Source organism: Bradyrhizobium sp. UFLA05-112, from assembly GCF_053572325.1.
Genome location: NZ_JBANBK010000060.1, coordinates 1 through 53,223, shown reverse-complemented (window position 1 = coordinate 53,223; position 53,223 = coordinate 1). Strand labels below are relative to the sequence as shown.

The window sequence follows — 53,223 nt, the reverse complement described above, 5'->3', positions numbered from 1 at the left end:
GCGCGCACGCCTGCACCCATCCCGGCGCGCAATTCCATGAGCCGGTCACGGTTGCCGACGTGATGGCATCCAAGCCCGTGGCGCTGCCGTTAAAACTCCTCGATTGCTGCCCGGTGTCCGACGGCGGCGCCGCGTTCGTGATCAGCCGCGAGCGGACAGGCGAAGCCGGCGTGCGGATCCGCGGCTGCGCCCAGGCGCATACCCATCAGCATGTCACTGCAGCTCCGGCGCTCAGTGAGCTCGGCGCCGAGATTTCGATTGCGCGCGCGAAACAGGCCTCAGGCTTTGCGATATCGGATGTGCGGTATGCCGCAGTCTATGACAGCTTCACCATCACACTTGCGATGCTGCTCGAAGACCTCGGACTTGCCGGACGCGGCGAAGCCGCCGCGCGCGTGCGGTCCGGATATTTCAGCCGCGACGGACGCATGCCGCTCAACACCCATGGCGGACTCCTCAGCTACGGCCATTGCGGCGTCGGCGGCGCGATGGCGCATCTGGTCGAAACGCATCTCCAGATGACCGGGCGAGCAGGCAATCGTCAGGTCCGCGACGCCTCGATCGCGCTGCTGCATGGAGATGGCGGCGTGTTGTCCTCGCATGTCAGCATGTTCCTGGAGCGGGTGCGATGAGCGCGCGAATTGCGGACTGGACCAAGGGCGAGGCGGCGATCGTCTATCAATGCTGCGGATCGTGCGGCGGCGTGCAGTATTTCCATCGCGCCTTCTGTGCGGCGTGTGGTGCGCCTGATCCGCGGGAGCATCGCGCGAGCGGCTTGGGCAGGGTCTATGCAACGACGCTCGTCTGCCGCGCGGCCACGCCGGAGTCGCGCGTGCATGTGCCCTACAACATCCTGCTCGTCGACTGTGTCGAGGGCTTTCGCATGATGGCTCACGGTGGGAAGGATCTTGCGATCGGCGACGAGGTCACCGCGCAGTTCGCTTCGTTTGCCGGGAAGCTCGTGCCGTTTTTCACCAAAGTTTAGCTACTGGTTTTCGTCATTCGGGGGCGGTCGAACGGACCGAACCTGGAACGGAATTCTGGGTCTGGTTACCGGGCCGCGCGCTTCGCGCAGTCCCGTACGCACCACCCCGGAACGACGAAATTTCTTTCAGCGCCCGTAGAACAATATGCTGGCGATGACGAGCATCGCCGTCACCGCCAGCATATGCGCGAACGCTTCCGAGGCCGCCCTCCTGGTGGCTACCTTCATGCGGTTTACTCCCTAGACTTGGGCGTGACTCATCGTTGCGCGCGCTGCGCAAACGACGGTCATATTTTTTACTCGGAACACCCCACCTCGAGTATTCGCTGCGATTTGTCCCCACGCGGCGAATATCGACGGTTGCAAGGTCGTTCAGCAATACGGCGGCAATTTGACTCGATGATGTTGCTCTTGCGTCGGTGCAAGAATAGTCTCGAGAAACTGCCGGCAAAAACCGCAACAAGACCAATACGCAAGGTGGCTGATGGCCCGTATCGACTACGCCGATCCTTCCAAGGCGTCCGAGCGCACGCGCGATATCCTGGCCAAGAATCGCAACGCCAATATCTTTCGCATGATGTCGCATTCGCCCGATTATTTCGTGCAGTACTGCCGGCTGGGCGGCGCGATCCGGAGCCGGGGCGAGCTTGACCCGATCGTGCGGGAGCTTGCGATCACACGGACCGGAATTCTCTGCGACGCGCCGTACGAAGTCATCGCGCACAGGCGCATCGGCAAGAATGTCGGCGTCACCGACGAGCAGAATGAGGCGCTCTCCGACTGGCAGGCGGCGACATGCTTTACCGAGACGCAGCGCGCGGCGCTCGCCTTTACGGACGAGATCGTCAAGCTGAACAAGCCGACGAACGCGACCTTCAGGGCAATCGCCGCAAAGCTCACACCGGGTGCGCTGGTCGAGTTGCAGCTTGCGGTCGGCTTCTACATCATGACGTCGAAATTTCTTGAGACGTTCGAGATCGACCTCCAGCCGGTGACGGAGGTCGTAGGCTGATCCGAAAGAACCGTTGAGGATTGCCGATGACAATCGATGAATATGCGGCCTGGGCCGCAACGGTTGCGAAAGTCGATGAACATCCGTCGAACGAGCGGTTGTCCTATCTCGGTCTTGGTCTCGCCGGCGAATCCGGCGAAGTCGCCGAGCACATCAAGAAGCTGCTGCGCGATAGTTGGCTCGATCAGGCGGGTCTCGTCGATGAGCTCGGCGACGTCATCTATTACTGGGCATGCCTGTGCGCGGCGACTGGCCAGAAGCCATCCGAATTGCTTGAAGCAAGCGCAGCCAAGGTCAACCGGCGCCTGCGTGAGGCGGCGAGCCGCTAGACGATTGCTTCCGTGCGACCAATCAGACGGACCTCTTCCTGAGGGGCCCCTCTGGAAGCGGGTGAGGCCGATGGATGGCGGCCGAGAAACACGTGCCCGACAATCCTGAGCAGCCTTACGTCGACGTCAGGATATCCACCTTGGTGTTGGCGACGATCAGCCGGTCGGCGAGGAGCTGTGCGAGGTTACGCATGATGCGCTCGCTGGCGTGCGGATGCTGCTGACGAAAACGCTCGAAATCCTTCAGCGGCACCTCGAAGGCGGTCGCCGCCATGTCGGCCAGTACATCGGCGGAGCGGGTCGATTCCAGCAGCGCCATCTCGCCGAAGGCCATCCCGGCCGTCAGCGTTGCCAGGCGAACGCCGTCGGGCAGCGTGACGTGCACGGCGCCGCTGCGCAGGAAGAACAGGGAATCGGCGGGATCGCCGGCCGCGACGATCTTCGCGCCGGTCTGATAGGTGCGGATCGTGCAGAGCGAGCCGAGGTCGGCTAACTCTTCCTCATCGAGGCCCGCAAGCAGCGGCTGCTCGACCAGTTCCGTGGTCTCGTGAAAATCGATCGCTCCGCCATAGCGATAGACGATCTGGTCTTCAGCCCATTCGATCGCGGTGTCGAGCAGGTAGAAGTCGCGAACGTTCTTCAGCGTTGCCGTCCATTCGCGAAGTGCGGTCCATTCCCGCGAGCTGCGCTGGACGCCGGAGAGGACCACGGTGACGTTCAGCGCCGCGAGATCTTCGAAGGCCTCCGCCACGAGCCGCGCGCCAGCGCGCGTCGTCGAGGTGACGCGGTGCAGGTCGAAGATCACGAGCTGCGGCCGCGGCTGCGCGGCGAGCCGCCGCGAGACGTAATCGACGGCCGAGAGCGACAAGGTGCCGACGAGCTCGATGACCCGGACCTCGTCCTCGTGCGCTGCGAGGATCTCGCGTTCCCCGAGGCGACGGACGCGGCGGGATGGGCTCTGACCGATGTGATAGTCCGCGATGATCGCGTTGCGTGCGTCGTCGCTACGGTTGAGCATGTGCAGGTCATAGTGAGAAGACAGTGCCTCGCAGACCTTGATGCCGCGCACGCTGTTGCCGTGCTTGTCGAGCTTCGGCGAATAGCTACCGAGGCCGAGCCGAGCGGGGAGGGCCGCGAGGATGCCTCCACCGACGCCACTCTTGGCGGGGATGCCGATCCGGTAGATCCATTCGCCGGCATAATCGTACATCCCCGACGACGTCATCACGGACAGCGTCCGCGAGATCGCGTAAGGTGTCATCACCTGCTCGCCGGTGACCGGATTGACGCCGCGATTGGCGAGCGTCGCCGCCATCACTGCGATGTCGCGCGCCGTGACGAGCACGGCGCATTGCCTGAAATAGACGTCGAGCACTTCAGCGACATTATCCGTGATGACCGCATTGGTCTTGAGAAGATAGGCAATGGCACGGTTACGGTCGCCGGTCTGGCTTTCGGACGTGTAGACGGACTCGTCGACATCAAGCTCGCGGCCGGCAAAGCGGCCGAGCGCCCTTCGGATCTCCTCGAACGCTGCCTCGCTCTTGCCCTCGTGGATCAGCCCGGTGCAGGCGATCGCGCCGGCATTGACCATCGGGTTGAACGGGTGGTTCTCGGCATTGAGCCGGATCGAGTTGAAGGGATCGCCGGAGGGCTCGACGCCGATCGCGCTCTCGACCCGCGCCGCGCCCAGCATGTCGAGCGCCAGTGCGAACACGAACGGCTTTGACATCGACTGGATGGTGAAGGGCACCCGGCTGTCGCCGACTTCGTAGACATGGCCATCCAGCGTCGCGAGACTGATGCCGAAATGGGCAGGATCGGCCTTGCTGAGTTCGGGGATGTAGTCGGCGACCGCGCCGGAGGGCTCCGCGGCGAATTCGGCGTGGCAAGTGTCGAGGAACCGCAGCAGAGGCGGCTTCGATTGTGTCCAGGCGCTGGCTGGCGATGATAGCGGTGTCATACCCTCCTTGTGCAACGCCATCAGGGCGCATGCAACCCGTCCGGAAGTGCGCTGAGCCGCCGGAAATTCGGTCACTAGCGACTCGACGAAAGATTTCGTCCTTCAGTTCGAGCAGATTGCCGCGATCGCGATGCTGATCGTGGCCTCAGCTCGCGATGATCGCGATCGCCTGGCCTTCGGCGACGACGTCGTCAAGCTTGACGAGGAGCGATGTGATCGTGCCTGCCGAAGGTGAGGGCACCGGGATCTCCATCTTCATGGCTTCGACGAATGCAACGTCGTCGCCATCCGCGACGCTTTTCCCAACTTCGACGGGAATCGCGCAGATGCGTCCTGCGACTTCCGTGACGATCTTAATTTCTGGCATGCCAATCGCCTTTTTGTTGTCGTCGCAAGATGCCTGAGGTAGCGTGTCCTTCAAGCGGAATTTAATTCCGCAGAGCGAAACACAGTGGTAGGGAACATGGGACGACGTTCTGAGCGGTTGAGTAGGCAAGGCGTGCTCGCTGGCGAAGCTGGCGAAAGTGATGTCATCCAGGTGGTATCGCGCGCATTCGATGTGTTGCGATGCTTCGAGGGCCACGAGGCGCGGCTCGGCAATCTCGAAATCTCCAACCGCTGCGGCCTGCCGCGCTCGACGGTGTCGCGGCTCACGCACACGCTGACGCGCATGGGGCAGCTCGTGTACCTGCCGCGCGATCAGAAATACCGGATTGGGCCGAGCGCGGTCGCGATGGGCGCCTCGATGATGAAGGGCGCGCAGCTGCGCAACCTCATTCGCCTGCGGCTAGAGGATGTCGCCGAGCAATTGCCGGGAACGGTGGGCTTCGTCATCCCCGATCGGTTCCATCTGGTCTATCTCGAGTTTGCCCGCTCGGCGAGCGCGCTCGGTTTGCACGAAGGAACCGGCAGCCGGATCGCGATGGCCTCGACCGCCGCGGGCGCCGCTTATACGGCGGCGCTGCAGCCGGAGATCGGCGATGCCCTGGTTGCGGAAATGGAGCGGGAGGCGCCGGAGGCGGCCCGGCTGCTGAAACCGCGCATCGAGGCCAATCGCCAGTTCCTGCGCGAGCACGGTTATGTCGTGACCTGCGGCCTGTGGAGCCCGCACATCAATGGCGTCGCGGTACCGATGTGGTCGCCGCAATATCAGACCGTCGTGGTGGTCACGATCGGCCTCCTGGCGGCGATGTATGACGAGGAGCGGCTGCACAGCGAGGTCGCGCCGCTGATGGTCAAGCTCGGCAAGGCGGTCGGCGACCTGCTCGAAGGCGCCGAGGGCGACTTCCTCAACAACCGTCTCGAGCGCAAGCCGATCGCGATGGCCGTGCGAAACAATAACAAGCCGATCGCGCCGGAGGGACTGAATGAACTGGAAGCCGGAACTCGACGAGCTCGCCCGGCGCGAAGCCTTCGCGCGGGAGATGGGCGGCGTTGACAAGGTCAAGCGACAGCATGACCAGGGCCGGCTGACTGTTCGGGAGCGTATCGACGGGCTGATCGACAAAGGCAGCTTTCACGAAATCGGTGCCGTCTCCGGCATCGGTGAATACGATGCGCATGGCGAGCTCAAGCATGTGACGCCGGCCAACTGCGTGTTCGGCCGCGCCAGGGTCGACGGCCGCACCGTTGTGGTGGTCGGCGACGATTTCACCGTGCGCGGCGGCTCGGCGGATGCGTCGATCTCCGCCAAGCCACTGATGGCGGAGGAGATGGCGCACGACTTCCGTCTGCCCATCATCCGCATCATCGAAGGCTCCGGCGGCGGCGGCTCGGTCAAGACGATCGAGACCAAGGGCGCGGCAAACCTGCCGGGCGGTATCGGCGGCACGCGCTGGTACCGCTTCACGACGGAGAACCTTGCGCGCGTGCCGGTCGTGGCGCTGGGGCTCGGTTCGGTCGCAGGCCTCGGCGCCGCGCGGCTTGCCGCCAGCCACTACTCCATCATGACCAAAGCGTCCGCGATGTTCGTCGCGGGCCCGCCGGTGGTGAAGCGGCTCGGGCAGGATTTGTCCAAGCAGGATCTCGGCGGCGCCGAAATCCAGACCCGCGCTGGCGCGGTCGATCATGCCGTCGAGACTGCGGCTGAGGCGTTCGCCTGCGCGCGGCGCTTCCTGTCCTATCTGCCGGCGTCGGTCTACGAATTGCCGCCGACGCTGCCTTGCCATGATGACCCGGAACGTACTGACGAAGGCTTGACGAAGGCCGTGCCGCGGAGTCGGCGGCAGGTCTACAAGATGCGTCCCATCATCGAGTCCGTCGTCGACAAGGGCTCGTTCTTCGAGGTCGCCAGCAATTTCGGCAAGCCGGTCATCGTTGGCCTCGCGCGGCTCGAGGGCAGGGCGGTGATGCTGCTCGCCAGCGATCCCTTCCACTATGGCGGCTCGTGGACCGCGGATGCCTGCCAGAAGGTGGTGCGCTGGGTCGATTTTGCGGAAACCTTCCATCTGCCGATCGTCTATCTCATGGATTGCCCGGGCTTCATGATCGGGCTGGACGCCGAGAAAGCGGCCACGATCCGCCACGGCGTGCGCGCCATGGCCGCGGTCAATCAGACCACGGTTCCCTGGTGCACGGTGATCCTGCGCAACGCCTTTGGCGTAGCCGGCGTCGTGCATCAGCCGGCCGATCGCTTCTCGATCCGCTATGCATGGCCGTCGGCCTATTGGGGCTCGCTGCCGCTCGAAGGCGGCATCGAGGCGGCCTATCGCGCCGACATCGACGCGGCCGAGGACAAAGTGGCGAAGCTGAAGGAGATCGAGGACCGCCTCAACAAGCTGCGCTCGCCGTTCCGCTCCGCCGAAAAGTTCTGGGTCGAGGAGATCATCGACCCCCGCAAGACGCGGTCCCTGCTGTGCGAGTTCGCGCGGCTGGCGGAGCCGCTGAGGACGCCGGGCCCGCCGGCGAACATGACGATCAGGCCGTGACGCAAAAGGCTGTTGCGCCACGGAAAACTTCGTTCTGACGGCGATTGAACTTTACTCGCCCCGCGCTTTCGCGAAAGCGCGACGGCCCCGCCAGAACATGAAGGCAGCCATCGCTCCAATGCCGATCAGGCTTGGAAAACTGCCCCCGAGGCCGGAGCCAATCGCGGCAAAGCCCCACATGATTGCAAAGAAGAAACAGATCAGGCCAATGACGGCCTGTCCGCTGCGACGCGCGACGCCGACGCCCGTGGTCGCGACGGCGGAAGCTGTGCGGATCGTTCTGACGGCTGCGCCTTCGTCGATCCGATCCCATGATGCTGGCGGTTTGCGGATCATCAGGCGGCCTGACCGGCTTTCAGCGCGGCCAGCCGCTCGGCCACCGTCGCGCTCTTCTGCATGCCATCAATCTCGGCGACGCGGTTGATCGTGCTGGCGTCGGTGCGAGTGAAACCTACGCCGCCGGCCCCGACCATGGCGCGATCAAAGGCCTGTTCGGCCGCATCGAGCTTCTTCTCTGCGGAGCGGTTGGGCTGAGCCGGGCCATCGCCGCCAAGCGCAGCCTGCTGCCGCGAAATCAGGAAGGCCTGCAGGGTGTCCTCCATCTGACGCTTGCGGGCGTGCAGCGCGGCGAGACTGTCTTCCAGACGCTTCTCCAGCTCACGCGCCTGTTCCTGCACGGCGTCCAGCTTCTTGGCCTGTGCTTCGAAATCGATCTGGCGGGACAACGCGGCTTCGGCCAGATCATCCCTCTGCTGGTTCACGGCGAACTGGGCCTTGGCGGTGAGCTCCTCGACACGCTCGCCGAGCATCTTCTGCTGACGGGCGGCCTGCAGCCGGCGCGCCATCGTGGATTCGAGCTCCGCTTTCACCTGATCGATCGCACGATCCGCCTCGCGGATCGCCTCGCGCATCACGGCATCGCTGCCGGCCTGCTCCATACGGTCGACAGTGTCCTCGACGGTCGCCGAGAGCAGACGGGACACACGCGCGAAAATCGATTCAGCCATGGACAAAACCCCTGTGTGAAAATCCGCGTCGAGTAGACACCCGATCCATTTAAGGTGGCCTTATGCTTTTCAGCAAATTTTAGCTGTTCTTTGCAACGTTTCCGCAACCGCCTGACGCTACCTTGGGATGCACCCCAAGGGAGAGCGGGTCATGCTATTGACGGTCATTTTTATTTGCCTGGCGACATTATTGATGACGATTGCGATACCTGCCTACGTCGCCTATGCGACGCATAATCGTCTGGTCGCGCTCGATCAGCGCTGCGAAACTGCGTTCGGCGACATCGACGTTCATCTCAAGCATCGCCACAATCTGATCCCGCCATTGGTCGAGACGGTGCGCGGTTTCGTCAAACATGAAAGCGACATTCTGCTCGGCGTTACGAAGGCCCGCGCCGAAGCGCTCTCTGCAGCCGGCCCGGACGTGCGGCTCAGCGCCGAGAACAATCTGACGCAAAACATCAACGCCCTGATCGGCATGGCCGAGCACTTTCCAGAGCTCAAGGCGTCCACCCACTTCGCCGAGCTGCGGCGCGAGTTCGTCGACGCCGAAAACCGCATCACCGCCTCGCGCCGCTTCTACAACCTCGCCGTCGAAGAATACGCCACCACGCTGCGCCAGTTTCCCGGCAGCTATATCGGCCGTCTGTTCAAGATGGACGCGCGCACGCCCTACGATCTCGGTATCGAACGCGTTCTGATCGACGAACCTCTCGCGGTCAAATTCTGATCGAAATACGGGGATTCGCCATGCCGGTGAACGGGCTCTACGGCCACGTCAGTCGCAATGACGCGCGCTCGCTGTTGCTCTTCGCGGGCTTTGTGCTGGCGTTTCACCTGCTTGCCATGCTGGCGCTGCTGTTGCCGTTGGCCATGCACGATCCGGAGCATGCGCCGCTCTATGGATGGACCGGCTATTTCATCCGCTGGGTGCCGGTCGTCACGATCGTCGGCGCCTTGCTGTTTGCGGTGCAGATGGCATGGCACGTCCGCACCATCAGGCGAAGAACGGAATTTCGCTTCGTGGACGATCAGGACGAGCCGCGGCTCTGCCGTATCGTCGAACCGCTGACGATCGCGGCCGGCCTGCCGACCCCCTATGTCGCCGTCATCGACAGTCCGGCGCTGAACGCGTTTGCCTGCGGCATCCGGCAGAAGGATGCCGTGCTGGTCTTCACCAAGGGCCTGATCGACGCACTTGACGACGATGAGCTCGCGGCGGTCGCTGCGCATGAAATCATGCACGTGGTCAACGGAGACATCCGGCTGATCGCGGCTACGAACGTCTGCCTCGATACGCTGAGCCTGTTGCAGCCTCGCAGCAATTGGATGCAGGCCAACCGGATCTCGCAGGCTCTCGCACTGCCGGTTTTGGCTCTGGTATTTCCGATAATGGTTGTGCTCATTCTCATCTTCTGGTTCCTGCACCGTCTGGCGCATGACGGAAGTCACCTCGTGCGGCTGCTGATAGCGTCGGCACGCGAATTCATCGCCGATGCAGAAGCCGTCCGGCTGACCCAGAATCCTGCCGCGCTCGTCTCGGCGCTGCAACGCATCGAGGGGCGCAGTGCAATACCGGGCCTCGCGGCCGGCCAGGACGCCATGATGATCGATGGCGCGCACAAGGGAGCTTTCGCCACGCATCCCACGATCGCCGAGCGGATCGCGGCGATCGTCTCCGTCACAGGTTCGATGGCCCTGATCGCGCCTGCGCGGCGCGACACAAGGCCGCAGGAAATTCGTGCCGCGGCCAGCTTCGGTCGCAGGTCGGCATCCGCTTTCGACGTCACGGGTCTGCGCGGTTCACTGCGCGAGGCCAGTCTCGCGACCTCGCCGGCATCATTCGATGCCAATTTCAATCGGCTCGGGCTGACGCGCGAGATGACGGTTGGCGCAGTCGCCGCGATCTGCCTGTTTCTGTGGGCCCACAGCGCCGACCTCACCAGGCCCTCCGCGCTCGTGCGGGCCCTCGACCCCGGGTCGCTGCGAACCTTTTTCGCGGCGGTAGGCGAGGGGGCGCGTTGCCAGAGACAGGGAATCGGCGGGGCCTTGGGGCTCAGGAGTGCGCCGCCGGCTGGATGCGACCAGGAAGCGATCGAGAACATGCTCGCGGCCCGCAGTTCCGATGCCGGCATTCTCGTAACGCTGATGAAGAAATTGCAGCCGGATATCCCCTTTGGCCCCCAGGAGAGCGGGGTCAAGAGACGGCCGAACGGCACGTTCAGCAATGTTCCGACCGCGGATGAGCAGATCGCCGAAGTCCGGCGGGCACGGTGCTTTCAGACCGACAGCTATACGGTTGGCGATCGTGGCCTCCATTACGTCACGGAGGTGCCAAAGGCCGGCGAAACGATCTCGCTGCCGCGCTATCTGGATGTGAGCGTCTCGACCGCCCGACTCGTGAACGGAGCGTCGTCTCCTGCCGGCCGGGATGCCATGATCCTGCAATATTTCAAGAATCGAAAAAGTATGGGCGAGGTCATTCATCGCTTCTTCGGCGAACCTGGTCTGATGGTTGCAACAACGGCGTATGCCAACTCGGACCACCAGGCCGCCATCGCCGTCTTGCGCCAGCGCCTGGCCGATCCCGGCTTCGGATCCGCGCTGACGCCTTTGGAGCGGGCGGAAATCGAGGTGCTCGCCAGCGACCCGCTGGACTTCGTGTCGTGCACCGCCCGTCGCGGACGCCCAGGCAAGGACGCTTGATGTGGAAGTGGGGCCCTAGGGCAAGAGCGTCATGCGCAATGCCCTATGATGCCATAATACCCCTGATTTGCCCGACGTGTCACTTGATTTCGTAAAATACGAAAGTCGTCCCCGCCGGCCGTCGGCTACTGTGCATGGGGTTGTTTTCACACTTTTGGTCGGAGCGTCCCCGAAGGGGGCGCGCTCCTGCACGCGCGAAGGCAGTTTCAGGCCTTACGCGCTCTCCGTCTCCCGGTGCACGTCGTGGACGACGAGACCCATGCCTTCCTCGGGCATCTTGATCCAGTCGCGGCGCTTCAGCGTGCGCTTGGTGTCCTCGTAGCCGCTCGTCCAGTGCTCGCGCATCGAGGTACCTGAGAATTCGTGGTCCTTGGCGTCGCCCTCATAGGCCTTCTGCTGATAGATCAAATGCAGGATCGCGATCTCGGGCATGTTACGCAGGTTCGCCTTGAGCTTGCGCTCATCCTCGGACAATTGCTCGTCGGGAAGCTTCGCCAGCGCCTTGTAGAGCATGGCCTTCAGATTGTGCGTCCGGCGATAGACGTCGGTGTTGTGGCGCGTGCGCGAGGAATACATGATGTCCTTGTGGCGGGCCATCACGTCCTGGATCGAGCGCGGCAGCACGCCGCGCGCGCTGAACAGGTCGACCTGGAACACCAGCGAGTTGAGATCGTCTTCCTGGTCGAGCAGGTGCTGGAGCGGCGTGTTGGAGACGATGCCGCCGTCCCAGAAATGATCGGTGCCGATCCTGACCATGGGCAGCGCCGGCGGCAGCGCGCCGGAGGATGTGTATAAGAGACAGAAGGCGTCGTGTCGTAATAGCTGGTCGCCGTCCTGGCGCCGACCGGGCTGAACCAGGGATTGACCTGGTGCGGAGTGAAGAAGCCGGGCTGCCCCATCGCCGAGGTCATCCACGCGCTGGTGAGGTTGCGCCACTGGCGGAAGACGTCGCCATCCGGTGTGTAGTGCCAGATCTTGCGGTTGGTGATGCGCTCCCAGAAAATGCGGAGCTGATCGAGCCGCTTCTCCGGCTTGTTGCCCGCGATGATGGCGGAGTTGATCGCGCCGATCGAGACGCCACAGACCCAGTCCGGCTCGATGCCGGCCTCGTGCAGCGCCTGATAGACGCCAGCCTGATAGGCGCCGAGCGCGCCGCCGCCTTGCAGCACCAGCGCGACGCGATCGCAGCGCTCGGGCCGCCAGCCCCGCGAGGCAGGCTGATGTGTCTGATAAGTCGGTTGCGACGTGCGGGCGTCCATGGCGCTGTCTCCTGGCAAGCATGATCCGGAAAAGTGCGCAGCGGTCTTCCGACAAGATCATGCTTGAACAACAAGCAATTGCGCCCGGCAGTGACGGCGTGATGACAGTTGCGGTGCCGATGCGTCGTGGGCATGCAGGTCAGTCGCGCCTGACATGACAGGAGGGTCACGCGCCTGACGGAAATCCATCACACCGCAGTCAATGACGACGGCTAGCAATTCGCGTTAGGCTTGTAGCTGCCAGGCGGACATCACATTAGCGTCACACAGGAGATCAGCGATGCGCAGGGAAGACGTTCTGAGACTCCCGTCCATGCCGGCCGCCGGACCCAGCTATCCCGCCGGTCCGTATAGCTTCATCAACCGCGAATTTCTCGTCATCACCTACGAGACCGATCCGGATCTGATCCGCGGTGGCCTGCCTGAGCCGCTGGAGCCGATCGACCAGCCGATCGTGCATTATGAGTGGATCAGGATGCCGGATTCCTCCGGCTTCGGCAGCTACACCGAGTCCGGCCTGGTGATCCCGGCGCGCCTGCATGGCGAAGAGGTCAACTTCGTCTCGCAGATGTATCTCGACGACGATCCGCCGATCGCCGCGGGCCGCGAAATCTGGGGCTTTCCCAAGAAGTACGCCCATCCCAAGCTCGAGATCGTCAAGGACACGCTGACCGGCACGCTGGAATATGCCGGTCAGCTCGTCGCCATGGGCACGATGGGTTACAAGCACGAGAGCATGGCCGGCAACGGCGATCTCACCCGTGCGACACTGTCGAAGACGCAAATCAATCTGAAGATGATCCCGGGCGTCGATGGCCATCTTGAGGTCTGCCAGCTCGTCGCGATCAACCTCACCGACATCGTTCCGAAGGGCTCCTGGATGGGGCCCGGTCGGCTGCACCTCGTGCCCCACGTCAATGCGCCGGTTGCGGACTTCCCGGTCCGACGCGTGGTCGGCGCGCATCACTACATCGCCGACCTGACCCTGCCGTTCGGCCGCGTCGTGCATGATTATGTCAAGGAAGCCGCGGCCGCGACGGGTCTCGCGGCGGAGTAGGGCGGCCCATCATCAAGCTGTAACACACACGTATTTGAGTACCCGCGGGTCCCGGCGGGCGGCATTGGCCAGCCGGGAGAAATCACATCGTTTGACCGTGGGGTTGGCCATGGCTGAGCCGGCAAAGATCGTCAGCGCGTTCTCGGATGCCGCATCCGCTATTCCGGGATTGGTATGGGCCTTTCGCCTCCACGGCGACGGCAGCGCGGAGGCTCTGCCGATCGACAAACCGATCGAGTTCACGCATGACGGCCGCCTCTGGCTGCATTTCAATCTGACTGATGCGCGGTCGCGGCCCTGGGTCGCCGAGTCCAGCCTGCCGCAGCTTGCGCGCGATCTGCTCCTGTCCAAGGACACGTTTCAGCAGCTCCATGTCATCGATGACTGCGTCTACGGCGTGTTTTCCGACCTCGTGCGCGACATCGAGAGCCCGACCGAGGAAACTGCGTTCCTGCGCTTTGCGATGACGGAGCGGCTTCTTGTCAGCGGCCGCCATCAGGCGCTGTGTTCGGCGGACGCGGCGCGGCGGGTGCTGGAGGGCGGCTACCGCGTCGAGAATGTCGCGGCGCTTCTGGAGAAGATCGTCGACGAGGTCGCCGACACCATGGACCGCATGGCCGACAAGATCGGCCAGGACATCGACGGCATCGAGGAGCGTATCGCCGCCGATGAGGCCAAGCCGGAGATGCGCCGCAGCCTGAGCCGGCTTCGTCGCACCTGCGTCCGGCTGCATCGGCAGCTCACGGGCCTGCGCATCCTGTTTCACCGCCTCGACCTGAAGAGCCCGGAGAATATCCCGCCGGGTCTACGGCTTCACGCCGCCAAGCTCGCTCAGCGCCTCGATGGCCTTGACCACGACATCGTCGAGCTGCGTGAGCGCAGCCGTCTCCTCGAGGAAGAGCTGCACTTCAAGACCGAGGAGGAGAGCAACCGCCATCTCCACACCCTGTCCATCGTGACGACGCTGCTGCTGCCGCCGACGCTGATCACCGGCGTGTTCGGCATGAACACGAAGGGGTTGCCGCTCACCGACGTCGAGACGGGGTTTCTTTACGCCATGGGCCTGATGGCTGCGTCGGTCGGTCTTGCCTACGTCTTCATGCGGCGCATGGGCATTTTCAAATAGGGCGCCCAGCCGGTATCAGCCATATGTGCAGAGTCATGCCTCCGCTGCGAAGTCGGGTCGCAATCGTGGTGGCGTGTCTTGCCAGCGCGCTGGCAAGCACGGGCGCGCTCGCCGGTGCCAAGGATGAGACCGTGGCCGAATGGTTGACGCCAAAATGGTTCAACGACTGGCACGATGGGCTCGCCAACAAGGGCCTGAATTTCGGCCTCACTTATATCGGCGACAACATCGGCAATGTGTCCGGAGGCGTCGCGCGGGGCGCCATCCATTTCGGTCGCTTCGATTTCTCTGTTGACGCCGACCTCGACAAGCTCGTCGGCTGGACGGGTGGCCGCTTCTACGCCAACGCCTTCGAGATCTACGGGCGCGGGCTGACGCGCAACTACATCTACAATCTCGCCACCATCAGCGAGATCGAGGCGCTGCCCGACACCAGGCTTTACAACGCCTATTTCGAGCAGAGCCTTTTCGATGGCAGGTTGAACATCAGGGCCGGCCAGCAGGCCGCGGACGTCGAATTCTTTGACAGCGAGACCGACGACCTCTTCATCAACGGCACCTTCGGCTGGCCGGCTATCAAGGCCACCAACCTGCCGGCCGGCGGGCCGGCGCCGCCGATCGCGGTGCCCGGGATTCGCGTCAAGGCCGCGGTTTCGGACAACGTCACCGTCTTCGGTGCCGTGTTCAATGGCAATCCGGCGCGGCCCGGCGACGGCGATCCGCAGTTGCGTGACAATCACGGCCTGGCGTTTCGCGTCAATGATCCGTCATGGGTCATCGGGCAGGTTCACTTCGACTATCGTCTCGATGTCGGTGGAAACTCGCTCGCCGGCAATTTCACGCCCGGAGGCTGGTATCATTTCGGCGATTTCGACAGTCAGCGCTTAACAGCCGAGGGCCTTTCTATCGCCGATCCTACCGGAAGCGGCATTCCGGCAAAGCTGCGCGGCAATTATGGAATCTACGCGGTCGTAGAGCAGGCGCTCTGGCGGCCGCCAGGCGTGACCGAGAAGACGGTTTCGGCGTCGCTGCCGGGTGTCACCGCGTTCGGCCGGATCGCCTACAGCCCGCCGGACCGCAACCTGATCGACCTCTATCTCGACGGCGGCGTCGGCTTCGTCGGCTTTACCCCCGGCCGTCCCCTCGACCGGTTCGGAATCGGGATGGCCTATATGCGGATTTCGGGCTCTGCCCGTAGCCTCGATGTCGACACCCAGTTTTTCAACGGCATCCAGAGCCCCGTTCGCAGCAATGAGACCCTGCTCGAGGTGATCTACGAGGCGCACATCAAGCCGGGCTGGCTGCTCGCGCCCTATTTCCAATACGTGTGGCGGCCGTCCGGTGGCATCCCGAATCCGAACGATCCGAGCGGTCTCTCGCGTATCGGCGATGCCGCGGTGTTCGGGCTGACCACGACGATCAAGTACTAGGCCTGGCAGCGCCGACGTTCCTGCATGCTCTCACGCGGGTGGCCGGCTATGGCTTCGGCTGCCGCGGGAAGCCGGCTTGGGGGCTGCCGGCCCATGCCGCTTCTGATAGGATGAGTCTACAGCATGATGTGAAGCGGTTTTCCGAAAAGATCATGCTCAAACAATAACCTAAAGCGCGATGACGATTCATGCCTACCTCATCGCGCTTTAGAGCAGGACCAGGAGGATCCGGTGATGTCGGCTGTCGATTCGAAGACTGTCCGCACCATGTGTCCGATGAATTGTCATCCGACTTTCTGCGGAATGCTGGTCGAGGTCGAGAGCGGCCGGCTCAAGACGCTGAGCGGAGACAAGGATAATCCCGACAGTTCCGGGTTTCTCTGCGTGCGCGGCCGCGCCACGAGTGAGATATTCGGCAATTCGAAACGTCTTCTTTATCCGCAGATTCGCGATGACCGCGGTACAGACACTTGGCGCCGCGTCAGTTGGGACGAGGCGCTGGATTTCATGGCGAAGCGGATGCGGTCAGTCGGACCCGAGGCGGTCGGCCTGTGGGCAGGCCATGGCGGCTTCACTGCGGGCGGCGCCATAACAGTCCAGTTGATGCAGCGGTTCGCGAATATGTACGGATGTCAGAATTGGCATCCCGCAATGATCTGCTGGGGCCTTGGCGGGTTTGGCGTTGGCCTGTCCGGCGCACTCAAGGTCAATACCAAGGAGGACATGGCCGAGAACTCGAACATGATCGTCCTTTGGGGCTCAAACATTTCGAGCCAGCCCAATACGGCCCGCCATATCGTCGCGGCGCGGCGTCGCGGTGCCAAAGTTGTCACCATCGATGTGAGAAGAACGGAAGCCGCGGCGCAATCGGATGAGGTTCTCCTGATCCGACCCGGGTCGGACGCCGCCCTCGCACTGGCCGTCATGCACGTCATCGTGACGGAAAAGCTCCATGACCCCGCGTTTGTCGGAGCCCACACCGTTGGATTTGAGGAGCTCTCGTCACACGTGCTGCCCTTCACCCCCGCATGGGCAGCAGGAGAAACGGGTCTTGAGGAAGGCCAAATAGTTGCGTTCGCCAGAGCATACGCTTCCACGCGTCCCGCCATGATCCTGCTCGGCGGCAGTTCCATGCACAAGAGTACCAACGGTTGGCACGCAGCGCGTGCGATCAGCTGCCTGCCGGCTTTGACCGGCCAATTTGGGGTCCCGGGCGGCGGTCTTGGGCCACGTCACGGCGCCCAGAGCGCGAGCCTGCGCCATCTGAGCGCGGGTCTGACGCGCCCGCCGGGCAACTACATTCCCAACCAGATGCCCGACATTGCAAAGGCCTTGTCCAATGGGCAGCTCAAGGTTCTGCTGCTCCTGGGCACGAACATGCTGTCATCTTTCGCCGATGCCGGAGAAATCTCACGCGGCCTCGACAACACAGAGATGATCGTCTGCGTCGATCTGTTCATGAACGAGACCGCGCGGCGCTACGCGGATGTCGTGTTGCCGGGAACCGCCTGGCTTGAGGAATTGGGATTCAAGGTGACGAACACGCATCTCTATTTGATGGAGCGTGCGCTTGATCGCGAGGGAGAGGCCCGTCCGATCCACGAAATCCTGAGATCTCTGGCGACGTCTCTGGGGGTCGTCGACTTCTTTCCGTGGGCGTCGATAGAAGAGGTGATCGATCTGCTCCTGAATGATCCGACGACCGGCCACGCGACGGTCGCTTCCCTGCGCGCTGCGGGTGGCATTGTGCCTCTGCAAGTACCCGCAATCGCCTATGCTGAGCGAAAGTTTGATTCGCCGTCCGGCAAGATCGAACTCTACTCATCACAAGCAGCAATGCTCGGACTGCCGGCACTTCCGGTGCACGAGGTTAGCCAAAGTTCACGCTATCCGCTGGCGTTGAGCTTCGGAAGAACGCTTACACATTTCCATTCGTTCTACGACGAGGGCAAAGCGCTTTCGTCCCTGGCAAAGCACAACGTCGCTCCGCAGCTGTGGATATCTCCGGCGGATGCAGAGGCGCGCCAGCTCGCCAACGGCGATGCGATCAGGATCTTCAACGACCGGGGTGAGTTTGCGGCAAAGGCCTGCATCACCAGCGACGTACAGCCGGGTGTGGTCTGGATGCGCGATGGATGGGTGGGCCTGAATCATCTGACATCCGGAGAAGCGGTTCTCGCCGGAGACGCCCTCAGTCTTTTTCCATTTTCCGTTGGGCAGGCGGATTACAGCGCCAGAGTGGAGGTAGCGCCAAATCGGGCTGTTGGATCCTAGGTCTCGCGTCTCTCTCCCGCGACCATGAGCGATGCCCTCTTTCGCGCTGTCATCCCTGCATGGGCCACTTTCGACAGCGCGGCATGGCGGCCCTTTACGCCACCACGGGCTTTGGATGCCGCGCGAGCGCCAGCACGATCAGCGCGGCGAACACGCAGAGTGCGCCGGCGATGAAGAAGGCGGGCAGGTAGCTCGCCAGCAGCGTCCGCGACAGGCCGGCGCCGAAGGCGGCGGTGCCGGCACCGAGCTGGTGGCCGGCAAAAATCCAGCCGAACACCAGATTGGCGCGCTCGGGGCCGAATTTTTGCGCGGTCAAACGCACCGTCGGCGGCACGGTGGCGATCCAGTCGAGGCCGTAGAACATCGCAAACAGCGACAGGCCGTAGAAGGAGAAGTCGCTGAACGGCAGGAACACCAGTGAGAGCCCGCGCAGGCCGTAATACCAGAACAGCAGCCAGCGATTGTCGTAGCGGTCGGACAGCCAGCCGGACATGATGGTGCCGAAGAAGTCGAAGATGCCCATCGCAGCTAACAGGCCCGCCGCCTGCACCTGCGGGATGCCGAAATCCAGGCACATCGGGATCAGGTGGACCTGGACGAGGCCGTTGGTCGAGGCGCCGCAGACGAAGAAGGTCGCAAACAGGATCCAGAATGCGCTGGACGTCGAGACATCGCGCAGCGTGCCGAGTGCAACAGCCGTGATCGGCGCGTGGCTGACCGGCGGCGTGGGCAGTGGTTCGCTGCCCTCGTCGCCGAACGGGCGCAGGCCCACATCGCTCGGGCGGTCGCGCATCACGAGCGCCACGGCGGTGGCGGAGACGCCGAGCATTACGCAGACGAAGCTGAGCGCAAGGCGCCAGCCGAAGCGTTCGGTGAGGCTCGCAAGCAGAGGCAGGAACACGAGTTGCCCGGTGGCAACGCTCGCGGTCATGATGCCGACCACGAGGCCGCGCCGCGCGGCGAACCAGCGCGTGGCGATAGTGGCACCGAGCACCAGCGCGGTCATGCCAGTGCCGATGCCGATCACGACGCCCCACAGCAGCATGAGCTGCCAGACCTGTGTCATCGCGAGCGAAGCCACCAGCGCCGAGACGACGATGAGCTGCGCCGTCAGTGTCACGTTGCGCAGGCCGTAGCGGTTGAGGAGGGCGGCCGCGAACGGCGCCATCAGGCCGAACAGGATGAAGCGGATCGAGAGCGCGGAGGAAATCTCCGCGGTGCTCCAGCCGAATTCCTTTTGCAGGGGCACGATGAACACGCCGGGCGCGCCGACGGTGCCGGCGCTGATCAGCGCGGCGAGGAAGGTCACGCCGACCATCACCCAGCCGTAGTGGATGTTACGGCGGCCAAGTGCTGCCGCGAGCCAGTTCGAAATCATTGGGCCCCCACGTCGGTTAGAAATCTGCGTGGTCTGTTTTCAGTCTGGCATCTTGCCACGGATCAGGCGCGGCTAAAATGCCAGACTTCCCTCAATTTCGGACATTGTGCCTAGCGCACAAAACGTTCCACCGCGATCGCGGTGGCTTCGCCGCCACCAATGCACAGCGCCGCGACGCCGCGCTTCAGATTCTGCGCCTCCAGCGCATGCAACAGCGTCACGATCAGCCGCGCGCCGGTGGCGCCGATGGGATGGCCGAGCGCGCAGGCGCCACCATTGACGTTGAGCTTCTCCCTGGGAATGCCGAGATCGCGCTGCGCGGCCATGGCGACAACGGCAAACGCCTCGTTGATCTCGAAGAGGTCGACGTCATCGACGCCCCAGCCGATCTTGTCCAGCAGCTTGCGGATCGCCGGGATCGGCGCCGTGGTGAACCATTGCGGCTCCTGGCTGTGGGTGGCGTGGCCCTTGATCTCGGCCAGCACCGACAAGCCGTTGCGATCGGCAAGCGCGCGCCTTGTCAGCACGAGCGCGGCCGCGCCGTCGGCATTGGCGGAGGAGGCCGCCGGCGTAATGGTACCGTTGGCGCGGAACGCCGGCTTCAATCCGGGGATTTTCGCCGGATCGACCTTCAGCGGATGCTCGTCATTGGCGATGACGCGAGGACCGGCTTTCTCGCTGAGCGTAATCGGTGCGATCTCGGCCTTGAACGCGCCGCTCTCCACCGCCTTGCGCGCGCGGCTCAGCGTCTCCATTGCAAAGGCGTCCTGATCCCTGCGTGTGAATTGATAGGCTTCCGCGGTGGCCTCGCCAAAGTCGCCCATCGAGCGGCCGGTCTCGTAGGCGTCCTCCAGTCCGTCCATCATCATGTGGTCGATGATGCGGTCATGGCCGGCGCGGTAGCCGCCGCGCGCCTTCGCCAGGAGATAAGGCGCATTGCTCATGCTCTCCATGCCGCCGGAGACGACGATGTCGGCCGAGCCCGCGCGGATGATGTCGTGGGCGAGCATGGTCGCCTTCATGCCGGACCCGCAGACCTTGTTGACGGTGGTCGCGCCGGTGGCATCGGGCAGGCCCGCAGCACGCGCCGCCTGGCGGGCCGGCGCCTGGCCCTGGCCGGCGGGCAGCACGCAGCCCATGAAGACCTCGTCGACCTTCTCGGGCGCCAGCTTGGCGCGTTCCAGTGCCGCGGAGATCACGTGCGAGCCGAGCTTGTGCGCAGCGAGCGGCGACAGCTCGCCCATGAAGCGGCCGAGCGGGGTGCGGGCGGCGGAGACGATGACGACGGGATCGGCGGCCATGGCGGGCTCCCTAGGATGACGTTGTAAGATTACGATCATCATATGATGCGCCGCAAAAAATGCAACCGTGCCAGTCATGACAAATTATCGTGTGTGGGATGAGATTTTTAGCCTTCGTCGTGCGGCCGCGCCACAAACAACGCCGTCATCACCGGCGAAAGCGAAAGCGGGTGATCCACTATTCCAGAGGCAGCGCAAGGATATTGGAGAGGCCGCGGCGTACTGGATGCCCCGCTGGAGCCTGTCATCGGGCTCGCCGAAGGCGAGACCCGGTGGCGGGGCATGACATCACCGAGGGGGAGGCGACTTACCGCTTCCGATTCACGAATTCCCGCATTAGTCGCGTCGGCTCATCCGTCAGGAAGGACTCGCCGAACGCCTTGACGCTGAGATTGACCGACTCGGTCAGCGGCAATTCCTCCCATTGCCGCAGCAGCGCCTTCTGCGATCGCAGCGCTTCGGGGCCGCAGGCGAGCAGCGCCTTCACCGTGTGCTCGACCGCATCGTCGAGTCCGCCCTCCGGAGCGACCTTGTCGACAAGGCCCCAGGCCAGCGCCGTCGGCGCATCGATATTCTCCGCCGTCATCACCAGCCAGCGCGCACGGCCCCAGCCGACCAGGCGCGGCAACAGCGCCGCATGGATCACGGAGGGGATGCCCACGCGGACCTCTGGCATGCCGAAATGCGCATCATGCGCGGCGATCCGGAAATCGCAGGCCGCCGCGACCTCGAGCCCGCCGCCGAGACACCAACCCGGCATCCTCGCAATGATAGGGGCAGGGAAGTTGCGTACGGTTTCGCAGAGATCGCGCAGGCGGCAGATGAACGCCTCGGCAGACGCTTGGTCGAGCTTCGCCATCTCCTTGATGTCGGCGCCCCCGATCAGGCTCTTCTCGCTCTGGCCGCGCAGCACCAGCACGCGGATGCTGCGGTCGGCGGCGAGGCGCTGCAAGCCGTCACGCATGGCATCAGTAACGGGTGAGCTCAAGATGTTGAGCGAGCCGGCATTGCAGATCGTGACGTGGACGACGCCGCGCACATCGCGCGTCACGCCGCAGTGGGCATTGAGCATTTCCATCGTGGGAACTCGAACGTTGGTGGACACGAGTGCGGGGCGCACGGGTCAGCGTCACTTCCGGTCCGAACGCAGGGCTTGTCAAGCGCTGGCGAGATCGAGTTGCCAAGGACGAAATCCGCCCTATAGTATGATGTATGTCATATAAAAGAGGCGGTCGTGAGTGCGTCCGATACGTTCGAGCTGTTTTCGCCTGCGCTGCGGCGCGAGCGGGTGGTGGGCTGGCAGGCGCCGAGGCCGGTCGCCAAGGCTGCGATGGGATTATCCGGGATCGAAGTCATGGAGGGGATCCGCGACGGCCGGCTGCCCGGTCCGCCGCTCGCGATGCTGATCGGCTTCATCATGACGGTGGTCGAGCCGGGCCGGATCGTCATGGAACTGGAGCCGCGGGAAGACCTCGAAAACACCATCGGGCTTTTGCATGGGGCCACCGCCGCCGCGCTGCTCGATACCGCCATGGGTTGCGCGATCACGACCAGGCTGGAAGCCGGCCAGGGCTCGGTCACCCTCGATCTGAAGCTGACATTCCTGCGCCCGCTCTCGGTACGCTCGGGACTGATCTCGGCGGAAGGCAGGGTGATCAAGCTCGGACGTCAGACCAGCTACACCGAAGGCTTCGTCCGCAATGGCAAGGGCGACCTTGCGGTGCACGCAACCGCGACCTTTGCAATGATCGGCAATAACCTGACAGCGAATTAATGCTCCATTTTCGCAAGTGGCGTGTTATTAGATGATTTCCGACATCCAATGAGACCAGCATGCGCTATTCCAGGGAACACAAGCAGGAAACCCACGACCGCATCGTGAGGAAGGCCTCCGTGCGGCTGCGCGAGAAGGGGGCCCACGGCATCGGCGTCGCCGACCTCATGAAGGAGGCGGGCCTGACCCATGGCGGATTCTATGCGCATTTCGATTCCCGCGAGGCGCTGGTGATCGAGGCCTTTGCCTATGCCATGGATCGCTCGATGGACCACTGGCGCAAGATGACCGGCGAGGTCGCTCCCGAGAAGCGGCTGCCGCTGATCGCGGAGAGCTATCTCTCCGCGCTGCACCGCGATGATCCCGGCCATGGCTGCTCGATCCCAGCCCTCGGCGCCGAGATCGCCCGCGAGAGCCCGAAGACACGCAAAGCCTTTGCCGGCAAGCTCGACGAGATGATCGAAATGCTGGCCGATCACGTCACCGGCGTGCCTCGAAGGGCCGCGCGCAAGCAGGCGATCGCGACGCTTGCGACGATGGCCGGCACCATGCTGCTGGCGCGGATTGCCGGCTCGAGCGAGCTGTCCGACGAGGTGCTGAAGGTCGGCAAGGATACCGCGCTCGACAACGCGCGTCGTGAACCGGCGGCCAGGAAGCCGAAGCAGAACTAGGCGGGATGCCGGTGGGCAAAGGCGCGTCAGCGCCGTGCCCACAGCTTCTGTCCCCCCGGCGAGAAATGAGGTGGGCACGCTTCCGCCTTCGCTCTTCGAGCTACGGCGGACAAGTCGCTTTGCCTACCCTACGAGATCCCCAATTCACCGTCCCGCAAACAGCGCCCGCTCGCGCTCCACGATCTCACAGATGTAATCGGCGACCGCGCGGATCCGCGCGAGGTCCTTGCTGTCGGCATGCATCAGCATCCAGAAGGTGCGGGTGATCGAGATCTCCGCAGGCAGCACCGGCCTGAGCTGCGGATAATCGGCCGCCATGAAATGCGGCAGCACGGCGATGCCGAAACCTGCAAGCGTGGCGTTGAGCTGCGCGATCAGATTGGCGCTGCGGAAACGTGCCGAAATCTTCGGCGACACCTGCGGCAGATAATCGAGCTCCGCCGTGAACAGCAGCTCTTCGATGTAGCCGACGAAGCGATGCTGTAGCAGAGCTTCGCGCGAGGTGATCTCCGGGAAGCGATCGAGATAGGCGGGGGCGGCATAGAGCCCGAGGCGGTAGTCGAGCAGCTTGCGGCCGACGATGCGGCCTTCCTTCGGCATGGTCAGGCTGATCGCGATGTCGGCCTCGCGCTTGGAGAGGCTGAAAAGCCGAGCCGTAGCCACAAGTTGCAGATCGAGATCGGGATACCGGTCCGCGAACGGCGCGAGCCGCGGCGCGAGGAAGGCGGTGCCGAACCCGTCGGGCGCGCCGATCCGCACGGTACCGGTCAGCCGCGCCAGCGATCCGCCGACCTGCTCCTGGTTGGCGACGATGGTCGATTCCATCGCCTCCGCGCTGTCGGCGACGCGCTGGCCGGCCTCGGTGAGCAGGTAGCCCGTCTTCCGCCGGTCGAACAGTTTTGCCGAGAGATGCTTCTCCAGCCGGTCGACCCGACGGATCACGGTCGCATGATCCACGCCGAGCTGTTTTGCCGCAGCCGACACCGAGCCGCCCCGTACGATGGCCAGCACGAAGCGGAAGTCGTCCCAATCGATCGCGCCTTGATCCAGCATTTTCGCACATCTATGGTGCATTATCTCAGACTTGAATCCTATAAAATGCAGGTCAATAGGATTTGTCAAAGCGATCAGGCTCGGTCTCAGGGAGATATTTCCATGCGCGCAATCGGACATTTCATCGGTGGCAAGGAGGTCAAGGGCACCTCGGGCCGCACCGCGGACGTCTTCGAGCCGATGACCGGTGACGTCCAGGCCAGGGTGGCGCTGGCGTCGAAAGCGGAAGTCCGTGCAGCCGTCGAGAATGCCCGCGCTGCGCAGCCGGAATGGGCCGCGACCAATCCGCAGCGTCGTGCCCGCGTGATGATGAAATTCGTTGAACTGGTGCAGCGCGATTACGACAAGCTCGCCGAGCTTCTGGCGCGCGAGCACGGCAAGACCGTGCCCGACGCCAAGGGCGACATCCAGCGCGGCCTCGAGGTCGCCGAGTTCGCCTGCGGCATTCCGCACCTGATGAAGGGTGAATACACCGAAGGCGCCGGGCCCGGGATCGACATTTACTCGCTGCGCCAGCCGCTCGGCGTCGTCGCCGGCATCACGCCATTCAACTTCCCGGCGATGATCCCGATGTGGAAATTCGCGCCCGCGATCGCCTGCGGCAACGCGTTTATCCTCAAGCCCTCCGAGCGCGATCCCGGCGTGCCGATGCGGCTCGCCGAGTTGATGATGGAAGCGGGGCTGCCGGCCGGTATCCTCAACGTCGTCAACGGCGACAAGGAAGCGGTCGATGCGATCCTCGACGATCCCGATATCAAGGCGATCGGCTTCGTCGGCTCGACGCCTATCGCGCAATATATCTACGAGCGCGCAGCCCAGACCGGCAAGCGCTGCCAGTGCTTTGGCGGCGCCAAGAATCACGCCATCGTGATGCCCGATGCCGACATGGACCAAACGGTTGATGCGTTGATCGGTGCCGGCTACGGCTCCGCCGGCGAGCGTTGCATGGCTGTCTCGGTAGCCGTTCCCGTCGGCAAGACCACTGCCGACCGTCTGATGGAGAAGCTGATCCCGCGGGTCGAGTCGCTCAAGATCGGCACCTCGATCGATCCGTCAGCCGATTACGGTCCGCTGGTGACGCGCGAGGCTGTCGAGAAGGTGAAGAGCTACATCGACATCGGCATCAAGGAAGGCGCGACGCTTGCGGTCGACGGCCGCGGCTTCAAGATGCAGGGCTACGAGAAGGGTTTTTATCTCGGCGGCTCGCTGTTCGACAACGTCACCAAGGACATGCGGATCTACAAGGAAGAGATTTTTGGCCCCGTGCTCTCGGTGGTGCGCGCGCACGACTATAACGAGGCGCTTGCCCTGCCGTCGGATCATGACTACGGCAACGGCGTTGCGATCTTCACCCGTGACGGCGATGCCGCGCGTGACTTCGCGGCCAAGGTGAACGTCGGCATGGTCGGCATCAACGTGCCGATTCCGGTGCCGATCGCCTATTACACCTTTGGCGGCTGGAAGAAATCGGGCTTTGGCGATCTCAACCAGCACGGCCCGGATTCGATCCGCTTCTACACCAAGACCAAGACGGTGACCTCGCGCTGGCCGTCCGGCGTCAAGGAGGGCGCGGAGTTCTCGATCCCGCTGATGAAGTAGTGCGACTGGCGTGAGCTCCGGCGGCATCGGGAAATCACCTCTCCCTTTGGGAGAGGTCGGCGCGAAGCGCCGGGTGAGGGGTTACGGTCTCTCGTTGGAGCAGCACCCCCTCACCCGATTTGCTGCGCAAATCGACCTCTCCCCGGAGGGGAGAGGTGACCCTAGCCGGCGGGGGCATTGAGATGCAGTTCGCTCTGAACGAGGATCAGGTCGCGGTTCGCGACATGGCGTTGGCGTTTGCGGCGGAGCAGATCGCGCCGCATGCGCTGCGCTGGGACGAGGAGAAGCATTTCCCCGTCGACGTGATGCGCGAGGCCGCAAAGCTAGGCATGGGCGGCATCTACATCCGCGACGACGTCGGCGGCTCCGCCATGACACGGTTCGATGCGGCGCTGATCTTCGAGGCGCTCGCGACGGGCTGTCCGACTACTTCGGCGTTCATCTCCATCCACAACATGGCGTCCTGGATGATCGATGCCTTCGGCAGCGACACCCAGCGCCAGAGGTGGCTGCCAAAGCTCTGCACCATGGAGCTGATCGCAAGCTACTGCCTGACCGAGCCGGGCGCAGGCTCCGATGCGGCGGCGCTCCGCACCCGCGCGGAGCGCGACGGCGATCACTACGTTCTCAATGGCCAAAAGCAGTTCATCTCGGGCGCCGGCGGCACCGACGTGCTCGTTGCGATGGTGCGGACCGGCGGCGACGGTCCGGGCGGCATTTCGACGCTGGTCATCGACGGCAAGACGCCGGGCGTCTCCTTTGGCGCCAACGAGCGCAAGATGGGCTGGAACGCGCAGCCGACCCGCGCCGTGACGTTCGAGAACGCGCGGGTGCCCGTGGAGAACCGGCTGGGCGAGGAGGGCATCGGCTTCAAGATCGCGATGGCCGGCCTCGACGGCGGCCGCCTCAACATCACGGCGTGCTCGCTCGGTGGCGCGCAGGCCGCACTCGACAAGGCGCGCGCCTACATGAAGGAACGCAAGGCGTTTGGAAAACGTCTCGACGAATTTCAGGCGCTGCAATTCCGCCTTGCCGACATGGCTATCGAGCTCGAGGCCGCCCGCACGCTCCTGTGGCGTGCTGCGGCGGCGCTCGACCGGAAAGACCCTGATGCCACCATGCTCTGCGCCATGGCAAAGCGGTTCGGCACGGATGTCGGTTTCGAGGTCGCCAACCATGCGCTCCAGCTTCACGGCGGCTACGGTTACCTCAGCGAATACGGCATCGAGAAGATCGTGCGCGATTTGCGCGTGCACCAGATCCTCGAAGGCACCAACGAGATCATGCGGCTGATCGTGGCGCGCAAGCTGATCGAGGGTGCGCGATGACGGTTGCGGTGGAAGAGGGCGATCTGATCGCGCGTGTCGAAGGTTCGGCTGGCGTGATCCGGCTCAACCGTCCCAAGGCGATCAACGCGGTGACGTTGGAGATGTTTCGCGACATCGACAAGGCGCTGGACCGTTTCGAGTCCGATCCGGCCGTCGGCGTGATTCTGCTGGAGGGCGCCGGCGAGCGCGGCCTATGCGCCGGCGGAGACATCCGCGCGCTCTGGGAGAGTTCGAAGGTCGATGGCGATCTCGGAAAAATCCTGTGGCGCGAGGAGTACATCCTCAACGCACGGATCAAGAAGTTTTCAAAGCCGTACGTCGCCTTCATGGACGGCATCGTGATGGGCGGCGGTGTCGGCCTCTCCGCGCATGCGAGCCATCGCGTCGTCACCGATCGCACCAAGCTGGCGATGCCCGAGGTCGGCCTCGGCTTCTTCCCCGATGTCGGCGGCACCTACCTGTTGTCGCACGCGCCGGGTGAGATTGGCACGTTTTTCGGCCTGACCGGCCAGACCATGAACGGGCCGGATGCGGTCTACGCGAAGTTTGCCGATGCTGTCGTGCCCGCCGCGAAGCTGCCGGAGCTGCGCGAGGCGCTCACGAAGGCTCGTCCGGGCGTAACCGCGGCTGAGGTGAGCAAGCTCATTGGCAACTTTGCAACCGACGAGACCGCAGGGCCCGTAGCCGCAAAGCAGGCGACGATTGATGCACTGTTCGCCTTCGATCGCATGGAAGACGTCGTCGCTGCACTCAAGGGCGACGGCTCGGATTTCGCGCGGTCCACGCTCGCGACACTCGGCGAGAAATCGCCGCGCGGCATGGTGGTGACGCTGAAGCTGTTGCGGCTAGCGCGCAAGGTGTCGACGTTGGAAGAATGCCTCGTCCGCGAATACCGGGCCGCGCTCGAAGTGTTCCGCAGCGATGATTTCCGCGAGGGCGTGCGTGCCGCTGTGATCGACAAGGACCGCAATCCAAAATGGTCACCGCCGCGGATTGAGAATGTCACGCCTGACATGGTCGCGCCGTACTTCGCCGAGATCGGCACCGACGAACTGAAATTCAATTAACAACGGCTTTCAAGTGGAGGAAACGAAGATGGCCACGATCGCATTCATCGGTCTCGGCAACATGGGCGGCCCGATGGCGGCCAACCTGGTCAAGGCCGGCCACAAGGTGGTCGCGTTCGATCTCGTCGAGGCCTCGCGCAACCAGGCCAAGGCCGACGGCGCCAGCATCGCTGAGAGCGCAGCCGGTGCCGTGAAGGGTGCCGATGTCGTCGTCACCATGCTGCCGGCCGGCAAGCATGTCCTGGCGGTCTGGAACGACATTGTGCCGGCGATGAGCAAGGGCGTACTGATCATCGACAGCTCGACGATCGACGTTGAGAGTGCGCGGCAGGCACATGCGCTTGCCGGCAAGCAGGGCGTGCTCTCGGTCGATGCGCCGGTTTCCGGCGGCACCGGTGGCGCGAAGGGTGCGACGCTTACCTTCATGTGCGGCGGCGACGAGAAGGCCTTCGCGGCGGCAAGACCTGTGCTCGAGAAGATGGGCAAGAAGATCGTCCATTGCGGCGGCGCCGGCGCCGGCCAAGCGGCAAAGATCTGCAACAACATGATCCTCGGCATTTCCATGATCGCCGTGAGCGAGGCCTTTGCACTCGCCGAGAAGCTTGGCCTCTCACACCAGGCGCTGTTCGATGTGGCCTCGACCTCGTCGGGACAGTGCTGGTCGCTGACGACCTATTGCCCGGTGCCGGGACCGGTGCCGACCTCGCCCGCCAACAACGACTACAAGCCTGGTTTCGCCTCGGCGCTGATGGTGAAAGACCTGACCCTGGCCCAGGACGCCGCGAAGGCCGCGGGCGCCGCAACCCCGCTCGGCAAGCATGCGCAGGAGATCTATCAGTCTTTCGACGCAGCCGGTCACGGCGGGGTGGATTTTTCCGGAATTATCAAGCACGTTCGCAGCCTCGCTGGACAATAGCGAGGCTTTGCTCGTAGCCCGGATGGAGCGAAGCGAAATCCGGGACGGCTTCTTCGAATCGCGTAGCCGGCCTCGCGTTGCGCTTTGCTCCATCCGAGCTACGCTCGAAGGTCAATTCGACGGACTCGGATCATGACGACATTTCAGGAAGCGCGCGCGTTTCTGCTAGAGCACCGCACGGATCACATTGCCGCGGTCAAAGGCTTCCGCTGGCCCGATCCGGTTCCCTTCAACTGGGCGCTCGACTGGTTCGATGCCGAGCTGGCGGTGAACGATGAAAGCAGGGATCGGCCCGCGCTCTGGATCGTCGATGCCGCGCAGGATCGGCAGACCAAGCTGTCCTTTGCCGCGCTGTCGCGCCGCTCCAACCAGGTTGCCAACTTCCTGCGCGCGCAGGGCCTGAAGCGCGGCGATCATCTCCTGCTGTTGCTTGGCAACGTCGTTCCACTCTGGGAGACCATGCTTGCGGCGATGAAACTTGGCGTCGTCGTGATTCCAGCCACGACGCTGCTCACAGCGGATGAGCTGCGCGATCGTCTCGATCGCGGCAAGGCGAAGGCGGTGGTCGCGGCGCAGGATCAGGTCGCGAAGTTTGCTGGCCTCGGTGCGGACGGGCTCGTGCGCATCGTCGTCGGGGCTGCCGATGATTGGCTCTCCTATGACGAGGCGGCGAAGGCCTCGGAGAGCTTTGCATCCGACGGGCCGACCAACGCCGACGATCCAATGCTGCTCTATTTCACCTCGGGCACCACGGCAAAGCCAAAGCTCGTGCGGCACAGCCAGCGCAGCTATCCCGTCGGTCATCTCTCCACGATGTACTGGCTGGGCCTGCAGCCCGGCGACGTCCACCTCAACATCTCCTCGCCCGGCTGGGCCAAGCACGCCTGGAGCTGCTTCTTCGCGCCGTGGAATGCCGGCGCCACTGTCTTCGTGGTCAACCAGCCGCGCTTCGACGCAAAAGGTCTCCTCGCCACCATCGGCCGCTGCGGCGTCACCACGCTGTGCGCGCCGCCGACCGTGTGGCGGCTGTTCATTCAGGAGAACCTCGCCGCGTTCAAGGTGTCCTTGCGTGAAGCCTGCGGCGCCGGCGAGCCGCTCAATCCTGAAGTCATCGACCAGGTGCGAGCCGCCTGGGGCCTCACCATCCGCGATGGCTACGGCCAGACCGAGACGACGGCGCTTGCCGGCAACTCGCCGGGCCAGAAGGTCAAGATCGGTTCGATGGGCCGGCCGCTGCCGGGCTTTCGCGTGCAGATCAGCGATGCCGACGGCAATCCCGCGAAGGAGGGCGAGGTGACGCTCGTGCTCGGCGACAGCCGTCCCGCCGGGCTGATGCAGGGCTATCAGGGCGACGACGGCAAATTGTCGGGCGTCGAGGGCGAGCTCTATCGCAGCGGCGACGTGGTGTTCGCTGACGAAGAGGGCTATCTCACCTTCGTCGGCCGCTCTGACGACGTCTTCAAATCCTCCGACTACCGTATCAGCCCGTTCGAGCTCGAGAGCGTGCTGCTCGAGCATGAGCTGGTCGCTGAAGCTGCCGTGGTGCCGAGCCCGGATCCGATCCGGCTTGCCATCCCCAAGGCTTTCGTGCTGCTGACCTCGGGCGCCGAGCGTTCGCCGGAAACGGCGCTGTCGATCTTCAAACATCTGCACGCGCGCCTTGCGCCATTCAAGCGCATCCGCCGCATCGAGATCGTTACCGAGCTGCCGAAGACGATCTCTGGAAAAATCCGCCGCGTGCAGCTACGCAGGCTCGAACGCGACGACGATCGCGGCGATCCGCTGCGCGGCCGGGAATTCCGCGAGGAGGATTTTCCTGAGCTGCCCAAAGCAAGAAGCGAGACCTGAAGCGAATGAACGAAGTCTGGAAGAAGCCGCCGATCACGCTGGAGGCCTATCAGGCCCTGGTCGGCAAGGAGGTTGGCGTGTCGTCGTGGCACCTGATCGACCAGCCGCGCATCGATACCTACGCCGATGTGATCGAGGATCACCAGTTCATCCATGTCGATCCCGAGCGCGCCAAGAAGGAGACCGCTTTCGGCACCACGATCGCGCATGGCTTCCTGACGATGTCGCTGCTGTCCATCATGTCCTACGAGGTGATGCCGGCGATCATCGGCACCACGATGGGCGTGAACTACGGTTTCGACAAGCTGCGCTTCATCTCGCCGGTGCGTTCGGGCAAGCGCGTCCGCGGCCGGTTCGTGCTCGCCGAAGCCAAGCTCCGCAAGCCCACGGAATTGCAGTCTCGCACCAATGTCACGGTGGAGATCGAAGGCGAGGACAAGCCGGCGCTGGTCGCCGAATGGCTCGGGTTGATCTATTTCGCCTGAACGTACCCGTCATCGCCGGGCTTGACCCGGCAATCCATCGCTGCTCAAAGGCCTGTCAATTCTGATGGATGGCCGGGTCGAGCTCGGTCATGACGATCTAACATCCAGGAAGCATTCCCATGGCAATCAGGTTTGACGGACGCGTCGCCATCGTCACCGGCGCGGGCAATGGTCTGGGGCGGGCGCATGCTCTGGGGCTCGCGAGCCGCGGGGCCAAGGTCGTGGTCAACGATTTCGGCGGCGCGCGCGACGGCACCGGAGCCTCGCTGTCGCCGGCCGAGGCCGTCGTCGAGGAGATCCGTAAATCGGGCGGCACCGCGATGGCCGACGGCGCCGATGTCTCCAATTTCGAGCAGGTCACTGCGATGGTCGAGCGCGCCACCAAGGAGTGGGGCAGCGTCGATCTGCTCTGCGCCAACGCCGGCATCCTGCGCGACAAGTCGTTCGGCAAGATGGAAGCGGCCGACTTCCAGAAGGTGCTCGACGTGCATCTCGTCGGCACCTTCTACTGCTGCAAAGCGGTGTGGGCCGGCATGCGCGACCGCAACTACGGCCGCATCGTGCTGACGACGTCGTCGTCCGGACTCTATGGCAATTTCGGGCAGGCCAATTACGGCGCGGCGAAATCCGGCATGGTCGGCCTGATGAACGTACTGGCCGAAGAGGGCCGCAAGACCGACATCCGCGTCAACATCATCTCGCCGACGGCCGCCACCCGCATGACCGAAGAGCTGCTGCCGCCGCAGGCGTTGCAACTGATGAGACCGGAGGCGATCACGCCGGCAGTCGAATACATGCTCAGCGAGGACGCCCCGACCCGCACCATCATGGGCGCCGGCGCGGGCTCCTTCGCGGTGATCAGGATCGTCGAGAGCGAAGGGATCAACCTGGCGCAGTCGGATTGGACGCCGGACGCGATCGCCGCGCGTTTTGCAGAGATCAGCGACATGTCGAAGGCCAAGGCGCTGCAAGGCGCATTCGAGCAGACGCAGAAGTACGTCGCACAGGCGGCCGCGCGCGCGGGGGTAAAACTCTGACCAACGTCGCTGTCATCGGCGCCGGTCCCGCCGGGCTGATGGCGGCGGAGGTGTTGGCAGCGGGCGGCGCTGCCGTCACCGTCTATGACGCCATGCCCTCTGCGGGGCGCAAATTCCTGATGGCCGGCCGCGGCGGGCTCAACCTCACGCATAGCGAGCCGCTGCCGCAGTTCATCGCACGCTACCGCGAGGCGGCACGGAAGCTGCAAGCCGCAATCGACGCGTTTCCGCCGGACGCGTTGCGTGAATGGTGCGAGGCGCTGGGTGAGCCGACCTTCGTCGGCACCAGCGGGCGTGTGTTTCCGAGGGCGTTCAAGGCCTCGCCCCTGCTGCGGGCCTGGTTACGCCGGCTCGACGCCGGCGGCGTTCGGTTTGCGTTTCGCCACCGCTGGACCGGATGGGATGATGGGGGGCCGCTGTTGTTTCTGGCGCCGAAGGGCCCCTCCGCCATCGGGGCCGACGCCACCGTGCTCGCACTGGGCGGCGCAAGCTGGCCGCGCCTCGGCTCTGACGGCGGCTGGGCAAGTACGCTTGCCGGGAAGGGTGTGACGATTTCACCGTTACGGCCTGCGAATTGCGGCTTCGATGTCGCCTGGTCCGAGGTGTTCCGGACGCGCTTCGAAGGCCAGCCGCTGAAAGGCATTGCCCTCGTCTTCGGCGGACACGCGGTGCGCGGCGAGGCGATCATCACCCGTACCGGCATCGAAGGCGGCGCGATCTATGCGCTGTCGGCCGAATTGCGCGAGACGATTGCGGGTAAAGGCGAGGCGGTTCTGCACGTCGCACTGCGGCCAGATCTCGATCGAGGCCAGCTCGCCAACCGGCTCTCCGCTCCGCGCGGCAAACAGTCGGTCTCCAACTTCCTGCGCAAAGCTGCTCAGCTCTCGCCGGTTGCCGTTGGCCTGCTGCAAGAGGCAGCGATCAAGGAGGGCCTATCGCTCTCATCACAGCCGCCCGAGCGGCTCGCCGACTTGATCAATGCCGTGCCGGTCAGGCTCATCGGCGTGGCCGCAATCGCACGTGCGATCTCCAGCGCCGGGGGCATTTCGTTCGACGAACTCAATGCGGACTTCATGATCCGCAAATTGCCAGGCGTCTTCGCCGCCGGTGAGATGCTGGATTGGGAAGCGCCCACGGGGGGCTATCTCTTGCAGGCGTCGTTCGCGACCGGCGTTGCCGCGGGGCGGGGCGTGTTGAAGTGGCTCTCGAAATCGTAGGTGGTCAAAGCGGAGCGTGCCCACCTCTTCTGTCGCAATCTTTGAGAGATGGTGGGCACTGCGCTGCGCGCCTTTGCCCACCCTACGGCTGAATCCCCCCGGGGGCGCCTACCTAAGCTTCCCGCGCGCAGCCACTGGCAGCGTTCCAATGATCTCGTCGCCGCGCACCATCACGACCTCGTCCATCATGTTGACGACGACGCAAACATGATTGGGCACGATGCGGACGACATCGCCGACATTCGGCCGCGTATTGCTGCGGGAGAGATCGAGAAAACCATGCTCCTCGGCGAAGCGCGCGATCTTGGCTTCGGGGTGCTCCAGGATCAGGCCATGGCCGTCGAGCCCGCCGGTATCCGTGGTCAACGTCTTCGAGCCGGCATCGAGGATGCCGCGCTCGGGCGCGGCGCGGCTGACGACGGTGGAGTAAATTTGGAGCGCGCAGTCGTCCCAGGTGGCGGAGCCGGCCGCCACCTGCATGCGGTCGTTGTAGATATAGGTCTGTCTCTTATACACAGTCGGATAGAGCATGAAGCCGGCAAATTGCAGTCCCCTGGAGGCGGCGATCTCGCGCGCCAGCGCAATCGCCTCGGCCGGTGTCTCGACGCCCGCGCGCTTGCGCCCCGTGTCGCATTCGACGACGACCGACAGCGGCCGGCCAGAGGCCGCGGCCGCCTTGGGCAATCCCGCAATCACGGTGGAGTTGTCGGCTGCCACCGTCATGTTGGCCTTGGTTTGCAGCGCCCCCAGGCGCGCCATCTTCTCCTCGCCAAGCAGATTGTAGCTGATCAGAATGTTGTCGATGCCGGCATTGGCCATGATCTCGGCCTCGCCGAGCTTCTGGCAGGTGATGCCTTTCGCGCCGGCCGCGACCTGCATCTTTGCCAGCGTCGGATTCTTGTGCGTCTTGATGTGTGGACGGTTGGCAACGCCCGCGTCGTCGCAGGCCTTCTGGATCCGCGCGATGTTGCGCTCGACCTTGTCCATGTCGATGACGGCGCAGGGCGTGCCATATTCACGAGCGATCTTGGCGGCGAGGGGCGTTGTCATGGGAATCCTTTAGTTGGCACGTATTTCCATCGCAAAACCGGTGCCCATTTTTGCGGAATACGCGCTATGCCTGTTCGATCTCTTCGCGGAGCATTTCCAATTCAAGCCAGCGTTCTTCCGCGGCGGAAAGTTCCTCATGCGCTTTGGCGATCGCGGCAGATGTATCGTCGAATTTCTTGCGATCCTTGGCGTAGAGATTGGGATCGTCAAGCACGTGCTGAAGCTCTGCGATGTCGGCATGCAGGGTGTCGATCTTCTTCGGTAGCGTTTCCAGCGCGTGCTTCTCGTTGAAGCTCAGCCGCCGTTTTGGCGCGGACGTCGGGGCAGCGGGGCGATCTTCCTTCTTCTCGGCGGGAGCTTGCGCCTTCACTGTCTCGCGCTTCAGGTCGGCGCCGCGCTGCGCCAGCATGTCGCTGTAGCCGCCGGCATATTCGATCCATCGGCCGTTGCCCTCGGGCGCGATCACCGATGTCACGACGCGGTCGAGGAAGTCTCGGTCGTGGCTGATCAGGATCACCGTGCCCTCGTAATCGCCGAGCATCTCCTCGAGCACGTCGAGCGTTTCGAGGTCGAGATCGTTGGTCGGCTCGTCCAGCACCAGGAGGTTCGACGGCTTCGCCAATGCGCGCGCCAGCATCAGGCGGCCGCGCTCGCCACCCGAGAGCACTTCCAGCGGCGTGCCCCGCTGCTCCTGTGCGAACAGAAAGTCCTTCATGTAGCCGACCACGTGTTTCGGCTTGCCGCCGACCACGACGTGATCGCCGCGGCCGCCGGTGAGCGCCTCGGCGAGCGTCGATTTGGGATCGAGGCTCTCGCGATGCTGGTCGAGCGTCGCCATCTCGAGATTGGCCCCCAGCCGCACGGTGCCGGAGTCCGGCTCTGTCCCGCCGGTCAAAAGATTGACCAGCGTGGTCTTGCCGGCGCCGTTCGGCCCGATGATGCCGAGCCGGTCGCCGCGCTGGATGCGGGTGGAGAAATTCTCGACGATCCTGCGCTCACCATAGGCCTTGGTGATGCCCTTTGCCTCGATCACCAGCTTGCCGGAGGCCTCTGCTTCCGCGGCGGCGAGGTTGGCGCTGCCTGCCGTGCCGCGATAATTGCGGCGCTGCGCGCGCAGCGCATGCAGATTGGCGAGCCGCTTGACGTTGCGCTTGCGCCGGCCCGAGACGCCGTGGCGCAGCCAGTGCTCCTCGTCGACGATCTTGCGGTCGAGCTTGTGCTGGTCGCGCTCTTCCTCGGCCAGCACCTCGTCGCGCCAGGCCTCGAACGAGGCAAAACCGCGATCGATCTGCTTGATCCTGCCGCGATCGAGCCATGCGGTCGAGCGCGAGAGATTGGAGAGGAAGCGGCGGTCGTGGCTGATCAGCACCAGCGCGCTGCGCCGGCTGTTGAGCTCCTGCTCCAGCCATTCGATGGTGGTGAGGTCGAGATGATTGGTCGGCTCGTCCAGCAGCAGGATATCGGGCGAGGGCGCCAAAACCCGCGCCAGCGCCGCGCGGCGCGCCTCACCGCCGGAGAGATTGGCCGGATTCTCCTCGCCGGTGAGCCCGAGCTGCTCCAGCAGATAGCGCGCCTGATGGTGGTCATCGCCGGGCGCGAGCCCGGCCTCGACATAGGCGAGTGTCGTCGCATGATCGCCGAAATCCGGCTCCTGCGGCAAATAGCGGATAGTCGAGCCGGGCTGCACAAAGCGCGTGCCGCCGTCCGGCTCGACGAGACCGGCCGCGATCTTGAGCAGTGTCGATTTGCCGGAGCCGTTGCGCCCGATCAGGCAGACCCGCTCGGACGGCGCGACGTTGAGCTCGACGCTCGTGAGCAGAGGCGTGCCGCCAAATGTGAGGCGGATGTCTTTCAGCTGGATCAGCGGCGGCGCCATGCTCAGCCCTTGACCGTTGCGGCCTGCTCGGCTCGGCGGCGCTGGATGCGGCGGATGGTCTGGTCCAGCGCGGACAGGAATGCGGAGCGATCGCGCGGCGCGAACGATCTCGGGCCGCCGGTGACTTCGCCAGCCGAGCGCAGATCTGTCATGAGGTTGCGCACCGCGAGCGTCATGCCGATCGACTCCTCGGTGAACGGCTTGCCGTTCGGCGCGATGACGTCGGCCCCCGTCTTCACGCAGCGGCTCGCGAGCGGGATGTCGGCGGTGATCACGATATCGCCGTCACCGGCCCGCTCCGCGATCCAGTCGTCAGCAGCGTCCATCCCTGCGCCCGCGGCGATGCGCTCGATCAGCGGGTCCTGGGGCACACGGATGAAATTACCCGCGACCACGCTCACGGGCACGCCATGCCTGACAGCGACGCGATAGATCTCGTCCTTGACCGGACAGGCGTCGGCGTCGACATAGATGCGGGGCGTGGCTGCAGGGCTCGTCATCGGCCGCGTGGTACCGCATTCGCCGCTCAAAGGCGAGGGGATTGACCGGGGTTCCTGCAGGCCTACGATCGGCCTCTGAAGCAGCAAAAATCAGGGCGACAGCATGCCGACCCGGCTCGAAACCTACCGTGTTGAGGCCTACAACACCGCCAAACAATCTGAAAACAAGATGCACGACGACACCGTGGCGCGCCGCTTCGGCTTTTCCGGCGGGCTGGTCCCCGGCGTTGACGTCATTGCCTACATGATGCACGTGCCGGTCGCCCGCTGGGGCCGCGATTTCCTCGGCCGCGGCCTGATCGAGGCGCGCTTCGTCAAGCCCGTCTATGACGGCGAGACGGCCGACGTCGACGCGGTCGAGCACAACGGCGTGCTCACGATCGAGGTGTTTTCACGCGGAGAGCTCTGCGCGACCGGAGCGGCGTCACTGCCCGAGTCCGCTCCCGCGCTCGTTCTGGCCGACTATCTCGAGGTCCCCGCCGTGGCCGAGCGCAAGCCCGTCAATGCGGTCACCTTCGAGGTTGGCAGATGGTTCGGCACCGCGCCGCGCTGCTGGGCGGGAGAGACGGCTGCGGAGTATCTCGCTGAGGTCAGGGAGGCCGATCCGATCTTCGCGCGGGAAGGACTTGGTCATCCCGGTCTGATCCAGCGCGTCATGAATCGCGTGCTGGTCGACAACACGGTTCTCGGACCATGGATCCATGTCGGCAGCCGCATGCAGTTGCTGTCGGCCGCGCGCGCCGGCGACGAGATCACGGCGCGGGCAAGGGTCACCGCGAACTACGAGAAGAAGGGCCACCGCTTCGTCGAGCTCGACGCGCTGGTCGTTGCCAACGGCAACACACCGCTCGCCCACTGCCAGCACATCGCGATCTACCAGCCGCGGGAGCAGGCGGCGGCGTAACGCGGGAAGGGGCAGGTGGGTGCCTCTCACTCGCTGTCATGCCCCGCGAAGGCGGGGCATCCAGGATTCCAGAGACATCGAGATCTATTACGACGGCTGCGGCGTACTGGATCGCCCGGGCAAGCCGGGCGATGACAGTGGTAGGTGTGAGGCGAAAATGCCGTCCCTCACGCCGTCCCCTTCGCGTCCTGAATCGCCCGCCACACGCGCTCCGGCGTCAGGGGCATGTCGATGTGCTTGATGCCGTAGTCGGAGAGCGCGTCGACCACCGCGTTCACCACCGTCGACAGGCTGCCCGCGCAGCCAGCCTCGCCGCAGCCCTTGGTGCCGAGCGGATTGCTCGTGGCCGGCACCGGGTGATCACCGACGCTCATGAACGGAACGTCCTCCGCGCGCGGCAGCGCGTAGTCCATCAGCGAACCCGTGATCGGCTGACCGCTCTCGTCGTAACGGACATGCTCCATCAGCGCCTGGCCGATGCCCTGGACGACGCCGCCGTGGAGCTGGCCCGCGACCAGCATCGGATTGATCACCGTGCCGAAATCATTCACCGCGCTATAGCGCACGATCTCCACCACGCCGGTGTCCGGATCGATCTCGACCTCCGCGACGTGGCAGCCGTTCGGGAAGGCCGACGGCACCGGCTCGGTGGTGTGGTCGACGTCGAGCGAGGAGGGCACGCCCTCCGGCACCTTGCCGTCATGCAGGCGCTTGGCCAAGTCCATGATGTTGATGCTGCGGTCGGTGCCCGCGATGGTGAAGCGGCCGTCGGCGAACTCGATGTCGGCCTCGGACGCCTCCATGAAATGCGCCGCGGCGCGCTTGCCCTTCTCGATGACGAGGCGGGAGGATTCCACGATCGCCATGCCGCTCGCGGTGATCGAGCGCGAGCCACCGGTGCCGTTGCCGGTGTGCACGATGTCGCTGTCACCCTGCACGAGTTTCACGTTCTCGAAGGGCACGCCAAGCTGCGCGCACAGCACCTGCGTGAACGGCGTCGCGTGGCCCTGGCCGTAGTCGAGCGTGCCGGTGATGAGCTGCACCGTGCCATCGGGATCGAACACGATCTTGCCGAGCTCGACGCCGGGAGGGGCGGTGACCTCGAGATAGGAGCCGATGGCGATGCCGCGCAGCTTGCCGCTCTTCCTGCTCTCCTTCTTGCGCTTGGAGAAGCTCTCATAGTCCGACAGCTCCAGCGCCTTGTTGAACACGGCCTGGAAGTCGCCGCTGTCATAGGTCACGCCGGAGGAAGCCGGGAACGGCATCTGGTTCGGCTTGATGAAGTTGCGCTTGCGCAAGGTCAGCCGGCTGATCCCCATCTCGTCGGCGGCGCGGTCGATCAGCCGCTCCATGTAGTAGTTCGCCTCGGGCCGGCCGGCGCCGCGATAGGCGCCCATCAAGGTGGTGTTGGTCAACACCGTCTTGATGTCGACCGCCATCAGCGGCGTGCGGTAGACGCTGGAAAAGTTCTTGCCGGTGTTGAGTGAGAGCGGGCTCGGCGCGACGCCGGTGATGTAGGCGCCGAGATTGCCGTAGCCGGAGAGCTTTGCTGCGAGGAAATGACCCTCGGCATCGAGCGCCAGCTCGGCGTGGATCTTCTGGGCGCGGCCGTGGCTGTCGGAAAGGAAGCTCGTCGAGCGCTCGTCGGTCCACTTTACCGGACGGCCCAGCGTCTTCGCCGCAAACAGGATGCACATGTATTCGGGGTAGTTGATGTTCTTCATGCCGAAGGAGCCGCCGACATTGGCGGTGAGAATGCGCACCTTGTCGTTCGGCACCTTGAGGTTCTTGGCGAGATTGGCGCGGTTGCCCGAAACGCCCTGCGTCGGCACCTGGATCGTGTAGCGCTCAGTCTTCTTGTCGTAGGAGGCGAGCCCCACGCGGGGCTCCATCGAGACCACGGCGACGCGGGTATTCTCGATGTCGAGCCTGGTCACATGCGCGGCGCTGGCGAAGGCCGCCTCGACCTTCTCGGCATCGCCAAAGTGATAGTCGAGCGCGACGTTGCCGGGGATGTGGTCGTAAAGCTGCGGCGCACCTGTTTGCGCGGCTTCCTCGGGATCGGTGACCGCGGGCAGGGGCTCGATGTCGGCCTCGACGGCTTCCGCGGCATCGCGCGCCTGGGCCAGCGTTTCCGCCACCACGAAGGCGATGGGATCGCCGACGAAGCGGACCTTGTCGGTCGCAAGCGGCTGGCGGTTGGTCTGGAGCAGCGGCGAGCCGTCGCGGTTCTTCAGCGGCAGGCCGCAGGTGAACGGGCCGTAGCCGGCGGCGTCAAGGTCGGTGCCACTCCACACGCCCAGCACGCCCGGCATCGCCCTGGCCGCCTCGGTGCCGATGCCACGGATCACGCCATGGGCGTGGGTCGAGCGAACGATCACGGCATAGGCCTGGCCCGGCAGGTTGAAATCGTCGGTATAGCGGCCCAAGCCGCGGACCAGCGTATCGTCCTCCTTGCGCCGGACCGGCTGTCCGACGCCGTATTTTTGCAGTGCAATAGCGTTTTCGAGCGAAGACGATTTGGTGTGTTCTTGCATTGAAATGACCTGAAAAGCCGGCTTTTGCGCGGGTTTCGCGGGCGGCGGAAGGCCCGGACCCCCGTTCAGATAACGCACGGGCCCGTTCACGACAACGCACGAATAGGCATGGTCCCATTGTGATGGGTTGTTGCGCGAGGCCCAAGCGCTGCTAAAGTTTCCCGCGAAAAAGCAATTCCGGGTCGGCCCTTTCGGGCCGTGGAAAGACAGTTTGTATGAATGACCACACGCGGCTCCGCGACGGCCTTGCGCCGCACGGAGAGCTGGGGACGATGGCTGCGGCGGCACTGGCCGTCGAACCGACCGCCGTCCCTGCGCAAATGTCGGGAACCGGCGTCTACGCGGCGCTGGACCTCGGCACCAATAACTGCCGCTTGCTGATCGCCTGTCCGACCAATGACGGGTTTCGCGTGGTCGATTCCTTCTCGCGCATCATCCGGCTCGGCGAGGGTGTTTCGGCCACCGGCTGCATCAGCGAGGCCGCGATCGAGCGCGCCATCGCGGCGCTCAGCATCTGCCGCGACAAGATCGAGCTGCGCAAGGCCAAGCGGCTGCGGCTGATCGCCACCGAGGCCTGCCGCGCCGCGTCGAACGCGGAAGGCTTTCGCAGTCGCGTCGCGGCAGAGACGGGCATCGAGCTCGAGGTGATCGACCGCGAAACCGAGGCCGCGCTCGCCGTGCTCGGCTGCTCGCCGCTGGTCGACCCCAGGGGGCGCGGCGCGATCCTGTTCGACATCGGCGGCGGCTCGACCGAGCTGGTGCGTATCGAGCGCGACCCGGCCGACGAGAATCCGCAGCCGCGCATAAAGGCCTGGATGTCGATTCCGCTTGGCGTCGTCACGCTGGCCGAGCACTTCGGCGGCCGCGACGTGACGCGGAAGACCTATGCGGCGATGGAAGAGGAGGTCGCCCGGCATGTCGCCCCCTTTGCCGAGGAGCATGGCCGCGATCTCGCCGACATGCATCTGCTCGGCACCTCGGGCACGGTGACGACGCTCGCCGGCATTCACCTCAATCTCGCGCGCTACGATCGCCGTCGCATCGACAGCATCTGGATGGACGATGCCGACATCACGGCAACCATCAACAGGCTGCTCGGCATGAGCTATGAGGAGCGCGCGGGCAACAATTGCATCAGCATCGAGCGCGCCGATCTCGTGCTCGCCGGCTGCGCCATTCTCGATGCCATCCGCCGCGCCTTCCCGCTGCCGCGCCTGCGCGTCGCTGACCGCGGCCTTCGCGAGGGCATGCTGGTCGAGATGATGCGCGAGGACGGCGCGCTCAGGAGCTGGTGAGATGGCGAAAGACACCACCGGCCGCTTGCACGTCCAGGTCAAGACCGGCGGCAAGCGCAAGCTGTCGTCGAAGCTTTGGTTGGAGCGCCAGCTCAACGATCCCTATGTCGCCAAGGCCAAGGCACAAGGCTATCGCTCGCGGGCCGCGTTCAAGCTGCTCGAGATCGACGACAAATTCCGCCTTCTCAAGCCCGGCATGGCCGTGGTCGATCTCGGCGCCGCGCCCGGCGGCTGGAGCCAGATTGCGGCCAAGCGCGTCGGCTCGGTCGACGGCAAGGGCAAGGTCGTCGCGATCGATCTGTTGGAGATGCCGGAGATTCCCGGCGTCGATTTCGCGAAGCTCGATTTCATGGACAACGCGGCGCCGGACAAGCTCACCGCGATGCTGGGCGGCGGCGCCGACATCGTGATGTCCGACATGGCCGCCAACACCACCGGCCACCGCAAGACCGACCAGCTCCGCATCGTGGGTCTCGTCGAGACAGCAGCGGCCTTTGCCTGTGACGTGCTGAAGCCCGGTGGGACGTTCCTCGCCAAGACATTCCAGAGCGGCGCCGACGCCGAGCTGCTCGCCCAGCTCAAGCGCGATTTTGCGACCGTGCGGCACGTCAAGCCGGCGGCGAGTAGGCAGGACTCGTCGGAGCGCTACGTGCTGGCGACGGGGTTCCGCGGCAACAACTAGGGCGCGACCGTCATTCACCAGCCCGCTCGTGGCGTCAGCGAAGTAGCGGACAGAGACTTCATTGAGATCCGCTACTGACGTTGAGCCCTTCATTTTGATCCATTGCGGACCTTGTGCCCAGCGCTACTGTGCCAGGAAGGAAGCAATGGAGTCTACGATGGATGCCAAGTGCCAGTGCGGGCAGCTCTCCGTGAATTTACCGGGCCCGAGCTCGTCGGTTGTCGCTTGTCATTGCAGCGACTGTCAGCGGCGAAGCGGGTCGCCGTTCGGCGTACTAGCCTACTACTCCAATGATAGCGTCAAGATCACAGGCGAGGCGACCCGCTATGAGAGGCCGACTGCAACAGGTAGCACGTTCGAGACATTCTTCTGCCCAACCTGCGGGTCTACCGTCTATGCCCGTGCCGGAAAGCATCCCACCTTGATCGGGATCGTTGTCGGGGCGATATGCGATCCAACATACCCGGCTCCCGTTCGGTCAGTTTGGGAGGAAGGCAAGCACGATTGGGTTGTGATCCCTGAGCCCGTTCAACACTTTCCACGAGGACGGTCGTAGTGGGATGGCCCAACTCGAACTTCTGGCGAGGTCGGCTATTGCGCCGCTATCTGAGGTGCAGCGGACCTAAGCATGCCCAGACTATTGTTCGTAAAATTGATCATTGCGAAAATGGATATTTGCGGGAGGACCGAGCATGCAAATCAATGGCGTTGCCCACACATTCATCACGGCTGGAAATTTTCCAGCCGCACGTGCCTTCTACGGACAACTACTACCGTTTATGGGCCTTACGATCGTGGCCGACACGGTGAACACCTTCTATTGTGTCGGCGGCCGTACGGGATTTGGCGTTCATGCGCCCGCGGAGGAGTATGTTGGCCAACGATTCCGCCAGGGCTCCGTTGGATTGCATCACCACTGTTTCCGCGCGCGAGAGCGTGCCGATGTCGACGAGGCGTATGACTTCCTCGTAAAGATCGGCGTACATATCATCCACGAACCGCGAGACGACAGTTTTGCTCCCGGCTACTACTCGGTGCTGTTCGAGGATCCAGACGGCACGAGGCTGGAGATCAATCATGTTCCCGGCAAAGGGCTGCTCGCTCCAGGAACACAGATTGGCGGCGGCTACGTGGATGGAACGCAGAACGGGTAACGGCTTCAAATGATCAAGCTCAAGGCGCCGAGGCGCTCGGCCTAACCCGTGCGCCGACGCTGCCCTACGCCCAATTGAATGCCGCTTTCGGACGGGTCCTTTAGACTTTCGCGAATTGCGCCACGGTCGCATATTGCCAATGATTTGCCCGACGCGTCAAGCGAGTTCGAAAAATACGAAGTAGGTCGCGGCGCTCCCTGCTACTTTGCATGGGTTATTTTCCGGATTTTTGGCGAGCCGCTTCCGAAACGGCTCGACGCTGCGCGAGAGTAGTGAATTCAGGCGGCTGACCCTCACCCTGAGGAGCCGCGTAGCGGCGTCTCGAAGGGCGAGGCCACCGGCGGGGCCTTCATCCTTCGAGACGCGCGTTCCGCGCTCCTCAGGATGAGGGATTGGCACTCTGCTTTCGCCTACCCCAGGCGCTGATCCCGCATGTCCTGCGTATCCTCCGTCGCCGCCTTGACGGCGGCGCTCGCCGCGCTCTTGGCGGCGCCCTTGCGGCTGGCGATCTCGACCGCCTTGCGGCCGGAGATCTCGTGGCCGGCGTCCTGAGGCATCTGCCAGAAGAACCAGCTCGAGGCCGCCGACGTCAGCGCGACGACGATGAAAGCGGGCCAGAACACGGTGGCGTCGATCTCGGTGACGTGGCGGAACCACATCGTCGATTCCACCGAGAAGGCGCCGACCGCGACTCCAGCGGAGACGGCGAGTTGCTGGTTCACGCTGACGAGCGTGGTCGCGCGGCTCATCTGCGGAGCCTCGACTTCCGCATAGGCAACCGTGTTGATCGCGGTGAACTCCAATGAGCGGAAGAAACCGCCGACCACGAGGATGACCATGATGATGAGCAGCGGGGTCGTCACCGTGAACAGCGCGCATACGCCGAGGAAGAATGCGCTGATGATCGCATTCACCGTCATCAGGTTGCGGAAGCCGAAGGCGCGGATGAGGCGCGCGGCCAGCGTCTTCATGCCCATGGCGCCAAGCGAAGAGGCGAAGGTCACGAGGCCCGAATGGAACGGCGTCAGCCCGAAGCCAATCTGCATCAGAAGCGGCAGCAGGAATGGCAGCGCGCCGATGCCGAGCCGGAACATGAATCCGCCGATGACGGCCGCGCGCAGCGTCGCGAGATTCAGCAGCGAAAAGTCCAGCACCGGCGATCCGGTTTTCCGCGCATGCACGACGTAGAGCGTCATCGAGATCGCGCCGCCCGCGACCAGCGCGAGCACGGTGCTCCAGGGCAGCAGATTGAGGCCCGCGACCGACAGGCCGAAGGCAATACCGGCAAGTCCAATGCCCGCGAGCAGCATGCCCTTGAGATCGAACGGCTCCTGCGCCTCGCTCTTGATCGGATCGATGTAGCGCAGCGCCATGAAGATGCCGAGCAGACCGATCGGCAGGTTGATCAGGAAAATCCAGTGCCACGACGCGTAGGTCGTGATGAAGCCGCCGAGTGGCGGGCCGACCACAGGACCGATCAGCGCGGGAACGGTGACCCAGGCCATGGCGTTGACGAGGTCGCTCTTGTCGATCGAACGCAGCAGCACGAGCCGCCCGACCGGCGTCATCATCGCGCCGCCCATGCCCTGGAGAATGCGCGCGAACACGAAGTCGACTACTGAGCCCGACAGCGCGCAGCCGACCGAGCCGACCATGAACACGCCCACCGCGATGGCAAACACCAGCCGCGCGCCAAACCGGTCGGCGGTCCAGCCGCTCGCGGGGATGAACACCGCCAGCGACAGCAGATAGGAGGTGATCGCGAGCTTCAGCGTCAGCGGGCTCGTGCCGATGTCGGCGGCGATCGCGGGCAGGGACGTCGCGATCACCGTCGAGTCCATGTTTTCCATGAACAGGGCGGTCGCTACGATCAGCGGGATCACGCGTTGCTTGTTGACCGACATGACGGATATTTAATGGAAAATCGGAAGGAGAGGTGAGCGATGCGGCTTAACACCGTCGCTGCTTCGAGACCATTGCGGAACCGCGCATAGCACCTAAATCCTGCGTGACGGTGCGGCCCCCAGACTGTGTCCCGGGTTGCAGCGCCTGCTGGAGATCCCGCGATGATCTACATCCTTGCCGCGCTTCTTCCGCCGATCGGGCTGCTCCTGAACGGGCAGCCGTTCTCGGCGATCTTCAACCTCGTCCTGTGCGTGGTTTGCGTGATTTTCGGCCTGGTTTTCCATATTTTGCTGCTGGTCCCGTCGGCGCATGCGGTCATCGCGGTGCACATGAAGCGGGAGGACCGGCGGCATCGGGAGGTCGTGGACGCGATTCGCCAGCACGGCCCGCCGCCAGGTTATCCGCGCTAAAGGCGCAAAAAAGCCTGTGCATGGCTGGCAATCGGGCCGAATTGCTTTGATTCGTCACCCGGCCGTGCTATCGACCGGCGTCAACCCCACCGATGGGCTCCGATTCGACGGTGCTGCCGCAAGGTACGCCGAGGGCGGCGCTCATCCATAAGCATTTGCGGCACGGCCGCAGGAAGGAGTTGGCATATGGCCACGGTGCAACTTCAAGGCATCCGCGAAGCCTTTACGTTCGACGACGTGCTGTTGAAGCCGGGCCTCTCGGACGTGCTTCCATCCGAGGTCGACATCCGCTCTCGCGTCACGCGCGCCATTCCGCTCAATATCCCGATCATGGCTTCCGCCATGGACACCGTCACCGAGGCCCGCATGGCGATCGCCATGGCGCAGGCCGGCGGCCTCGGCGTCATCCACCGCAATTTCGATCCCGAAGGGCAGGCCGCGCAGGTGCGGCAGGTCAAGCGATACGAGTCGGGCATGGTGGTGAACCCGCTTACCATCAGCCCCGACGCCACGCTGGACGACGCGCTCAAGCTGATGAGCGATCACGGCATCTCCGGCATTCCCGTCGTCACCGGCGCGGGCAAGACCACGCCGGGCAAGCTGGTCGGCATCCTCACCAACCGCGACGTGCGCTTTGCCACCGACCGCCGGCAAAAAGTCTCCGAGCTGATGACGCACGAAAATCTCGTCACGGTACGAGAGAATGTCAGCCAGGATGAAGCGAGGCGAATGCTGCACAAGCATCGCATCGAAAAGCTGCTCGTCGTCGACGACCAGTATCGCTGCGTCGGCCTGATCACCGTCAAGGACATGGAGAAGGCGGTCGCCCATCCACTCGCCTGCAAGGACGCGCAGGGCCGCCTGCGGGTCGCTGCCGCGACCACCGTCGGCGATACCGGCTTCGAGCGCACCGAGCGGCTGATCGACGCCGGCGTCGATCTCGTCGTCGTCGACACCGCGCACGGTCACTCCCGTCACGTGCTCCATGCCGTCAACCGCATCAAGCGTCTGTCCAACTCGGTGCAGGTCGTCGCCGGCAACGTCGCGACCGAAGACGGCGCGCAGGCGCTGATCGATGCGGGCGCGGACTGCATCAAGGTCGGCATCGGCCCGGGCTCGATCTGCACCACGCGTATCGTCGCTGGCGTCGGCGTGCCGCAGCTCACCGCGATCATGGATGCGGTGGAAGCGGCGAAGAAGGCGGACATTCCCGTGATCGCCGACGGCGGCATCAAGTTCTCCGGCGACCTCGCGAAAGCGCTCGCGGCCGGTGCCGACATTGCGATGGTCGGCTCGCTGCTCGCTGGCACCGACGAAACGCCCGGCGAGGTGTTCCTGTGGCAGGGCCGCTCCTACAAGGCCTATCGCGGCATGGGCTCGGTCGGCGCGATGGCGCGCGGCTCGGCCGATCGCTACTTCCAGCAGGACATCAAGGACACCCTGAAGCTCGTGCCCGAAGGCATCGAGGGCCAGGTGCCTTACAAGGGGCCGGTCGGTAACGTCATGCATCAGCTCGCCGGCGGCCTGCGCGCCGCGATGGGCTATGTCGGCGCGCGCGACATGAAGGATCTGCATGAGAAGGCGCGTTTCGTCCGCATCACCGGCGCGGGCCTGCGCGAAAGCCACGTCCACGACGTCACCATCACGCGCGAAGCCCCGAACTATCCGGGCGGGGGTTAGGCGTCCGGGCTGCGCGCTGGTTTTCGCGCGCTCGCCTCGCGTATCGCTGTCATGCTCCGCGCAAGCGGGGCATCCAGTACGCCGCGGCTTCTCCGTATCCATCACCGCCTCTGAAATACTGGATCGCCCGCTCCAGTGCGCAATTGCGCACAAGGCGGGCGATGACACCGAGAATATTGTGAGCGCGTGCGCGCCACCGTCATCCCCCAATCTAGTCCTTTTGTATTGACGCGCCTCGTTCCCTCCGTTTCGCTCGCTATGACGAATAAAACAGTGAGGAAGCCATCATGTCCCAAGGCAAGCGCATCGTTCTCGCCGCGCGTCCCGTTGGCGAGCCAAAGCCGTCTGATTTCCGCATCGAGGAATTCGCAGTCCCAACGCCGGGCGCAGGCGAGGTGCTGTTGCGCACGATCTGGCTGTCGCTCGATCCCTATATGCGCGGGCGCATGAGCGAAGGTCCGTCCTATGCCGCGCCGGTGCCGATCGGCGGCGTGATGGAGGGCGAGACGGTCAGCGAGGTGATAGCCTCCAACAATGCCGATTTCGCCAAGGGCGACATCGTGCGCACGCGCGCCGGATGGCTGACGCATGCGGTCTCGAACGGCAAGGGACTGATCAAGGTCGATCCGAAGCTGGCGCCGATCTCGACCTCGATCGGCGTGCTCGGCATGCCCGGCATGACCGCCTATACGGGCCTGCTCGACATCGGCAAGCCGCAAGCCGGCGAGACCGTCGTCGTGGCCGGCGCCTCCGGCGCGGTGGGCTCGGCCGTCGGCCAGATCGCGAAGATCAAGGGCGCACGTGCAGTCGGCATCGCCGGCGGCAAGGACAAGTGCGACTACGTTGTGAAGGAGCTCGGCTTCGATGCCTGCGTCGATCACCGCGAAACCGATCTCGCGGCCAGGCTGAAGGACGCATGCCCCAAGGGCATCGACGTCTATTTCGAGAATGTCGGCGGCGCGGTGTTCGAAGCGGTCTTCCCGCAGCTCAATGCCTTCGCTCGCGTGCCGGTCTGCGGCCTGATCGCGCATTACAACGACACCGAGGCCAAGCCGCCGAAATGGGCAGCCAGCATGATGCGCGCGACGCTGACCAAGCGGCTGACCTTCCGCGGCTTCATCGTCAGCGACTTTGCCGCCCGCCACGGCGACTTCCTGCGCGACATGTCCGCCTGGGTCCGCGAGGGCAAGGTCAAGTACAAGGAGTTCGTCACCGAGGGCCTGGACAGTGCGCCCGGCGCCTTCATGGGCCTCCTGAAGGGCGCCAATTTCGGCAAGCAACTCGTTCGGGTCGGGCCGGATAAGACTTGATGGGCGGTCGCCGGCCTCCGCGCGCCGGCGCCTGGTTCACAAAGAGTCACCAATCGGCAACACCGGCCCGTAAAAGCCGCAGGTGTGACCCTCCGTTCATTGACGGGCCGGCGAAGGCATTGAATCATCGCGCATATTTTGGTGCGATGATGTTAGAGATTGGTATTTTCAGCGTAATTGTGCTGGCCGCCGGCTATTGGGCGACCATGTTCATCATGGGCCGTCACGACGACGTGCTGCATGGCAAGTTCGTTCACAGCGATGATGAGGCCGAAAGCACGGCAGCCGCAGCGCTGTCTCCGCCGCCATTTCCGGCCCGGCCGGTCTTTCCCAAGCGCCCCGCGCCGCGGGTGGTCGTGAGTGCAAAGCCCGTGAACAGCGACGCCCTGCAATCGCTGCTGGCCGCGATCCAGCAGGATCTGAGGGATGTCGCGTAAGCGTTAGACGCTGCCGCGCTCGACCAGGATCTCGTGAAAAAGTGCGGTATGCATGGATGGCCTCAGGGCCGCGTCGTCGCCGACGCCGGCCGAAGGCTGGAACAAAGGGCCTTTAGAGCAAGGCGACTGCGGTCATCTCGACGCGCAGATCGGGATCTGCGAGACGGGCTTCGACACAGGCGCGCGCAGGCGGATTGGCCGGATCGATCCAGGCGTCATAGACCGAGTTCATGGTGTCGAAATCGGTGATGTGCGGCAGGAAGACGTTGACCGCCACGAGCTTGGAGCGATCGGAGCCGGCTTCCTTCAGCAGCGCGTCGATCTTGGCGAGCACCTGCTGGGTTTGCGACACGATGCCGGCCTTGCGGTCATCGGCGACCTGACCGGCAATGTGCACCATGCCGCCGGCGGCGACGGCCTGGCTCATACGGGGGCCGACGACGTAACGTTTGATCATCTGAATTCTCCTCGTGAAGGTGAGCTCCCGCGCACGGCGCGCAGGAGCGTTGCCCAAGCTTACAATGTCGGCAGCAACTGTTCTTCCTTGAACCATTTGAGATGCAGCGCGCCGAGCTTGCCGTTGAGCTTGTTCGTGAAGATGTCGGTGTTGATCCAGTTGAGCAGGTTCTGCTCACCCTGGCGCACGCCGACATGGGCCGGCGACTGGCGGATCAGGAATTTCAGCTCGACCTCCTTGGTCGCGTTCTGAAGAGCGCGGCCTAGGGATGAGGCTGGCCCATCTGCGCCAGCAATTCCTCGATGTCGACGTCGACCTGTCCGGCCGCCCTGACGTGGCGCACCTCAAAACCGTCGGGCTGAAAGCGGTATTCGACCAGTCCGGTCTCCTTGATCCCGATCCGCACCTGGCGCGTATCGCTGGAGATCACGAAGCCGGCGGAGGGCGCCCAGACATGCCTTGTGCGGCCATAGGTGAAATCGCGCCGCTGATGGACGTGCCCGCTGGCGACGAGGCGGACATCGGCGCCAGCCATCATCTCGATCAGGCGCTGCCGCGCCGGCTGGGGCACGTAGCGGATCGCGGTGTCGACGGTCTCGGGGTCGTCGGGTCTGTTCAAGAACAGCGGCTTGTGCACAAAAAGCGCGATCGGCTTGCCGTCTGCGCGAGACAATTGCGAGGCGAGCCAGTCGAACTGCTCGGGCTCGAACCCAAGTCCCGAATTCATCACCAGCGAGTTGAGGCCGATGAAACACCAGCCGGCCGCCTCGAACTGCCAATGGTCGTGGCCGAAGACGGAGCAGAATTGCCGGCGGTGCGCTTCGTCCACCGGAGGCGCGGGTGCGGGCCCGATCGCGGTCGGATTGTCGCCGATGTCGTGATTGCCCGGCAGATAGCGGCACGGCGCGGGCAGCGCGTCGTGAAGGGTTTTTGCAAACTCCATGTCGTCGCGGCTGGTCGGGCCGTCGAAGGACACATCGCCAGTGTTGACGACGAGATCGGGCCGGGCGGCGTCGATGTGCCCAGCGACCCGCTGGAAGTTCGCGATGAGGCCCGGGAAGCGGCGGCCAAGGTGCGTGTCTGAGATCTGCGTCAGGCGGAATTCGGACATGGCGCCATGTTAGTCCCGACAGACGTCGGAACCGTGACGGTCACAGCACGCGGCTCGCGCGCGGCGGCGAAGGCCAAAATCGCTTAAACTATCGATAGTTGGTGGCAGATGCGGGAACGGCGGTTCAAGTCGTTGATTGTCAGGGCTAGCGGCGCCGGCTAATGACGGTCTTGCCTCCGCACCAGGCGGAAAGGATTCCGATGTCCGTTCAAATGGTTTTGCTGCCGGTCTTCGCTCAGGTCGCGCTGACTTTCGCGCTCCTGATCTGGATGGCGCTGGCGCGGCGCGAGACGCTGGTCTCCGGCGAGACCAAAATCCGCGACATCGCGCTCGGCGAGCCGAACTGGCCGAAGCGCGCCACACAGATCGCCAATTGCTTTGCCAACCAGTTCGAACTGCCGGTGCTGTTCTACGTGCTGATCGCACTGGCGCTGCCGCTGCGCCATGCCGATCTCTTCATCGTGCTGATGTCATGGGTATTCGTGGTGGCCCGGTTCGTCCATGCCGGCGTCTTCGTCAACTCCAACGACCTCGGCCAGCGCTCGACCGTCTGGCTCGCCGGCATGCTTGTGCTGCTTGCGATGTGGGTCTACTTCGCGCTGAAGATTCTGTTGTTGATCTGACGCTTGGTCGTCAGACTTGATCTGAAAGAGTGAAATGACCCCTGCTGCCCGGCTGTCCGCGGCCATCGAACTGATCGACACCATTGAGAGAGACCGAGTGCCCGCGGCGAAGGCGCTGAAGGAGTGGGGCACTGCGCATCGCTTTGCCGGCTCCGGCGACCGCGCCGCGATCGCCGGCCTCGTCTGGGACGTTCTGCGCCGCTACGCCTCGAGTGCGTATCTCATGGAGTCCGACACGGCGCGCGCCCGCCTGATCGGCATGCTGCGCCTGGAGCGCGACATGGATACCCCGACCATGGCGGCGCTGTTCGACGGCGGCCGCTATGCGCCGGCGCCGCTGACGGAGGCGGAAGCGGCCGCGCTCGCCTCGCGTTCCCTCGAGGATGCACCGGCAGCGGTTGCCGGCGACTATCCCGACTGGCTCGATCCGCACCTTGCAAAAGTGTTCGGCGAGACCCGCGCGGCCGAAGCCGCGGCAATGGCGAGCCGCGCGCCGCTGGATCTGCGCGTCAACACGCTGAAAGGCAGTCGTGACAAGGTCCTCGGCCGATTATCTCATCTGAAGGCGCAGCCGACGCCGTGGTCGCCGAACGGCCTGCGCATCGAGCTTGGCGCCGACGCGCGCAATCCCGGCATCCAGGCCGAGGAGGATTTCATCAAGGGCGCCATTGAAGTTCAGGATGAAGGCTCGCAGCTTGCAGCCTTGTTCACGGCGGCAAAGCCCGGCGAGCAGGTGATCGATCTCTGTGCCGGTGCGGGCGGCAAGACGCTGGCGCTCGCGGCCCTCATGCAGGGCAAGGGGCGCCTGATCGCGACCGACCGCGACAAGCGCCAGCTCGCCCCGATCCATGACCGGCTGTCGCGCGCAGGCGTCCACAATGCGGAGATCCGCACGCCCAAGGGCGAGGCCGATCCGCTCGCCGAGATTCGCGCCTCGGCGGACCTCGTCGTGATCGACGCCCCCTGCACGGGAACCGGCACCTGGCGCCGCAACCCCGACGCCAAATGGCGCATGCGCCCGGGTGCGCTGGAGATCCGGCTGAAGGACCAGGCCGAGGTGCTCGAGCGCGCCGTGCCGCTGGTGAAGGCGGGCGGCCGCATCGCCTACGTCACCTGCTCGGTGCTGTCGGAGGAGAACGGCGAGCAGGTGAGGGCATTCGTGGCGCGCCATCCGGAATTCTCGGTCGTGCCGAGTGAGCAGACTGCGAGCGTGCTTTGGGACAAGGCGGAAGCCTTTGCCGAGGCCGCGCTGCAATCCGACGAAGGCTGGCTGATGACGCCAAGGCGCACAGGCACTGATGGCTTCTTCGTGTCGGTGCTGAAGAAGGCAGCGTAACCCACACCGCCCAAGCGCGATGTGGATCCACAATCACAACTGTCATCGCCCTGCTTGCCGTCTTCGCTGAAGCTTCGCCGGCCCAACACCGGAGCGCCCGGCGAAGCCTTTGGCGCAGCCGGGACAGGGCGATCCAGATGCTATGGGGTAAGCGGCGACTGGGGTAAGCGGCGGTGAGGGTGTGGACACCCCTCGAACGCCGTGATC

General features: G+C 64.3%; 48 protein-coding genes and 2 pseudogenes. 33 read left to right on the top strand and 17 right to left on the bottom strand.

Annotated features, from left to right (window positions below):
* The 4 genes from SO180_RS29260 to SO180_RS29245 form a co-directional block, all read left to right on the top strand.
* Positions 1–632, top strand: a 632-nt coding sequence (locus SO180_RS29260; RefSeq protein WP_449382294.1) for a thiolase family protein, incomplete at its 5' end; no start/stop codon positions are given.
* On the top strand, positions 629–985 hold the full coding sequence (locus SO180_RS29255) for a Zn-ribbon domain-containing OB-fold protein (protein ID WP_449382293.1): 357 nt from the start codon (positions 629–631) through the stop codon (positions 983–985). The genes SO180_RS29260 and SO180_RS29255, both read left to right, overlap by 4 nt.
* Before the next feature lie 484 nt (positions 986–1,469).
* Positions 1,470–1,997 carry a carboxymuconolactone decarboxylase family protein gene (locus SO180_RS29250; protein ID WP_449382292.1) on the top strand — a complete coding sequence of 176 codons (528 nt, stop codon included), beginning with the start codon at positions 1,470–1,472 and terminating at the stop codon, positions 1,995–1,997.
* A 26-nt stretch (positions 1,998–2,023) separates the two neighbouring features.
* Positions 2,024–2,326, top strand: a complete 303-nt coding sequence (locus SO180_RS29245; protein WP_449382291.1) for a nucleoside triphosphate pyrophosphohydrolase family protein — start codon at positions 2,024–2,026, stop codon at positions 2,324–2,326.
* A gap of 115 nt (positions 2,327–2,441) precedes the next feature.
* On the opposite strand, the gene glsA is transcribed toward SO180_RS29245, so the two are convergent.
* Together glsA and SO180_RS29235 are read right to left on the bottom strand one after the other, a co-directional pair.
* Positions 2,442–4,289 carry a glutaminase A gene (glsA, locus tag SO180_RS29240; RefSeq protein WP_449382290.1) on the bottom strand — a complete coding sequence of 616 codons (1,848 nt, stop codon included), beginning with the start codon at positions 4,287–4,289 and terminating at the stop codon, positions 2,442–2,444.
* A 145-nt stretch (positions 4,290–4,434) separates the two neighbouring features.
* A complete protein-coding gene (locus SO180_RS29235; RefSeq protein ID WP_449382297.1) occupies positions 4,435–4,662 on the bottom strand; it encodes an acyl-CoA carboxylase biotin carboxyl carrier protein subunit in 228 nt (75 codons plus the stop codon).
* Positions 4,663–4,752: 90 nt separating this feature from the next.
* Between SO180_RS29235 and SO180_RS29230 the strand changes: the two genes are divergently transcribed.
* Together SO180_RS29230 and SO180_RS29225 are read left to right on the top strand one after the other, a co-directional pair.
* Positions 4,753–5,727 carry an IclR family transcriptional regulator gene (locus SO180_RS29230; protein ID WP_449382289.1) on the top strand — a complete coding sequence of 325 codons (975 nt, stop codon included), beginning with the start codon at positions 4,753–4,755 and terminating at the stop codon, positions 5,725–5,727.
* Entirely contained in the window at positions 5,657–7,216 is a 1,560-nt protein-coding gene (locus tag SO180_RS29225; RefSeq protein WP_449382288.1) for an acyl-CoA carboxylase subunit beta, read from the top strand. Before SO180_RS29230 ends, SO180_RS29225 begins: the two co-directional genes overlap by 71 nt.
* Positions 7,217–7,267: 51 nt before the next feature.
* On the opposite strand, the gene SO180_RS29220 is transcribed toward SO180_RS29225, so the two are convergent.
* Positions 7,268–7,552, bottom strand: a complete 285-nt coding sequence (locus SO180_RS29220) for a hypothetical protein (protein ID WP_449382287.1) — start codon at positions 7,550–7,552, stop codon at positions 7,268–7,270.
* Positions 7,552–8,223 carry a PspA/IM30 family protein gene (locus SO180_RS29215; RefSeq protein WP_449382286.1) on the bottom strand — a complete coding sequence of 224 codons (672 nt, stop codon included), beginning with the start codon at positions 8,221–8,223 and terminating at the stop codon, positions 7,552–7,554. The genes SO180_RS29220 and SO180_RS29215 overlap by 1 nt, the downstream gene beginning before the upstream one ends.
* Before the next feature lie 193 nt (positions 8,224–8,416).
* Here SO180_RS29215 and SO180_RS29210 point away from each other — a divergent pair, with 193 nt between their 5' ends.
* Both SO180_RS29210 and SO180_RS29205 read left to right on the top strand, forming a co-directional pair.
* A complete protein-coding gene (locus SO180_RS29210; RefSeq protein ID WP_449382285.1) occupies positions 8,417–8,953 on the top strand; it encodes a LemA family protein in 537 nt (178 codons plus the stop codon).
* 20 nt (positions 8,954–8,973) lie between these two features.
* Complete coding sequence (locus tag SO180_RS29205; RefSeq protein ID WP_449382284.1) at positions 8,974–10,929, top strand: M48 family metalloprotease; 1,956 nt, start codon at positions 8,974–8,976, stop codon at positions 10,927–10,929.
* A 213-nt stretch (positions 10,930–11,142) separates the two neighbouring features.
* On the opposite strand, the pseudogene SO180_RS29200 reads toward SO180_RS29205, so the two are convergent.
* Positions 11,143–12,188, bottom strand: a pseudogene (locus SO180_RS29200) (patatin-like phospholipase family protein).
* Between the two features lie 280 nt (positions 12,189–12,468).
* Here SO180_RS29200 and SO180_RS29195 point away from each other — a divergent pair.
* The 4 genes from SO180_RS29195 (at position 12,469) to SO180_RS29180 (ending at position 18,075) form a co-directional block, all read left to right on the top strand.
* Positions 12,469–13,245: an acetoacetate decarboxylase gene (locus SO180_RS29195; protein WP_449382283.1), complete on the top strand. Its 777-nt coding sequence runs from the start codon at positions 12,469–12,471 to the stop codon at positions 13,243–13,245.
* Positions 13,246–13,354: 109 nt separating this feature from the next.
* Positions 13,355–14,371: a transporter gene (locus SO180_RS29190; protein ID WP_449382282.1), complete on the top strand. Its 1,017-nt coding sequence runs from the start codon at positions 13,355–13,357 to the stop codon at positions 14,369–14,371.
* A gap of 35 nt (positions 14,372–14,406) precedes the next feature.
* Positions 14,407–15,801 carry a carbohydrate porin gene (locus SO180_RS29185; RefSeq protein ID WP_449382281.1) on the top strand — a complete coding sequence of 465 codons (1,395 nt, stop codon included), beginning with the start codon at positions 14,407–14,409 and terminating at the stop codon, positions 15,799–15,801.
* A gap of 234 nt (positions 15,802–16,035) precedes the next feature.
* Positions 16,036–18,075 (top strand): molybdopterin-containing oxidoreductase family protein, encoded by a 2,040-nt coding sequence (locus tag SO180_RS29180; RefSeq protein WP_449382280.1) that lies wholly within the window; start codon positions 16,036–16,038, stop codon positions 18,073–18,075.
* A 94-nt stretch (positions 18,076–18,169) separates the two neighbouring features.
* Here SO180_RS29180 and SO180_RS29175 read toward each other — a convergent pair whose 3' ends face one another.
* The 3 genes from SO180_RS29175 to SO180_RS29165 all read right to left on the bottom strand — a co-directional run bounded on the left by SO180_RS29175 (position 18,170) and on the right by SO180_RS29165 (position 21,832).
* On the bottom strand, positions 18,170–19,453 hold the full coding sequence (locus tag SO180_RS29175; protein WP_449382279.1) for an MFS transporter: 1,284 nt from the start codon (positions 19,451–19,453) through the stop codon (positions 18,170–18,172).
* Between the two features lie 110 nt (positions 19,454–19,563).
* The gene (locus SO180_RS29170; protein WP_449382278.1) at positions 19,564–20,754 is read right to left on the bottom strand and encodes an acetyl-CoA C-acyltransferase; all 1,191 of its coding nucleotides are present in this window, start codon (positions 20,752–20,754) and stop codon (positions 19,564–19,566) included.
* 307 nt (positions 20,755–21,061) lie between these two features.
* Positions 21,062–21,832 (bottom strand): enoyl-CoA hydratase, encoded by a 771-nt coding sequence (locus SO180_RS29165; protein ID WP_449382277.1) that lies wholly within the window; start codon positions 21,830–21,832, stop codon positions 21,062–21,064.
* 156 nt (positions 21,833–21,988) lie between these two features.
* Between SO180_RS29165 and SO180_RS29160 the strand changes: the two genes are divergently transcribed.
* Both SO180_RS29160 and SO180_RS29155 read left to right on the top strand, forming a co-directional pair.
* Positions 21,989–22,528 (top strand): PaaI family thioesterase, encoded by a 540-nt coding sequence (locus tag SO180_RS29160; RefSeq protein ID WP_449382276.1) that lies wholly within the window; start codon positions 21,989–21,991, stop codon positions 22,526–22,528.
* A gap of 59 nt (positions 22,529–22,587) precedes the next feature.
* Entirely contained in the window at positions 22,588–23,199 is a 612-nt protein-coding gene (locus SO180_RS29155; protein ID WP_449382275.1) for a TetR/AcrR family transcriptional regulator, read from the top strand.
* Positions 23,200–23,343: 144 nt separating this feature from the next.
* Here SO180_RS29155 and SO180_RS29150 read toward each other — a convergent pair whose 3' ends face one another.
* A complete protein-coding gene (locus tag SO180_RS29150) occupies positions 23,344–24,252 on the bottom strand; it encodes a LysR family transcriptional regulator (protein WP_449382274.1) in 909 nt (302 codons plus the stop codon).
* A 102-nt stretch (positions 24,253–24,354) separates the two neighbouring features.
* On the opposite strand from SO180_RS29150, the gene SO180_RS29145 reads away from it, so the two are divergent.
* The 8 genes from SO180_RS29145 to SO180_RS29110 all read left to right on the top strand — a co-directional run bounded on the left by SO180_RS29145 (position 24,355) and on the right by SO180_RS29110 (position 33,749).
* Positions 24,355–25,851: a CoA-acylating methylmalonate-semialdehyde dehydrogenase gene (locus SO180_RS29145; RefSeq protein WP_449382273.1), complete on the top strand. Its 1,497-nt coding sequence runs from the start codon at positions 24,355–24,357 to the stop codon at positions 25,849–25,851.
* Positions 25,852–26,033: 182 nt separating this feature from the next.
* A complete protein-coding gene (locus SO180_RS29140; protein ID WP_449382296.1) occupies positions 26,034–27,179 on the top strand; it encodes an isobutyryl-CoA dehydrogenase in 1,146 nt (381 codons plus the stop codon).
* Positions 27,176–28,246 (top strand): enoyl-CoA hydratase/isomerase family protein, encoded by a 1,071-nt coding sequence (locus SO180_RS29135; protein ID WP_449382272.1) that lies wholly within the window; start codon positions 27,176–27,178, stop codon positions 28,244–28,246. The genes SO180_RS29140 and SO180_RS29135 overlap by 4 nt, the downstream gene beginning before the upstream one ends.
* Before the next feature lie 13 nt (positions 28,247–28,259).
* Positions 28,260–29,162, top strand: a complete 903-nt coding sequence (mmsB, locus tag SO180_RS29130) for a 3-hydroxyisobutyrate dehydrogenase (RefSeq protein WP_449382271.1) — start codon at positions 28,260–28,262, stop codon at positions 29,160–29,162.
* Positions 29,163–29,294: 132 nt separating this feature from the next.
* Entirely contained in the window at positions 29,295–31,010 is a 1,716-nt protein-coding gene (locus SO180_RS29125; protein ID WP_449382270.1) for an AMP-binding protein, read from the top strand.
* A gap of 5 nt (positions 31,011–31,015) precedes the next feature.
* Positions 31,016–31,495: a MaoC family dehydratase gene (locus SO180_RS29120; RefSeq protein WP_449382269.1), complete on the top strand. Its 480-nt coding sequence runs from the start codon at positions 31,016–31,018 to the stop codon at positions 31,493–31,495.
* A gap of 119 nt (positions 31,496–31,614) precedes the next feature.
* The gene (locus tag SO180_RS29115; RefSeq protein WP_449382268.1) at positions 31,615–32,532 is read left to right on the top strand and encodes an SDR family NAD(P)-dependent oxidoreductase; all 918 of its coding nucleotides are present in this window, start codon (positions 31,615–31,617) and stop codon (positions 32,530–32,532) included.
* Positions 32,529–33,749 carry a BaiN/RdsA family NAD(P)/FAD-dependent oxidoreductase gene (locus tag SO180_RS29110; RefSeq protein ID WP_449382295.1) on the top strand — a complete coding sequence of 407 codons (1,221 nt, stop codon included), beginning with the start codon at positions 32,529–32,531 and terminating at the stop codon, positions 33,747–33,749. The genes SO180_RS29115 and SO180_RS29110 overlap by 4 nt, the downstream gene beginning before the upstream one ends.
* A gap of 108 nt (positions 33,750–33,857) precedes the next feature.
* Here the strand turns inward: SO180_RS29110 and SO180_RS29105 are convergent, their stop codons facing one another.
* The 3 genes from SO180_RS29105 to SO180_RS29095 all read right to left on the bottom strand — a co-directional run bounded on the left by SO180_RS29105 (position 33,858) and on the right by SO180_RS29095 (position 37,175).
* Positions 33,858–34,799 (bottom strand): alanine racemase, encoded by a 942-nt coding sequence (locus tag SO180_RS29105; protein ID WP_449382267.1) that lies wholly within the window; start codon positions 34,797–34,799, stop codon positions 33,858–33,860.
* A gap of 64 nt (positions 34,800–34,863) precedes the next feature.
* The gene (locus SO180_RS29100) at positions 34,864–36,675 is read right to left on the bottom strand and encodes an ABC-F family ATP-binding cassette domain-containing protein (protein WP_449382266.1); all 1,812 of its coding nucleotides are present in this window, start codon (positions 36,673–36,675) and stop codon (positions 34,864–34,866) included.
* 2 nt (positions 36,676–36,677) lie between these two features.
* The gene (locus SO180_RS29095; RefSeq protein ID WP_449382265.1) at positions 36,678–37,175 is read right to left on the bottom strand and encodes a YaiI/YqxD family protein; all 498 of its coding nucleotides are present in this window, start codon (positions 37,173–37,175) and stop codon (positions 36,678–36,680) included.
* Positions 37,176–37,278: 103 nt separating this feature from the next.
* Here SO180_RS29095 and SO180_RS29090 point away from each other — a divergent pair, with 103 nt between their 5' ends.
* On the top strand, positions 37,279–38,079 hold the full coding sequence (locus tag SO180_RS29090) for a hypothetical protein (RefSeq protein WP_449382264.1): 801 nt from the start codon (positions 37,279–37,281) through the stop codon (positions 38,077–38,079).
* A 167-nt stretch (positions 38,080–38,246) separates the two neighbouring features.
* On the opposite strand, the gene SO180_RS29085 is transcribed toward SO180_RS29090, so the two are convergent.
* A complete protein-coding gene (locus SO180_RS29085; RefSeq protein ID WP_449382263.1) occupies positions 38,247–40,616 on the bottom strand; it encodes a xanthine dehydrogenase family protein molybdopterin-binding subunit in 2,370 nt (789 codons plus the stop codon).
* Positions 40,617–40,831: 215 nt separating this feature from the next.
* Here SO180_RS29085 and SO180_RS29080 point away from each other — a divergent pair, with 215 nt between their 5' ends.
* From SO180_RS29080 to SO180_RS29065, 4 genes are all read left to right on the top strand, one after another.
* Positions 40,832–41,911, top strand: a complete 1,080-nt coding sequence (locus SO180_RS29080) for a Ppx/GppA phosphatase family protein (RefSeq protein WP_449382262.1) — start codon at positions 40,832–40,834, stop codon at positions 41,909–41,911.
* A gap of 1 nt (position 41,912) precedes the next feature.
* Positions 41,913–42,593: an RlmE family RNA methyltransferase gene (locus tag SO180_RS29075; protein WP_449382261.1), complete on the top strand. Its 681-nt coding sequence runs from the start codon at positions 41,913–41,915 to the stop codon at positions 42,591–42,593.
* 145 nt (positions 42,594–42,738) lie between these two features.
* Positions 42,739–43,149: a GFA family protein gene (locus SO180_RS29070; protein ID WP_449382260.1), complete on the top strand. Its 411-nt coding sequence runs from the start codon at positions 42,739–42,741 to the stop codon at positions 43,147–43,149.
* Positions 43,150–43,285: 136 nt separating this feature from the next.
* The gene (locus SO180_RS29065) at positions 43,286–43,747 is read left to right on the top strand and encodes a VOC family protein (protein ID WP_449382259.1); all 462 of its coding nucleotides are present in this window, start codon (positions 43,286–43,288) and stop codon (positions 43,745–43,747) included.
* Positions 43,748–44,157: 410 nt separating this feature from the next.
* On the opposite strand, the gene SO180_RS29060 is transcribed toward SO180_RS29065, so the two are convergent.
* Positions 44,158–45,651: an MFS transporter gene (locus SO180_RS29060; protein WP_449382258.1), complete on the bottom strand. Its 1,494-nt coding sequence runs from the start codon at positions 45,649–45,651 to the stop codon at positions 44,158–44,160.
* A 162-nt stretch (positions 45,652–45,813) separates the two neighbouring features.
* Here SO180_RS29060 and SO180_RS29055 point away from each other — a divergent pair, with 162 nt between their 5' ends.
* The 4 genes from SO180_RS29055 to SO180_RS29040 all read left to right on the top strand — a co-directional run bounded on the left by SO180_RS29055 (position 45,814) and on the right by SO180_RS29040 (position 49,489).
* On the top strand, positions 45,814–46,062 hold the full coding sequence (locus SO180_RS29055; protein ID WP_449382257.1) for a hypothetical protein: 249 nt from the start codon (positions 45,814–45,816) through the stop codon (positions 46,060–46,062).
* 186 nt (positions 46,063–46,248) lie between these two features.
* Entirely contained in the window at positions 46,249–47,742 is a 1,494-nt protein-coding gene (gene guaB, locus SO180_RS29050) for an IMP dehydrogenase (RefSeq protein ID WP_449382256.1), read from the top strand.
* Between the two features lie 287 nt (positions 47,743–48,029).
* The gene (locus SO180_RS29045; RefSeq protein ID WP_449382255.1) at positions 48,030–49,052 is read left to right on the top strand and encodes an NADP-dependent oxidoreductase; all 1,023 of its coding nucleotides are present in this window, start codon (positions 48,030–48,032) and stop codon (positions 49,050–49,052) included.
* Positions 49,052–49,489 carry a hypothetical protein gene (locus SO180_RS29040; RefSeq protein WP_449382254.1) on the top strand — a complete coding sequence of 146 codons (438 nt, stop codon included), beginning with the start codon at positions 49,052–49,054 and terminating at the stop codon, positions 49,487–49,489. Before SO180_RS29045 ends, SO180_RS29040 begins: the two co-directional genes overlap by 1 nt.
* 112 nt (positions 49,490–49,601) lie before the next feature.
* Here SO180_RS29040 and SO180_RS29035 read toward each other — a convergent pair whose 3' ends face one another.
* The 3 genes and pseudogenes from SO180_RS29035 to SO180_RS29025 all read right to left on the bottom strand — a co-directional run bounded on the left by SO180_RS29035 (position 49,602) and on the right by SO180_RS29025 (position 51,057).
* Positions 49,602–49,946, bottom strand: coding sequence for a RidA family protein (locus tag SO180_RS29035; RefSeq protein WP_284265801.1), 345 nt, complete (start codon positions 49,944–49,946; stop codon positions 49,602–49,604).
* 59 nt (positions 49,947–50,005) lie between these two features.
* Positions 50,006–50,197: pseudogene (locus SO180_RS29030) on the bottom strand (transporter substrate-binding domain-containing protein); the annotation flags it as partial.
* A gap of 11 nt (positions 50,198–50,208) precedes the next feature.
* Positions 50,209–51,057 (bottom strand): metallophosphoesterase family protein, encoded by an 849-nt coding sequence (locus SO180_RS29025; protein ID WP_449382253.1) that lies wholly within the window; start codon positions 51,055–51,057, stop codon positions 50,209–50,211.
* Between the two features lie 200 nt (positions 51,058–51,257).
* Here SO180_RS29025 and SO180_RS29020 point away from each other — a divergent pair, with 200 nt between their 5' ends.
* Positions 51,258–51,680: an MAPEG family protein gene (locus SO180_RS29020; protein ID WP_449382252.1), complete on the top strand. Its 423-nt coding sequence runs from the start codon at positions 51,258–51,260 to the stop codon at positions 51,678–51,680.
* A 34-nt stretch (positions 51,681–51,714) separates the two neighbouring features.
* Positions 51,715–53,016: an RsmB/NOP family class I SAM-dependent RNA methyltransferase gene (locus SO180_RS29015; protein ID WP_449382251.1), complete on the top strand. Its 1,302-nt coding sequence runs from the start codon at positions 51,715–51,717 to the stop codon at positions 53,014–53,016.
* The last annotated feature ends 207 nt before the right edge of the window (positions 53,017–53,223 follow it).

Excerpts from the sequence above, each read along its gene's own strand:
- SO180_RS29255 (WP_449382293.1), top strand. The coding sequence starts at position 629 with ATGAGCGCGCGAATTGCGGACTGGACCAAGGGCGAGGCGGCGATCGTC.
- SO180_RS29250 (WP_449382292.1), top strand. The coding sequence starts at position 1,470 with ATGGCCCGTATCGACTACGCCGATCCTTCCAAGGCGTCCGAGCGCACG.
- SO180_RS29245 (WP_449382291.1), top strand. The coding sequence starts at position 2,024 with ATGACAATCGATGAATATGCGGCCTGGGCCGCAACGGTTGCGAAAGTC.
- glsA (WP_449382290.1), bottom strand. The coding sequence starts at position 4,289 with ATGACACCGCTATCATCGCCAGCCAGCGCCTGGACACAATCGAAGCCG.
- SO180_RS29230 (WP_449382289.1), top strand. The coding sequence starts at position 4,753 with ATGGGACGACGTTCTGAGCGGTTGAGTAGGCAAGGCGTGCTCGCTGGC.
- SO180_RS29225 (WP_449382288.1), top strand. The coding sequence starts at position 5,657 with ATGAACTGGAAGCCGGAACTCGACGAGCTCGCCCGGCGCGAAGCCTTC.
- SO180_RS29220 (WP_449382287.1), bottom strand. The coding sequence starts at position 7,552 with ATGATCCGCAAACCGCCAGCATCATGGGATCGGATCGACGAAGGCGCA.
- SO180_RS29215 (WP_449382286.1), bottom strand. The coding sequence starts at position 8,223 with ATGGCTGAATCGATTTTCGCGCGTGTGTCCCGTCTGCTCTCGGCGACC.
- SO180_RS29210 (WP_449382285.1), top strand. The coding sequence starts at position 8,417 with ATGACGATTGCGATACCTGCCTACGTCGCCTATGCGACGCATAATCGT.
- SO180_RS29205 (WP_449382284.1), top strand. The coding sequence starts at position 8,974 with ATGCCGGTGAACGGGCTCTACGGCCACGTCAGTCGCAATGACGCGCGC.
- SO180_RS29195 (WP_449382283.1), top strand. The coding sequence starts at position 12,469 with ATGCGCAGGGAAGACGTTCTGAGACTCCCGTCCATGCCGGCCGCCGGA.
- SO180_RS29190 (WP_449382282.1), top strand. The coding sequence starts at position 13,355 with ATGGCTGAGCCGGCAAAGATCGTCAGCGCGTTCTCGGATGCCGCATCC.
- SO180_RS29185 (WP_449382281.1), top strand. The coding sequence starts at position 14,407 with ATGCCTCCGCTGCGAAGTCGGGTCGCAATCGTGGTGGCGTGTCTTGCC.
- SO180_RS29180 (WP_449382280.1), top strand. The coding sequence starts at position 16,036 with ATGTCGGCTGTCGATTCGAAGACTGTCCGCACCATGTGTCCGATGAAT.
- SO180_RS29175 (WP_449382279.1), bottom strand. The coding sequence starts at position 19,453 with ATGATTTCGAACTGGCTCGCGGCAGCACTTGGCCGCCGTAACATCCAC.
- SO180_RS29170 (WP_449382278.1), bottom strand. The coding sequence starts at position 20,754 with ATGGCCGCCGATCCCGTCGTCATCGTCTCCGCCGCCCGCACCCCGCTC.
- SO180_RS29165 (WP_449382277.1), bottom strand. The coding sequence starts at position 21,832 with ATGGAAATGCTCAATGCCCACTGCGGCGTGACGCGCGATGTGCGCGGC.
- SO180_RS29155 (WP_449382275.1), top strand. The coding sequence starts at position 22,588 with ATGCGCTATTCCAGGGAACACAAGCAGGAAACCCACGACCGCATCGTG.
- SO180_RS29150 (WP_449382274.1), bottom strand. The coding sequence starts at position 24,252 with ATGCTGGATCAAGGCGCGATCGATTGGGACGACTTCCGCTTCGTGCTG.
- SO180_RS29145 (WP_449382273.1), top strand. The coding sequence starts at position 24,355 with ATGCGCGCAATCGGACATTTCATCGGTGGCAAGGAGGTCAAGGGCACC.
- SO180_RS29140 (WP_449382296.1), top strand. The coding sequence starts at position 26,034 with ATGCAGTTCGCTCTGAACGAGGATCAGGTCGCGGTTCGCGACATGGCG.
- SO180_RS29135 (WP_449382272.1), top strand. The coding sequence starts at position 27,176 with ATGACGGTTGCGGTGGAAGAGGGCGATCTGATCGCGCGTGTCGAAGGT.
- SO180_RS29125 (WP_449382270.1), top strand. The coding sequence starts at position 29,295 with ATGACGACATTTCAGGAAGCGCGCGCGTTTCTGCTAGAGCACCGCACG.
- SO180_RS29120 (WP_449382269.1), top strand. The coding sequence starts at position 31,016 with ATGAACGAAGTCTGGAAGAAGCCGCCGATCACGCTGGAGGCCTATCAG.
- SO180_RS29115 (WP_449382268.1), top strand. The coding sequence starts at position 31,615 with ATGGCAATCAGGTTTGACGGACGCGTCGCCATCGTCACCGGCGCGGGC.
- SO180_RS29105 (WP_449382267.1), bottom strand. The coding sequence starts at position 34,799 with ATGACAACGCCCCTCGCCGCCAAGATCGCTCGTGAATATGGCACGCCC.
- SO180_RS29100 (WP_449382266.1), bottom strand. The coding sequence starts at position 36,675 with ATGGCGCCGCCGCTGATCCAGCTGAAAGACATCCGCCTCACATTTGGC.
- SO180_RS29095 (WP_449382265.1), bottom strand. The coding sequence starts at position 37,175 with ATGACGAGCCCTGCAGCCACGCCCCGCATCTATGTCGACGCCGACGCC.
- SO180_RS29090 (WP_449382264.1), top strand. The coding sequence starts at position 37,279 with ATGCCGACCCGGCTCGAAACCTACCGTGTTGAGGCCTACAACACCGCC.
- SO180_RS29085 (WP_449382263.1), bottom strand. The coding sequence starts at position 40,616 with ATGCAAGAACACACCAAATCGTCTTCGCTCGAAAACGCTATTGCACTG.
- SO180_RS29080 (WP_449382262.1), top strand. The coding sequence starts at position 40,832 with ATGAATGACCACACGCGGCTCCGCGACGGCCTTGCGCCGCACGGAGAG.
- SO180_RS29075 (WP_449382261.1), top strand. The coding sequence starts at position 41,913 with ATGGCGAAAGACACCACCGGCCGCTTGCACGTCCAGGTCAAGACCGGC.
- SO180_RS29070 (WP_449382260.1), top strand. The coding sequence starts at position 42,739 with ATGGAGTCTACGATGGATGCCAAGTGCCAGTGCGGGCAGCTCTCCGTG.
- SO180_RS29065 (WP_449382259.1), top strand. The coding sequence starts at position 43,286 with ATGCAAATCAATGGCGTTGCCCACACATTCATCACGGCTGGAAATTTT.
- SO180_RS29060 (WP_449382258.1), bottom strand. The coding sequence starts at position 45,651 with ATGTCGGTCAACAAGCAACGCGTGATCCCGCTGATCGTAGCGACCGCC.
- SO180_RS29055 (WP_449382257.1), top strand. The coding sequence starts at position 45,814 with ATGATCTACATCCTTGCCGCGCTTCTTCCGCCGATCGGGCTGCTCCTG.
- guaB (WP_449382256.1), top strand. The coding sequence starts at position 46,249 with ATGGCCACGGTGCAACTTCAAGGCATCCGCGAAGCCTTTACGTTCGAC.
- SO180_RS29045 (WP_449382255.1), top strand. The coding sequence starts at position 48,030 with ATGTCCCAAGGCAAGCGCATCGTTCTCGCCGCGCGTCCCGTTGGCGAG.
- SO180_RS29040 (WP_449382254.1), top strand. The coding sequence starts at position 49,052 with ATGGGCGGTCGCCGGCCTCCGCGCGCCGGCGCCTGGTTCACAAAGAGT.
- SO180_RS29035 (WP_284265801.1), bottom strand. The coding sequence starts at position 49,946 with ATGATCAAACGTTACGTCGTCGGCCCCCGTATGAGCCAGGCCGTCGCC.
- SO180_RS29025 (WP_449382253.1), bottom strand. The coding sequence starts at position 51,057 with ATGTCCGAATTCCGCCTGACGCAGATCTCAGACACGCACCTTGGCCGC.
- SO180_RS29020 (WP_449382252.1), top strand. The coding sequence starts at position 51,258 with ATGTCCGTTCAAATGGTTTTGCTGCCGGTCTTCGCTCAGGTCGCGCTG.
- SO180_RS29015 (WP_449382251.1), top strand. The coding sequence starts at position 51,715 with ATGACCCCTGCTGCCCGGCTGTCCGCGGCCATCGAACTGATCGACACC.